At 68.2% G+C, this 57,455-nt stretch carries 50 protein-coding genes (1 of these 50 running past the window's edge); 31 read left to right on the plus strand and 19 right to left on the minus strand.

The window, feature by feature from the left end:
- The 15 genes from Q1A87_RS11450 to phoB all read left to right on the plus strand — a co-directional run.
- The coding region (locus Q1A87_RS11450) for a hypothetical protein (RefSeq protein ID WP_299651387.1) at positions 1 to 209 on the plus strand (209 nt) is incomplete at its 5' end.
- 231 nt (positions 210 to 440) lie between these two features.
- Positions 441 to 1,292 (plus strand): 50S ribosomal protein L21, encoded by an 852-nt coding sequence (gene rplU / locus Q1A87_RS11455; RefSeq protein ID WP_299651390.1) that lies wholly within the window; start codon positions 441 to 443, stop codon positions 1,290 to 1,292.
- Positions 1,293 to 1,298: 6 nt separating this feature from the next.
- Complete coding sequence (gene rpmA, locus Q1A87_RS11460; protein ID WP_299651393.1) at positions 1,299 to 1,568, plus strand: 50S ribosomal protein L27; 270 nt, start codon at positions 1,299 to 1,301, stop codon at positions 1,566 to 1,568.
- Between the two features lie 340 nt (positions 1,569 to 1,908).
- Positions 1,909 to 2,475: a GNAT family N-acetyltransferase gene (locus Q1A87_RS11465; protein WP_299651397.1), complete on the plus strand. Its 567-nt coding sequence runs from the start codon at positions 1,909 to 1,911 to the stop codon at positions 2,473 to 2,475.
- A 32-nt stretch (positions 2,476 to 2,507) separates the two neighbouring features.
- Complete coding sequence (obgE, locus tag Q1A87_RS11470; protein WP_299651399.1) at positions 2,508 to 3,545, plus strand: GTPase ObgE; 1,038 nt, start codon at positions 2,508 to 2,510, stop codon at positions 3,543 to 3,545.
- 11 nt (positions 3,546 to 3,556) lie between these two features.
- Positions 3,557 to 4,636, plus strand: coding sequence for a glutamate 5-kinase (gene proB, locus Q1A87_RS11475; RefSeq protein ID WP_299651608.1), 1,080 nt, complete (start codon positions 3,557 to 3,559; stop codon positions 4,634 to 4,636).
- On the plus strand, positions 4,633 to 5,892 hold the full coding sequence (locus tag Q1A87_RS11480) for a glutamate-5-semialdehyde dehydrogenase (protein WP_299651403.1): 1,260 nt from the start codon (positions 4,633 to 4,635) through the stop codon (positions 5,890 to 5,892). Before proB ends, Q1A87_RS11480 begins: the two co-directional genes overlap by 4 nt.
- A gap of 22 nt (positions 5,893 to 5,914) precedes the next feature.
- Positions 5,915 to 7,093, plus strand: a complete 1,179-nt coding sequence (locus tag Q1A87_RS11485) for an aminotransferase class I/II-fold pyridoxal phosphate-dependent enzyme (protein WP_299651406.1) — start codon at positions 5,915 to 5,917, stop codon at positions 7,091 to 7,093.
- 1 nt (position 7,094) lies between these two features.
- On the plus strand, positions 7,095 to 8,147 hold the full coding sequence (locus Q1A87_RS11490) for an ATP-binding protein (protein WP_299651409.1): 1,053 nt from the start codon (positions 7,095 to 7,097) through the stop codon (positions 8,145 to 8,147).
- A 106-nt stretch (positions 8,148 to 8,253) separates the two neighbouring features.
- Complete coding sequence (locus tag Q1A87_RS11495; protein ID WP_299651411.1) at positions 8,254 to 9,288, plus strand: substrate-binding domain-containing protein; 1,035 nt, start codon at positions 8,254 to 8,256, stop codon at positions 9,286 to 9,288.
- A gap of 55 nt (positions 9,289 to 9,343) precedes the next feature.
- On the plus strand, positions 9,344 to 10,807 hold the full coding sequence (pstC, locus tag Q1A87_RS11500; RefSeq protein WP_299651414.1) for a phosphate ABC transporter permease subunit PstC: 1,464 nt from the start codon (positions 9,344 to 9,346) through the stop codon (positions 10,805 to 10,807).
- Positions 10,804 to 12,159 carry a phosphate ABC transporter permease PstA gene (pstA, locus tag Q1A87_RS11505; protein ID WP_299651417.1) on the plus strand — a complete coding sequence of 452 codons (1,356 nt, stop codon included), beginning with the start codon at positions 10,804 to 10,806 and terminating at the stop codon, positions 12,157 to 12,159. The genes pstC and pstA overlap by 4 nt, the downstream gene beginning before the upstream one ends.
- 11 nt (positions 12,160 to 12,170) lie before the next feature.
- Positions 12,171 to 12,968 (plus strand): phosphate ABC transporter ATP-binding protein PstB, encoded by a 798-nt coding sequence (gene pstB / locus Q1A87_RS11510; RefSeq protein WP_299651420.1) that lies wholly within the window; start codon positions 12,171 to 12,173, stop codon positions 12,966 to 12,968.
- A gap of 4 nt (positions 12,969 to 12,972) precedes the next feature.
- Positions 12,973 to 13,692 (plus strand): phosphate signaling complex protein PhoU, encoded by a 720-nt coding sequence (gene phoU, locus Q1A87_RS11515; RefSeq protein ID WP_299651423.1) that lies wholly within the window; start codon positions 12,973 to 12,975, stop codon positions 13,690 to 13,692.
- Position 13,693: 1 nt separating this feature from the next.
- The gene (phoB, locus tag Q1A87_RS11520; RefSeq protein WP_299651426.1) at positions 13,694 to 14,383 is read left to right on the plus strand and encodes a phosphate regulon transcriptional regulator PhoB; all 690 of its coding nucleotides are present in this window, start codon (positions 13,694 to 13,696) and stop codon (positions 14,381 to 14,383) included.
- A 41-nt stretch (positions 14,384 to 14,424) separates the two neighbouring features.
- Here the strand turns inward: phoB and Q1A87_RS11525 are convergent, their stop codons facing one another.
- Positions 14,425 to 15,477, minus strand: coding sequence for an iron-sulfur cluster-binding domain-containing protein (locus Q1A87_RS11525; protein WP_299651429.1), 1,053 nt, complete (start codon positions 15,475 to 15,477; stop codon positions 14,425 to 14,427).
- Positions 15,474 to 16,739 (minus strand): aromatic ring-hydroxylating dioxygenase subunit alpha, encoded by a 1,266-nt coding sequence (locus Q1A87_RS11530; RefSeq protein WP_299651432.1) that lies wholly within the window; start codon positions 16,737 to 16,739, stop codon positions 15,474 to 15,476. The genes Q1A87_RS11525 and Q1A87_RS11530 overlap by 4 nt, the downstream gene beginning before the upstream one ends.
- 152 nt (positions 16,740 to 16,891) lie before the next feature.
- Between Q1A87_RS11530 and Q1A87_RS11535 the strand changes: the two genes are divergently transcribed.
- On the plus strand, positions 16,892 to 17,821 hold the full coding sequence (locus tag Q1A87_RS11535) for a LysR substrate-binding domain-containing protein (RefSeq protein ID WP_299651435.1): 930 nt from the start codon (positions 16,892 to 16,894) through the stop codon (positions 17,819 to 17,821).
- Positions 17,822 to 18,038: 217 nt separating this feature from the next.
- Here the strand turns inward: Q1A87_RS11535 and Q1A87_RS11540 are convergent, their stop codons facing one another.
- A complete protein-coding gene (locus Q1A87_RS11540) occupies positions 18,039 to 21,842 on the minus strand; it encodes an efflux RND transporter permease subunit (protein ID WP_299651438.1) in 3,804 nt (1,267 codons plus the stop codon).
- Positions 21,839 to 23,134, minus strand: a complete 1,296-nt coding sequence (locus Q1A87_RS11545; protein ID WP_299651441.1) for an efflux RND transporter periplasmic adaptor subunit — start codon at positions 23,132 to 23,134, stop codon at positions 21,839 to 21,841. Before Q1A87_RS11545 ends, Q1A87_RS11540 begins: the two co-directional genes overlap by 4 nt.
- 184 nt (positions 23,135 to 23,318) lie before the next feature.
- Between Q1A87_RS11545 and Q1A87_RS11550 the strand changes: the two genes are divergently transcribed.
- The 3 genes from Q1A87_RS11550 (at position 23,319) to der (ending at position 26,871) form a co-directional block, all read left to right on the plus strand.
- Entirely contained in the window at positions 23,319 to 23,984 is a 666-nt protein-coding gene (locus tag Q1A87_RS11550) for a hypothetical protein (protein ID WP_299651444.1), read from the plus strand.
- Between the two features lie 61 nt (positions 23,985 to 24,045).
- Positions 24,046 to 25,371, plus strand: a complete 1,326-nt coding sequence (locus Q1A87_RS11555) for a PQQ-like beta-propeller repeat protein (protein WP_299651447.1) — start codon at positions 24,046 to 24,048, stop codon at positions 25,369 to 25,371.
- Positions 25,372 to 25,416: 45 nt separating this feature from the next.
- Entirely contained in the window at positions 25,417 to 26,871 is a 1,455-nt protein-coding gene (der, locus tag Q1A87_RS11560; RefSeq protein ID WP_299651450.1) for a ribosome biogenesis GTPase Der, read from the plus strand.
- Positions 26,872 to 26,907: 36 nt separating this feature from the next.
- On the opposite strand, the gene grxD is transcribed toward der, so the two are convergent.
- The 7 genes from grxD to Q1A87_RS11595 form a co-directional block, all read right to left on the minus strand.
- Entirely contained in the window at positions 26,908 to 27,270 is a 363-nt protein-coding gene (gene grxD, locus Q1A87_RS11565; protein WP_299651453.1) for a Grx4 family monothiol glutaredoxin, read from the minus strand.
- Positions 27,271 to 27,274: 4 nt separating this feature from the next.
- Positions 27,275 to 27,538 (minus strand): hypothetical protein, encoded by a 264-nt coding sequence (locus tag Q1A87_RS11570; protein WP_299651456.1) that lies wholly within the window; start codon positions 27,536 to 27,538, stop codon positions 27,275 to 27,277.
- On the minus strand, positions 27,535 to 27,777 hold the full coding sequence (locus Q1A87_RS11575) for a BolA family transcriptional regulator (protein WP_299651459.1): 243 nt from the start codon (positions 27,775 to 27,777) through the stop codon (positions 27,535 to 27,537). Before Q1A87_RS11575 ends, Q1A87_RS11570 begins: the two co-directional genes overlap by 4 nt.
- A gap of 81 nt (positions 27,778 to 27,858) precedes the next feature.
- A complete protein-coding gene (gene purL, locus Q1A87_RS11580; RefSeq protein ID WP_299651462.1) occupies positions 27,859 to 30,033 on the minus strand; it encodes a phosphoribosylformylglycinamidine synthase subunit PurL in 2,175 nt (724 codons plus the stop codon).
- 99 nt (positions 30,034 to 30,132) lie between these two features.
- On the minus strand, positions 30,133 to 30,756 hold the full coding sequence (locus Q1A87_RS11585; RefSeq protein WP_299651464.1) for a DUF1638 domain-containing protein: 624 nt from the start codon (positions 30,754 to 30,756) through the stop codon (positions 30,133 to 30,135).
- Positions 30,753 to 31,091 (minus strand): YbjQ family protein, encoded by a 339-nt coding sequence (locus tag Q1A87_RS11590; RefSeq protein ID WP_299651466.1) that lies wholly within the window; start codon positions 31,089 to 31,091, stop codon positions 30,753 to 30,755. The genes Q1A87_RS11585 and Q1A87_RS11590 overlap by 4 nt, the downstream gene beginning before the upstream one ends.
- Positions 31,088 to 31,303 carry a hypothetical protein gene (locus Q1A87_RS11595; protein ID WP_299651468.1) on the minus strand — a complete coding sequence of 72 codons (216 nt, stop codon included), beginning with the start codon at positions 31,301 to 31,303 and terminating at the stop codon, positions 31,088 to 31,090. The genes Q1A87_RS11590 and Q1A87_RS11595 overlap by 4 nt, the downstream gene beginning before the upstream one ends.
- Before the next feature lie 106 nt (positions 31,304 to 31,409).
- Between Q1A87_RS11595 and Q1A87_RS11600 the strand changes: the two genes are divergently transcribed.
- Positions 31,410 to 31,913, plus strand: coding sequence for a gluconokinase (locus Q1A87_RS11600; RefSeq protein ID WP_299651470.1), 504 nt, complete (start codon positions 31,410 to 31,412; stop codon positions 31,911 to 31,913).
- Between the two features lie 13 nt (positions 31,914 to 31,926).
- Here Q1A87_RS11600 and Q1A87_RS11605 read toward each other — a convergent pair whose 3' ends face one another.
- From Q1A87_RS11605 to Q1A87_RS11615, 3 genes are all read right to left on the minus strand, one after another.
- Complete coding sequence (locus tag Q1A87_RS11605; protein WP_299651472.1) at positions 31,927 to 32,439, minus strand: superoxide dismutase family protein; 513 nt, start codon at positions 32,437 to 32,439, stop codon at positions 31,927 to 31,929.
- Between the two features lie 211 nt (positions 32,440 to 32,650).
- Complete coding sequence (locus Q1A87_RS11610) at positions 32,651 to 33,346, minus strand: B12-binding domain-containing protein (protein WP_299651474.1); 696 nt, start codon at positions 33,344 to 33,346, stop codon at positions 32,651 to 32,653.
- 101 nt (positions 33,347 to 33,447) lie between these two features.
- Positions 33,448 to 34,443 carry an SGNH/GDSL hydrolase family protein gene (locus tag Q1A87_RS11615; protein WP_299651476.1) on the minus strand — a complete coding sequence of 332 codons (996 nt, stop codon included), beginning with the start codon at positions 34,441 to 34,443 and terminating at the stop codon, positions 33,448 to 33,450.
- Between the two features lie 109 nt (positions 34,444 to 34,552).
- Between Q1A87_RS11615 and Q1A87_RS11620 the strand changes: the two genes are divergently transcribed.
- Complete coding sequence (locus Q1A87_RS11620) at positions 34,553 to 35,617, plus strand: PA0069 family radical SAM protein (protein ID WP_299651478.1); 1,065 nt, start codon at positions 34,553 to 34,555, stop codon at positions 35,615 to 35,617.
- Between the two features lie 890 nt (positions 35,618 to 36,507).
- On the opposite strand, the gene bmt is transcribed toward Q1A87_RS11620, so the two are convergent.
- The gene (gene bmt, locus Q1A87_RS11625) at positions 36,508 to 37,524 is read right to left on the minus strand and encodes a betaine--homocysteine S-methyltransferase (RefSeq protein WP_299651480.1); all 1,017 of its coding nucleotides are present in this window, start codon (positions 37,522 to 37,524) and stop codon (positions 36,508 to 36,510) included.
- 32 nt (positions 37,525 to 37,556) lie between these two features.
- Positions 37,557 to 37,877, minus strand: a complete 321-nt coding sequence (locus tag Q1A87_RS11630) for a DUF1476 domain-containing protein (protein ID WP_299651482.1) — start codon at positions 37,875 to 37,877, stop codon at positions 37,557 to 37,559.
- A gap of 134 nt (positions 37,878 to 38,011) precedes the next feature.
- Between Q1A87_RS11630 and purC the strand changes: the two genes are divergently transcribed.
- The 9 genes from purC (at position 38,012) to prfB (ending at position 51,891) form a co-directional block, all read left to right on the plus strand.
- The gene (purC, locus tag Q1A87_RS11635; RefSeq protein ID WP_299651485.1) at positions 38,012 to 38,773 is read left to right on the plus strand and encodes a phosphoribosylaminoimidazolesuccinocarboxamide synthase; all 762 of its coding nucleotides are present in this window, start codon (positions 38,012 to 38,014) and stop codon (positions 38,771 to 38,773) included.
- Positions 38,774 to 38,783: 10 nt separating this feature from the next.
- Positions 38,784 to 39,011 carry a phosphoribosylformylglycinamidine synthase subunit PurS gene (gene purS, locus Q1A87_RS11640; RefSeq protein WP_299651487.1) on the plus strand — a complete coding sequence of 76 codons (228 nt, stop codon included), beginning with the start codon at positions 38,784 to 38,786 and terminating at the stop codon, positions 39,009 to 39,011.
- A gap of 156 nt (positions 39,012 to 39,167) precedes the next feature.
- Positions 39,168 to 39,836 carry a phosphoribosylformylglycinamidine synthase subunit PurQ gene (gene purQ / locus Q1A87_RS11645; RefSeq protein WP_299651489.1) on the plus strand — a complete coding sequence of 223 codons (669 nt, stop codon included), beginning with the start codon at positions 39,168 to 39,170 and terminating at the stop codon, positions 39,834 to 39,836.
- 71 nt (positions 39,837 to 39,907) lie between these two features.
- Complete coding sequence (locus Q1A87_RS11650; protein WP_299651491.1) at positions 39,908 to 41,704, plus strand: ATP-binding protein; 1,797 nt, start codon at positions 39,908 to 39,910, stop codon at positions 41,702 to 41,704.
- 7 nt (positions 41,705 to 41,711) lie between these two features.
- Positions 41,712 to 43,046 carry a sigma-54 dependent transcriptional regulator gene (locus Q1A87_RS11655; RefSeq protein WP_299651610.1) on the plus strand — a complete coding sequence of 445 codons (1,335 nt, stop codon included), beginning with the start codon at positions 41,712 to 41,714 and terminating at the stop codon, positions 43,044 to 43,046.
- 414 nt (positions 43,047 to 43,460) lie between these two features.
- Positions 43,461 to 46,676, plus strand: a complete 3,216-nt coding sequence (locus Q1A87_RS11660; RefSeq protein WP_299651492.1) for an Rne/Rng family ribonuclease — start codon at positions 43,461 to 43,463, stop codon at positions 46,674 to 46,676.
- Between the two features lie 118 nt (positions 46,677 to 46,794).
- Positions 46,795 to 47,943: an aminotransferase class I/II-fold pyridoxal phosphate-dependent enzyme gene (locus tag Q1A87_RS11665; RefSeq protein WP_299651493.1), complete on the plus strand. Its 1,149-nt coding sequence runs from the start codon at positions 46,795 to 46,797 to the stop codon at positions 47,941 to 47,943.
- A gap of 223 nt (positions 47,944 to 48,166) precedes the next feature.
- A complete protein-coding gene (locus Q1A87_RS11670; protein ID WP_299651612.1) occupies positions 48,167 to 50,695 on the plus strand; it encodes a PBP1A family penicillin-binding protein in 2,529 nt (842 codons plus the stop codon).
- Between the two features lie 71 nt (positions 50,696 to 50,766).
- Positions 50,767 to 51,891, plus strand: coding sequence for a peptide chain release factor 2 (gene prfB / locus Q1A87_RS11675; RefSeq protein ID WP_299651495.1), 1,125 nt, complete (start codon positions 50,767 to 50,769; stop codon positions 51,889 to 51,891).
- Between the two features lie 562 nt (positions 51,892 to 52,453).
- Here prfB and Q1A87_RS11680 read toward each other — a convergent pair.
- From Q1A87_RS11680 to bcp, 3 genes are all read right to left on the minus strand, one after another.
- Positions 52,454 to 52,984 carry a polymer-forming cytoskeletal protein gene (locus tag Q1A87_RS11680; RefSeq protein WP_299651497.1) on the minus strand — a complete coding sequence of 177 codons (531 nt, stop codon included), beginning with the start codon at positions 52,982 to 52,984 and terminating at the stop codon, positions 52,454 to 52,456.
- Positions 52,974 to 54,302 (minus strand): M23 family metallopeptidase, encoded by a 1,329-nt coding sequence (locus Q1A87_RS11685; protein WP_299651499.1) that lies wholly within the window; start codon positions 54,300 to 54,302, stop codon positions 52,974 to 52,976. The genes Q1A87_RS11680 and Q1A87_RS11685 overlap by 11 nt, the downstream gene beginning before the upstream one ends.
- Positions 54,303 to 54,490: 188 nt before the next feature.
- A complete protein-coding gene (gene bcp / locus Q1A87_RS11690) occupies positions 54,491 to 54,958 on the minus strand; it encodes a thioredoxin-dependent thiol peroxidase (RefSeq protein ID WP_299651501.1) in 468 nt (155 codons plus the stop codon).
- A gap of 86 nt (positions 54,959 to 55,044) precedes the next feature.
- Between bcp and Q1A87_RS11695 the strand changes: the two genes are divergently transcribed.
- Positions 55,045 to 57,455: the 5' portion of an AsmA-like C-terminal region-containing protein gene (locus Q1A87_RS11695; RefSeq protein ID WP_299651503.1), read on the plus strand. Its footprint extends 901 nt past the window's final position; the window shows 2,411 of its 3,312 coding nt (coding positions 1-2,411); the start codon lies at positions 55,045 to 55,047; its stop codon lies off the right edge, out of view.

Raw genomic sequence — 57,455 nt, forward strand, 5'->3', positions numbered from 1 at the left:
TCGCCAACCGCCATCAGGTGTATCAACGCGCCCGTGCTGCCCGCCCCGAGCGGTGGTCAGAAAATACGCGCCGCTGGACGCCGAGCGGCTCCGTCTGGCTCAATCCGGAGCGACCTGAATTAGGGAGCGAAGGTCATGGGGCCGCCGACGCGCTCTCCCAGGAAGCTGGCAGTGGCCCCATGACCGACCCTGCCGAGCGAGCAGCCTGAAAACAAGGACAGGCGACAACTCCTTTGACAAACACCGCGGCTGCAGGTTGACAGGTTCGTACCTGCATGAAATAGGCGCCCGACACGGGCTGGGCAGAGAATCGTCCCGTCCGATCTTTAAAACTTTTGCTCGACAAGGGCACGCCGTCCGAGGTGGTCGCGATCGTACGGGTCGCTGGCCAAGAACGTCCGAGAGGGGACCGAAGGGCGCGATTGAAAAGGAGAGAGCGGATGTTTGCCGTTCTGAAGACCGGTGGGAAGCAGTACCGGGTCGCCGAGGGTGACGTGCTTCGTGTGGAAAAGCTGGCCTGCGAGGCCGGCGAGAAGGTTCAGTTCAACGACGTGCTGATGATCGGCGGGGACGAGGTGCGCGTCGGCTCGCCGCGCGTAGACGGCGCTGCCGTGCAGGCCGACGTGATCGACCAGATCCGGGGCGAGAAGCTCATCCATTTCGTCAAGCGCCGGCGCAAGCACGGCTCGCAACGCACGAAGGGGCACCGGCAATATCTTACGTTGCTGCGAGTGACCGATATCCTCGCTTCGGGTGCGGAGTCCTCTGGCGTCAAGGCGGCCGTCGGGGCCGGATCGATGCCGCGGACGGCGCGCGACTCCGCGGCGGATGCGGTGAAGGCTGCGCCGGCAAAGGCGCGGACCGCGTCGAAAGCGGCTGTTGGCAAGGCGTCCGACCTCGCGGATGATGCGGTCGCGGCTGTCGAAGAGGCAAACGACAGCACATCGACCGTCACCAAGGCCGCTGTGGCTGGTGCAGCCGCCGTCGGGGCCGCTGCGATGGTCGGCGCCGCCGTCGCCGCCTCATCCTCCGGAGAAGAAGTGGGCACCCGCCCGTCGAACCTTATGGACGAGGCAAGGGATGGCAAACCGGACGATCTGAAGAAGATCTCGGGCGTTGGCCCGAAGCTGGAGTCCAACCTGCACGAGCATGGGGTATTCCATTTCGACCAGATTGCCGCTTGGGGTCCGGACGAGATTGCCTACATGGACGAGACGCTGTCGTTCAAGGGACGCATCGAGCGTGACGGCTGGATCGAACAGGCGAAGCGATTCGCCGCAGAACAGGAGTAAGTTAGCATGGCACACAAGAAAGCCGGTGGCTCCTCCCGCAACGGTCGCGACTCCGCGGGCCGTCGCCTTGGCGTGAAGCTCTTCGGCGGCGAACGGGCTGTCGCAGGCAACATCATCGTACGTCAGCGCGGCACGAAATGGTGGCCGGGCGAGGGCGTGGGCCTTGGTCGGGATCACACGATCTTCGCCACGACCGACGGTGCGGTCACCTTCCGCAAGGGGTTCAAGGGTCGCACCTTCGTAAGCGTGCTTACCCAGGCGGAGGCCGCCGAGTAACCCGGACCCGCAGCGGTCGAGAATTTCGGGGGATCGGCGATAACGCCGGTCCCCTTCGTCGTTCTCGGTAACGATTTCTTGGGAGGATCGTCCGATGGAACACTCAGCCTCTGACGGTTCGACGGGTTCGGATCACCGTGAGCCGTCCAGTGCCGCGGTGCGCAAGCGAGAGGTGAGAGCCGTTCAGGCGCGCGATTGCCTGCCGGTATCAAGGCAGAACGCTTATGCGCTTGGCGGTTGCGCCGCCGCGGGACCCGGACGTGCAATCGTGGGTGGCGCAAGCACGGGACGTCCGCAGGCAGAACTCGGGTTTCGTCCCGGACGATAAAGGGGGAACGACATGACGCCGCAAAGTGCACCGCATAGGCTGGATATCGTTAGGACCGAGGATCAACGCGTCCTGACGACCGAACGTCTGATCATTCGGCCCCTTCGTCGATCCGATATGGGCCCGATCGAGCTGCATACCGGCGACCGCCGCCTTGCGAGCAACACGGCCTCGATTCCGCACCCGCTTCCGCCCGGGGCGACGGATGCCTTCGTCACCCGGGTCATGTCCGGCGCGGGCGACGAAACGGTCTGGGCGCTGGACGCCTCGCCGCGGGACATGGGGGAACTCGTCGGCGTGGTCAGTCTGAAGCCCCTGGATCGCGCGCAGTCCGAAATCGGCTACTGGGTCGCGCCGTCGCTCTGGAACACCGGCTTCGCCTCCGAGGCGGTCACGGCGTTGATGGCGGCCAATCCGCTCGGCTCGCGCCAGATCTTCGGCTCGATCTTCCAGGACAACCCCGCTTCGGCGCGGGTGCTCACGAATGCCGGCTTCGACTACATCGGCGATGCCGAGACCTATTGCGTGGCCCGTCAGGCTGTCGTGCCGACCTGGACCTACATGCGCCAGATGGCTTGAGGCCGGTCCGGGCCCGGCGTAAGGGCTGAGCCATGAAGTTCCTCGATCTCACCAAGGTCTATATTCGCTCGGGCGGCGGCGGCTCCGGCGCCGTGTCGTTCCGGCGCGAGAAGTATATCGAGTACGGCGGACCCGACGGCGGTGACGGCGGTCGTGGCGGCGATGTCGTGGTCGAGGCAGTCGAGGGGCTGAACACGCTGATCGACTTCCGCTACCAGCCGCATTTCTTCGCCAAATCGGGGCAGGGCGGCATGGGACGCCAGCGTACGGGCCGGGACGCGGACGACATCGTGATGCGCGTGCCCGTGGGCACCGAGATCCTCGACGAGGACGAGGAGACGGTGATCGCCGACCTGACCGAACCGGGTCAGCGGATCGTGCTCGCGAAGGGCGGCAATGGCGGTTTCGGTAACCTGCACTTCAAGACCTCTACCAACCAGGCCCCGCGCCGGGCAAATCCCGGGCAGCCTGGAGTGGAGCGCACGATCTGGCTTCGGCTGAAGCTCATCGCGGATGTCGGGCTGCTCGGGCTGCCAAATGCGGGCAAGTCCACCTTCCTCGCCGCCACCTCGAACGCGCGGCCGAAGATAGCCGACTACCCGTTCACGACGATCGTGCCCAATCTCGGCGTGGTCGGCGTCGACGGTATCGAGTTCGTCGTGGCCGACATTCCGGGCCTCATTGCGGGTGCGCATGAGGGGCGCGGCATCGGCGACCGGTTCCTCGGTCATGTCGAGCGATCCGGCGCGCTCCTGCATCTCGTCGACGGGACGGCGGCGGACGTGGTGGCGGACTGGCGCACCATCGTGACCGAGTTGGAGATGTATGGCGAAGGACTGGCGGAGAAGCCGCGCCTGACCGTGCTCAACAAGATCGACGCGCTGTCGGAGGACGAGGTCGCGACGCGTCGCGATACCTTGGCCAGGGCTGTGGGCGGCGAGGTCATGGCCATGTCCGGCGTGTCCGGCACGGGCGTGACCGAGGTGTTGCGCGCGCTGCGTGTGATGATCGGCCGGGACGCCGCGGAGGCGACGCCCGAGGAGGGGGATGCGCCGTGGAGCCCGGTCTGAGTGCCGGGCTTCTGACCGCCGCCCGGCGGATCGTCGTCAAGATAGGCTCCGCGCTTCTCGTGGATGCGTCCACCGGCAGGGTTCGGTCGGACTGGTTGCGCGGGCTCGCCGCCGATGTCGCGGAGCTGCGGCGGGAGGGCAAGGACGTCATCCTCGTCTCGTCGGGCTCGATCGCGCTCGGGCGCCACGCGCTCGCGCTCCAGCCTCCGCTTTCGCTGGAGTCGTCGCAGGCCGCCGCCGCCGTGGGTCAGCTGCGTCTGGCGGCGGCCTACGACGAGGTGCTGGCCCCTTCCGCACAGATCCTCCTCACGCTCGACGACAGCGAGGATCGTCGCCGCTATCTCAACATGCGGGCAACCTTCGAGACGCTCCTGTCCCTCGGCGTCGTGCCGATCGTCAACGAGAACGACACGATCGCGACGGACGAGATCCGCTACGGCGACAACGACCGACTCGCCGCGCAGGTCGCGGCGATGGCGGGGGCGGAGGTCTGCGTGCTCCTGTCCGACGTGGACGGGCTCTACACCGCCAATCCCGCGCTCGACCCGGACGCCGTCCATATCCCGGTGGTGGACGAGATCACCGAGGAGATCGCCGCCATGGCCGGAGAGGGCGTGTCGGGCCTGTCGAAGGGCGGGATGATCACGAAGCTCATGGCCGCGCGGACGGCGACGGCGGCAGGCTGCGCGCTCGCCATCACGCGCGGGGGCGACCGTCCGCTGCGGGCGCTTGCCGCCGGTGCGCCGGCGACGTGGTTCACGGCGAAACTCGACCCGCATACCGCCCGGAAGCGCTGGATCGCCGCGATGCGACCGCGCGGGACCGTGGCAATCGACGAGGGTGCGCGGGCGGCGCTGAATGCGGGAAAATCGCTTCTGACCGCGGGCGTGACCTTTGTCGGAGGCAATTTCGGACGTGGCGAGCCGGTTGCGATCGAGGGACCGGACGGACGCAAGCTCGGGCAGGGGCTCATTCGCTACACGGGCGAGGAGGCACGGGCGATCAAGGGCTTGCGGTCGGGCGACATCGCGACGACGCTCGGCTATCCGGGGCGCGCGGCGCTGATCCACAGGGACGACATGGTAATATGAAGGACGCGATCGAGGACGTGCCGGGGTTGATGGCGGAGATCGGCGCCGCCGCGCGGGCCGCGTCGACTGCGCTCGCGACAGCGCCGGCGGAGCAGAAACGGGCGGCGCTCGACGGCGCGGCCGACGCGCTCCGGGCGCGGCGGGACGACGTATGCGCGGCAAATGCGAAGGACATGGCGTTCGGGCGTGACCGCGAGTTGTCGGAGGCCATGCTGGACCGGCTCCGCCTCGACAAATCCCGCATCGAGAGCATGGTCGAGAGCCTTCGCGCCATCGCCGCGCAGCCGGACCCTGTCGGCACCGTGCTCGCGGAATGGGAGCGGCCGAACGGCCTCCGTATCCGCCGCGTGCGCACCCCGCTCGGCGTGGTCGGCGTGATCTACGAGAGTCGGCCGAACGTTACTGCCGATGCCGGCGCGCTGTGCCTGAAGGCGGGGAATGCTGTGATCCTGCGCGGCGGATCGGAGAGTTTCCATTCCTCCCGCGCCATCCACGCGGCGCTGGTCGCGGGTCTGACCGGCGCCGGCCTGCCCGAGACGGCGATCCAGCTCGTCCCCACCCGCGACCGCGCCGCCGTCTCCGAGATGCTGGGCATGGTCGAGCATATCGACGTGATCGTGCCGCGGGGCGGCAAGGGGCTCGTCGGCCTCGTGCAGCGTGAAGCGCGCGTGCCGGTCTTCGCGCATCTCGAGGGGATCGTGCATGTTTACGTGGACCGCTCCGCCGACCCGGCCACGGCCCGCAGTGTCGTTCTCAACGCCAAGACCCGGCGCACAGGGATCTGCGGTGCGGCCGAGTGCCTGCTCGTCCACCGCGACGTTGCGGAAACGCTCGGCGCGGAGATCGTCGCGGACCTGATCGCCGCGGGCGTCGAAGTGCGTGCCGGGCCGGGGCTCGATGGGTCCGTCCCGGCGACCGAGGACGATTGGGGGACCGAGTTCCTCGACTTGAAGATCGCCGCGAAGGTCGTGGACGACGTGCACGACGCGATGACCCATATCCGGCATTACGGCAGCAGCCACACCGACTGCATCCTCGCCGAGGATGCGGATGCCGTCGCCGCCTTCTTCGCCGGGCTCGACAGCGCGATTCTGATGCACAACGCCTCCACCCAGTTCGCCGATGGCGGCGAGTTCGGAATGGGGGCGGAGATCGGTATCGCCACCGGCAAGATGCACGCGCGCGGACCCGTCGGGGCAGAGCAGCTTTGCAGCTTCAAGTATCTCGTCACCGGGAACGGCGCGGTCCGGTCCTGAACCACCAAGAAAAGGCACCCGCATGTCCGAACCCCGCCCGAACCTCGTCCGCCGCACGCCCTTCCCCGACAGCGTGAGCCGCGCCGTCGTCACGCCATTGCAGCCCTCGGTCGTGTATGCCTCGCCCGACCCGGACGCGCTCGACGGGCAGTACGAAGGGCGCTCGCACGGTTACACCTACGGGCGTGAGGGGCATCCGAACGCCGACGTGCTGGCCCGGATGATCGACCGGATGGAGGGCGGCGAAGGCGGAATCATCACCGGCAGCGGCATGTCCGCGGTGACCGCCACGCTGCTCGGCCTGCTGTCGCAGGGCGACCACATCGTCGGCGGCAACCAGCTCTACGGCCGGTCACTGCGGATGATGACGCAGGACCTGCCGCGTTGGGGCATCGACGCGACGCTGGTGGACCCGACGGACGCGGCGGCGATGGCGGCGGCGATCACGCCGGCGACGAAGCTTATCCTCGTGGAGGTCGTGTCGAACCCGACCTTGCGGATCGCGGACATGGAGGGGATCGAGCGGCTCGCGCGGGAGCGCGGCCTGATCCTCGTGGTCGACAACACCTTTACCACGCCCTACGGCTTCCCCGCCTATACGCGCGGCGCCGACGTGGTGATCCATTCGGTGACGAAGCTGCTGGCCGGCCATTCCGACGTGACGCTGGGCTACGTGCTGGCCCGGGACGCGGCGCAGCGGAAGGCGATCTATGACACGAACGTCACGCTGGGCCTCACGCCGAGCCCGTGGGATTGCTGGATGGCGGAACGCGGTCTCTACACGTTCGACATGCGCTTCGAGCGGACGCAGGCCAATGCCGCCGCGCTGGCCGAGATCGTCTCGACGCACGAAGCCGTCGAGCGCGTCCTCTATCCCGGCCGCCCGGACCATCCCGATCACAACCGGGCCGGCGCGCTGCTCGGGCCCAACTTCGGAAACATGTTGAGCTTCCGGCTTCACGGCGGGCGAGAGGCGGCGAACGCGCTGACCCGTGCGGCACCGCTGGTCGCCTTCGCACCGACTCTGGGCGACGTGGGCACGACGCTCTCGCATCCCGCCTCCTCCAGCCACCGCGGCCTGACGCCCGAGGGACGTGCCGCCCTCGGCATCACGGAAGGCTTCTTCCGCGTTTCGGTCGGCTGCGAGCCGCTGGACCTGCTCACCCGCGACTTCACCGCTGCGCTCGACGCCGTCGGCTGATATGCTCGCCGCCGTCCTCGACGCGCTCCTCGAGCCGGCGCTCCTGCTCGACGCGAACGGACGGGTCGCGGTGGCGAACGGCGCCGCGCAGGAACGGCTGGGCGTCTGGGTCGTCGGGCGGTCCTATGTCAGCGTCCTGCGCCAGCCCTCGCTGCTTGCTCCGGTGGAGGACGCCTTCGCCGAAGGCACACCGGGACGGGCGCGCTTCACCCATTCCTCGGGCGAGGTCGAGACGCTCTACGAGGTGCGGGTCAGTCCGTTGCCGGCGCGCAGCGGACAGCGGCAGGTGCTTTTGGTGTTCCGCGACGTCTCCGAGCTCCGCGCCGGGGAATCCATGCGCCGGGACTTCGTCGCCAATGTCAGCCATGAGCTGAAGACGCCGCTCACCGCCATCCTCGGCTTCATCGAGACGCTGCAGGGACCGGCCCGCGACGATCCGAAGGGACAGGCACGGTTCCTCTCCCTCATGGCGCTCGAGGCGTCGCGGATGAACCGGCTGGTCTCCGACCTGCTCTCGCTGAGCCGGCTGGAAGGGCAGTCGCGGCGGCGGCCGACGGATCGGCTGGACCTGATCGTCGTGCTGGGCGAGGCGATCGACCCGATCCGTCCCGGTGCCGAAGCAGAGGGGGTGACGTTCGATCTGCACGGCCCCGACGCGGCCCCCGCGCCGGGCGACCGGGACCAGCTCATCCAGGTTTTCGCGAACCTGCTGGAAAACGCGATCAAGTACGGCGCGCGACCTGGCACGGTCGAGATCGTGGTCGACCGCATCGCGCGGGAGCCGGTGATCCGCGGCCCGGCGTGGCGCATCGCGGTGTCCGATCAGGGACCCGGCATCGCGCCCGAGCATATCCCGCGCCTGACCGAGCGATTCTACCGTGTCGATACGGGACGCAGTCGAGCCACCGGCGGCACCGGATTGGGGCTCGCCATCGTCAAGCACATCGTGAACCGCCACCGCGGCCGCCTCAGGATCGAGAGCGAGCCGGGGCAGGGAACGCGGGTGACGGTGACGCTTCCGGCCGAAATCCGACCGACCGACCCGTTGTCATAAAACCGTTACTTGATCGTCACAAAAGGCAAACATCCGGCGCCTAGCTGGCGGCATCAACGGATGCCGTGGGGCGTTCGTCCTACGTACGGAACATCAGGAGCATTCCATGTCCCTCACCAAGACCGCCATTTCGGGTCTGGCGCTCGCCGCCGTTTCCGCAACCGCCGCCGCCGCGCGCGATCAGGTTCAGATCGCCGGGTCCTCGACCGTGCTGCCCTATGCCTCGATCGTCGCCGAAGCCTTCGGCGAGAACTTCGACTTCCCGACGCCCGTCGTCGAATCGGGCGGCTCCTCGGCCGGCCTGAAGCGTTTCTGCGAGGGCGTGGGCGCGAACACGATCGACATCGCCAACGCCTCCCGCGCGATCCGCGACAGCGAGGTCCAGGCCTGCGCCGATGCCGGCGTGACCGATATCATCGAGGTCCGCATCGGCTATGACGGGATCGTCTTCGCCAGCCAGCAGAACGGGCCCGACTTCGGCGCCTTCACCCCCGCCCAGTGGTACCAGGCGCTTGCCGCCGAGATCCCGGGCGAGGACGGTGCGATGGAGGGGAACCCGAACACGAACTGGACCGACGTCGACGAGAGCCTGCCCGACGCCGAGATCCTGGCCTTCATCCCCGGCACCAAGCACGGCACGCGCGAGGTCTTCGAGGAGAAGGTCATGCTGCAGGGCTGCGAGGATACCGGCGCGATGGAGCGCATGACCTCCGCCGGCATGGACGAGGACGCGGTCGAAGAGGCCTGCATGTCGGTCCGCGCCGACGGGCGCAGCGTCGACATCGACGGCGACTACACCGAGACGCTGGCGCGGATCGAGAGCGACGCGAACGGCGTCGGCGTGTTCGGCCTGTCGTTCTACGAGAACAACACCGACACGCTGAAGGTCGCCACGATGGGCGGGGTCGAGCCCTCCACCGAGACCATCGCCTCCGGCGAGTATCCGGTGTCGCGGCCCCTCTACTTCTACATCAAGGCGGCGCATCTCGCGGCCATCCCCGGCCTGAAGGAATACGCCGAGTTCTTCGTCTCCAACGACATTGCCGGCCCCGGCGGCCCGCTCTCGGATTACGGCCTCGTGCCCGATCCGGAACTGGCCGAGACGCAGGACAAGGTCGCCCAGGAATCGGTGATGAACTGATCGGACCGGGTCGGGGGCGACCCCGGCCCATTCCCACGACGCGTCGGAGACCCAGATGCAAGTTAGCTTCGTCCTCCTGTTCCTTGCCGCCATCGGCACCTTGGCGTTCGTCTTCGCGCGGCATCGGGCCATCGCTTCGGTCGATGGCGATGCGCGTCGGTTGCACAGCCTGCCGACCTATTACGGCCTGAACGGGCTGATCGTGTCGCTCGTCCCGGCGCTGGCGCTGCTCATCGGGTGGATGCTGTTGCAGCCGCTGTTCCTCGAGCGCGCGATCCGCGGCGACCTTTCGAGGGCTGCGCTGCGCGAGGGCACGACCATGAGCCTCGTCGTCTCCGACGTCCGCCGGGTTGCCGACGGGCTCGAATCGGGGCTTCTGGCGCAAGACTTCACCGCGAGCGACTTCGCGGAGGCCACGCCGGCGGAGGTCGGCGCGATGCTGATGCAGGGCGGCACCGCGCTCGGCGCGCCGCTGACGCAGCCGGTGCTCGACGCCGCCAAGGACTACCGCGCGACGAGCCGCACGCTGCGCTGGATCATGGGCATCGCCGTCCTCGCCGTCGCGGTGATCGGCGCGGCCATCGCGATCCACCGCAGCGAAGGCACCTTCCGGGCCCGCAACGTGGTGGAGAAGGGCGTCCTCGCCCTTCTGATGGCGTCTGCCTCGATCGCGATCCTGACGACGCTCGGCATCGTCATGTCGATGCTCTTCGAGACGGCGAACTTCTTCTCGCAATACCCCTTCACGCGCTTCTTCTTCAACGCGACCTGGCAGCCGAGCTTCTCGGGCCGCGGCGGCGCGTCCGAACTCGGCATCCTGCCGCTTCTCTGGGGCACGCTCTACATCTCGTTCATCGCGCTGATCGTGGCCGTGCCGATCGGCCTCTTCTCGGCGATCTACCTGTCGGAATATGCCGGCCGGGCGTTCCGCTCCGTCGCCAAGCCCGCCATCGAGATCCTCGCGGGGATCCCGACCATCGTCTACGGCCTGTTCGCCCTGATCACGGTCGGTCCCCTCCTGCGGGACGCCATCGCTTCACCGCTCGGTCTCGGGAACTCTGCCTCCTCGGTGATGACGGCCGGGCTCGTCATGGGGATCATGCTGATCCCGTTCGTCTCCTCGCTGTCGGACGACATCATCAACGCCGTGCCGCAGGCGATGCGCGACGGCTCGCTGGGCCTCGGCGCCACCAAGTCCGAGACGATCCGGCAGGTCATCGTCCCCGCCGCGCTGCCGGGCATCGTCGGTGCCATCCTGCTTGCCGCGTCGCGGGCCATCGGCGAGACGATGATCGTGGTGCTGGGCGCCGGCGCGGCGGCCCGACTCGACCTCAATCCGTTCGAGGCGATGACGACCGTCACTGTGAAGATCGTGAGCCAGCTGACCGGCGACACCGACTTCAACAGCCCCGAGACGCTCGTCGCCTTCGCGCTCGGGCTGACGCTTTTCGTGATCACGCTGGGGCTCAATGTCCTGGCCCTCTTCATCGTCCGCAAGTACCGGGAGCAGTACGAATGACCGACGCGACCGCATCGGGCGCCGTGCCAAGCGGGGCCGGGCAGGGAAGCCTCCTTGCCAAGGACCAGCGGACGGCGAAGCGCAATGCCGCCGAGGGCCGGTTCAAGATCTACGGGCTGATCGCCGTCTGCATCGGCATCGCCGCGCTGGTGCTGCTCCTGACCTCGATCCTGACGAGCGGCTTGTCGGCGTTCCGGCAGACGACGATCGCGATGCAGGTGACGCTCGACGCGGAACGTCTCGACCCGTCCGGCGTGCGCGACTACGACGAGATGGCCAAGGTGACGACCTTCGGCTACGCGCCGCTCCTGCGCGACGGCCTGCAGGCGACGATCGCCGCTGCGGGGATCGAGACCGAACTGGACCCCGGCGATGCAATGGAGCTGATCTCCGACGAATCCGTCGCGCAGCTTCGCAACCGCGTTCTCAACAACCCGGACCTTATCGGGCAGACCATCGAGGTGAACGTCCTGGCCTCCGGCCGGATCGACGGCTTCTACAAGGGCCGCGTCTCCTATGCGAGCGCCGAACTCGACAGCAATATCAGCCCCGAGCAGTTGCAGCTTGCGGAAGCTCTGGAGGAGCGGGGCGCGCTCAAGACCGGGCTCGACTGGCGCTTCCTCACGGCACCAGATGCGTCCGACACGCGACCCGAGGCCGCGGGCCTGGGCGTCGCGATCATCGGTTCGGCCTACATGATGCTGATCGTGCTCGTCCTCGCCCTGCCCATCGGCGTGGCGGCCAGCATCTATCTCGAGGAGTTCGCTCCGCAGAACCGCTGGACCGACCTGATCGAGGTGAACATATCCAACCTCGCCGCCGTGCCGTCGATCGTCTTCGGCATTCTGGGCCTCGCGATCTTCATCAACTTCGCGGGCCTGCCGCAATCGGCGCCCATCGTCGGCGGGCTCGTCCTGACGCTGATGACGCTGCCGACGATCATCATCGCGACCCGCGCCGCGCTGAAGGCCGTGCCGCCCTCGATCCGCGACGCGGCGCTCGGGCTCGGCGCGTCGAAGATGCAGAGCGTGTTCCACCATGTCCTGCCGCTCGCCATGCCGGGCATCCTGACCGGTACCATCATCGGCTTGGCGCAGGCGCTCGGCGAGACGGCGCCGCTCCTGCTCATCGGCATGGTGGCCTTCGTCCGCGAATACCCGGACACGCCGCTCGACGGCGGTTTCTTCGACCCGGCCACCGCGCTGCCCGTGCAGGTCTTCAACTGGACGCAGCGATCCGATCCGGCCTTCGTGGAACGCGCCAGCGGGGCGATCATCGTCCTTCTCGCGTTCCTCCTTCTCATGAACCTGACGGCGATCTTCCTGCGTCGCCGGTTTGAACGCCGCTGGTAAGGGGTTATCCCATGAACGACATGCGACACATGGAGAGAGCCGTGCGGGTAGACACGACCAAGATCGCCGCGCGCGACGTGCAAGTCTTCTACGGAGACACTCACGCCATCAAGAACGTGAGCGTCGACATTCCCGACAAGACGGTGACTGCGTTCATCGGCCCGTCGGGCTGCGGCAAGTCGACGTTCCTGCGCTGCCTCAACCGGATGAACGACACGATTTCGACCGCACGGGTCGAAGGCCATATCGAGATCGATGGCGAGGATATCTACGACCGCCGCGTCGACCCGGTGCAGCTTCGCGCGAAGGTCGGCATGGTGTTCCAGAAGCCGAACCCGTTCCCGAAGTCGATCTACGACAACGTGGCCTACGGGCCGCGGATACACGGGCTCGCCAGGGATCGCGCCGATCTCGACGGGATCGTCGAGAAGGCGCTTCGTCGGGCCGCGCTGTGGGAGGAAGTGAAGGACCGGCTTTCCGCCGCCGGAACGGGGCTCTCGGGCGGACAGCAACAGCGCCTCTGCATCGCGCGGGCCGTCGCGACCTCGCCCGAGATCCTGCTGATGGACGAGCCGTGCTCCGCTCTGGACCCCATCGCCACCGATCAGGTCGAGAACCTGATCCACGAGCTGCGCGAGAACTACTCCGTCGTGATCGTCACGCATTCGATGTCGCAGGCCAGCCGCGTGAGCCAGAAGACGGCCTATTTCCATCTGGGCGAGCTGGTGGAGTACGGCGAGACCGGCCAGATCTTCACTAATCCGCAGGATATGCGGACCGAGAATTACATCACCGGAAGGATCGGGTGACACCGTGAACCAGAATCCTCACATCTCCAATGCGTTCGACCGCGACCTCGAGGCGATCCAGGCACTCATCATGAAGATGGGCGGCATGGTCGAGGAGGCAATCGACAACGCGACGACCGCGCTGATGGCCAGCGATGCCGATCTTGCTTCGCAGGTCCGCGCGAAGGATCGCGCCATCGACAAGCTCGAGGAGCAGGTGAACGAGGAGGCGGCACGCGTGATCGCCCTGCGTCAGCCGATCGCCTCCGATCTTCGGACGGTGCTGTCGGTGTTCCGCATCTCGGCGGCACTTGAGCGGGTCGGAGATTACGCGAAGAACATCGCCAAACGCACCGAAATCCTCACGGAACTGCACCAGGTCGAGGGTGGCACGGCGTCCCTGCGCCGGATGTCGAAGGCTGTTCAGCTCATGCTCAAGGACGCGCTCGACGCCTATATCCAGCGGGACGCGGACCTCGCGCGGGACGTCCGGGCGCGGGATGCGGAGGTGGACCAGATGTATAACGGACTGTTCCGCGAATACCTAACGCACATGATGGAGGATCCGCGCAACATCACTTCCTGCATGCACCTGCACTTCATGGCGAAGAACATCGAGCGGATGGGCGACCTGATCACCGGCATCGCCGAGCAGGTCGTCTATCTCGTCACCGGAGAGATGCCCGACGACGAGCGGACCAAGGCCGACATGACATCGACGGCCGCGGGCGGGCAGGCGCGCTGACATGGCCGCGCAACCCTCCGTCCTCGTCGTCGAAGACGAAGCGCCGCAGCGGGAAGTCCTGGTCTACAACCTGGAGGCCGAAGGCTACGACGTGCGTCAGGCGACCTCCGGCGGCGCGGCGCTCGACCTCGCGCGGGAGGATCATCCGGACCTCGTCCTGCTCGACTGGATGCTGCCCGAAGTTTCCGGCATCGAGGTGTGCCGTCAGTTGAAGGCCGCGGCGGAGACCCGCGCGATCCCGGTCATCATGATCTCCGCCCGTTCGGAGGAGGTGGACCGGGTCCGCGGCCTCGAGATCGGGGCCGACGATTACATGGTGAAGCCCTATTCGGTCGTCGAATTGATGGCGCGCATCCGCACGCAACTACGACGCGTTCGTCCGGCCTCGATGGGGGAGCGGCTGGAATTCGAGGATGTTCTCGTCGACACCGCCGAGCACCGCGTCTTCCGCGCCAGTCGCGAGCTGCATCTCGGGCCGACCGAGTTCCGCCTCCTGACCACGTTCATGGAGCGGCCGGGAAGGGTCTGGTCCCGCGACCAGCTTCTGGACCGGGTCTGGGGCCGCGACATCTACGTGGACAGCCGGACGGTCGACGTCCATGTCGGACGCCTGCGGAAAGCGCTGCGCAGTTCGGGCGAGGCGAGCGATCCGATCCGGACCGTGCGCGGCGCCGGCTACGCGCTCGGCTGAGCTTCAGACGGCTCGCCCGAACCCGTCCGCGCAGGCAAGTCTCAGCAATCGAGCACGATGTCCGTGAGCGGCCGGCTGACGCAGGGCAGGATGAAGCCCCGGTCGATCTCCCGCTGACGGATGCCGCCGTCATGGGCCATCGTGACTTCGCCGGAATGCTTGAAGGTCTTGCACGTCCCGCACATGCCCCGCGCGCAGGACGACGGTAGTGGCAAACCCGCTGCCTTGACCGCGCCAAGGATGGTCGTCGTCTCGGCGCAGTCGAAGGTCCGACCCGTGCGCGCGAAGGTCACCGTGCGGACCGGCGTGTCGGCCCCGGCCGCGATTTCCTCGGCTGGAGAGGAGAAGTCGAAGCTCTCCTCGCCGTAGCGCTCGGGCGGCACGCCGGCGCCGAGCGCGGCAGCGCGGACCATCTCCATGAAGCCGCGCGGGCCGCAGCACAGGACGGTCCGTTCCGCGAGGTCGGGAACGATGCGCGTCAGCACCGTTTCGTCGAGTCGCACGGAATGAGGCTCCCGCGTCGTCGTCGGCACGACCGAGAGCCGGGGCATGCGGCGGATCAGCGACTGCAACTCGTCGGTGGCGATGAACTCCCCGGCGGTTGGTGCGACCTGCACCAGCACCGCATCGAGGTCGATGCCGCGGTCGGCCGCCGTGCGCAGGATCGACAGCATCGGCGTCACCCCGCTGCCGGCGGCGAGGAGGGCATAGCGATCGTCGGGCCAAGCCACGGGGCCGAAGCGTCCCGACGGCCCGAACGCCTCGATCACCGCGCCGGGCGTCATCGCGTCATGCAGTCGCGCGGCGCCCGCGCCCGCCTGCCGTTTGACGGTGATCTCGATGCCCCCGTCCCGCGCGGCGGAGGAGGCGATGGTATAACAGCGCTCGACCGTGCCCGCCTCCGTCTCGATGCGGAAGGTCATGAACTGACCGGGATCGTGCTCGATCCGGCTGCCATCCTCGGGGACGAGGAAGAAGGTCCGGACGCCCGGAACCTCGTCCCAGGCGGCCCGGCAGACGAGCCGGCCCCAGCGGTCGGGCGGAAAGCGGCGGCGGCGGCGGGCATTCCAGAGGGCGAGGTCGACCTCGGTCATCCGGCGTATCCGTGCGCCGTCATGCGGTCGACATACCAGGTCGCGAATTCGTCGAGCGCGCGTTCGGTGTACCGGGAATAGGGGCCGGGCCGGTAGCCGGCGGAGGAGACGCCCTGATGGGCGAGCCCGACCAGATGCGCGTCCTCCGCGTTGGTCGTCCGCCAGACCGAGGTGAGGTTCTCGAGGTCGTAATCCTCGCCCTCGACCGCATCCTTGTGGACGAGCCACTTGGTGCGAACGAGGGTCCGGTCGGGCGCGATCGGATAGGCCGAGATGATCACGGCGTGGTCGGCCATGATATGTTTCCAGGAATTGATGCCCCAAAGATGCATGTCCCCCATCCAAGGCTTGTCCGCCTGCCCGAGCGGCAGCGACACGGCGGCACGGGTATCGAGCGTCTGGCTCTCGCCCAGCCCCGCGATGATCAGACGCTGCGTGCGGAAGTTGGTGGGCCAGCCGACCGTATGCTCGACGGCGGCGTGATCCATCCCTTCCTTGTCCCAGTATTCGTCGTAACGGGCATAGGCGTCGAGAAGGGCGTTCGCCTCGGCGCGCTCGCTCTCGGTCAGGCCCTCGGGGTCGTAGCCGAAATCGGCGGCGTGGAAGGACAGCGACAGCTGCGGATGGTTCGACGCGCAGTGATAGCACTCGCGGTTGTTCTCCATCGTCAGCTTCCAGTTGCCCGCCTCGACGATGTCCTCCTCGAAGGCGATCTTCGCGTTCGACAGGTCGTAGGGCGCGAGCCGCGGCGCCATCACGCGGGCCAGTTCGTCGATATCCGCGGGCGGGTCGTCCGACAGGCAGGCATAGAGGATGCCGCCCACGTTGCGCAGCGCGACCGGCTTCAGGTGATGCAGGTCGCGGTCGAAATCGACGCCCATATGTGGCGCCAAGGCCAGGGCACCGTCGAGGTCGTAGGTCCACTGGTGGTAGGGGCAGACGAGCTTGCCCACGACCGACCGTCCCGGCGGGACCAGCCGCGCGCCACGATGCGAGCAGACGTTGTGGAAAGCACGCAGTTCGTCGTCGTCGTCGCGCAGGATGACGATGGAGGAGGGGCCGATATCGAGCGAGATCACGTCGCCCGCTTCTGCGACGTCGCAGGCCACGCCGACGGCGATCCAGTGCCGCGAGAAGATCGCGTCGCAATCGGCGCGCCAGGCATCCGGCGAGGTATAAAGCCCGGCGGGCAGGGTATGCCCCGGCGCGCGGGCCGCCAGCAGCGGCGCCACGGGGGAGGCCACGGGTTTGTCCATCAGCATCGTCGCAAGCTCCTTCGCGCTTGCAGAAACGATATCGCCGCAGCGTGGCATCGCAACGGCACAAATGTTCCGGGATTCATACGCTGGGCTCATGGATTCGACGGGCGTTTCGGTTAGCCTCACTGCGAAATTCGCCACCGGCAGGTCCCGTCATGCATCGCCTTCGCCGCTCCCTGCCATCCCTGACCGCGCTGACCGCATTCGAGGCGGCGGCGCGCCGGGAGAGCTTCACGGTTGCTGCAGACGAGCTCGGCGTGACGCAAGCCGCGGTCAGCCGCCGCGTAAAGGCGCTCGAGGCGGAGGTCGGACAGACGCTCTTCGACCGGTCCCACCGGCGGGTCCGCCTGACCGAAGCGGGGCAGACGCTGTACGCGGCAGTGGCGGCGTCCTTCGACGATCTGGCGCAGACGGTGGACGGGCTACGTCTGCGGGCGGCCCTGCTGACCGTGGCGGTCTCGGTCGCCTTCGGACATTTCCGCCTGCTGCCCGCGATCTCCTCGTTCCAGACGGCCTCGCCGGAGATCGATCTGCGCGTGATCTCCGAGGATGCGTGGAACGCGCCGGACGATCGCCAGATCGACGTGGCGGTGCGTTACGGCAAGCCGCCGTTCCGCGGGATGCGCGTGGCCGGGTCGATCGCGGAGACGGTCGTGCCGGTCGCGGCGCCGGACGTCGCCGCGCGGATCGGCCCGCTGACGCTCGACAGCCTCGCCCGGCGCGGCGACATCCGCAAGATCGAGAGCGCCTCGCCCGAGCCGAGCTGGCTCGACTGGGCGGGATGGCTGGCGCAGAGCGGCTGGCACGCGCCGTTCGAGCCGGCGCGGCTTCGCTTCAGCGGCTATTCCGACGCGGCCTATGCGGCGATCGCCGGCCAGGGCGTGGCCCTCGGCTGGACGAGCCTGCTGGAACGCCCGCTGGCCGATGGCCGTCTCGTGGCGCTCGACGTGCCGGCGCTCGTCCCGGCGGAGCGGCACTACGTGCTGATCCCCGAACACAAGCGCGTCACGCCCGAGGCGGACGCGTTCATCCTGTGGATCGAACAGAGGGCCGGTGATTCCGATCGGGGCGGCGGGACCGGCTAGATCGAGGCCCAGTCGGTGAAACGGACCGGGGTCGGTCGCGGCTTGCGCGGCGGCGGCGATACGGGGGCGGTCGACTGGGCGGAGGCTTGCTGCGTCATGGGTGAGATCCGGTAGAGGAGGGCGATCCGGACATGCATCGCAAGCAGAAGTTTTTGAGGGCTTAATTTTGTCGAAACTAGGGTCGACCTCCGCAATCCGTGTCAAATCCGATACAGGGCTATTCCGCCGCGCGGAGCGGCGGCACGCTTTCACGATCGGTGACGACCGCGATCGCCGGCTCCGTCGCACGCGTGTCGTCCGTTCGGCTCGACCCGTCCGCGGCCCAGAGCAGCGTCGGCACCGCGACCCTGCGGGCCTGCCGCCGCAGGAGCCAGTCCGCGCCCGACCGGCTCGCCCGGTCGAACCCAATCCGTCCCATCAGGCGGAAGGCCGCGCGCAGATAGGCAGCCAGCCAGACCCGCACGGCGAGGAGGGCCGGCGTGACGACAAGCGTCAGCACCGTCGCCACGCCGAGCCCCCAGACCACGGCGGTGGCGAGCTGAATCCACCACAGGGCCGTGGGCGATCCGATCGAGTATCCGCCCGCGGCGAAGTCGAAGCTCAGCCCGAACATCATCGGCGCCAGCCCCGCCATCGTCGTCAGCGTCGTCAACAGGACCGGTCGGATCCGGTCCTCGGCCGTGCGCGTGATCGCCTCGAGGCGGGGCATGTAGCGGGCGTATTCCTGATAGGTGTCGATCAGGACGATGTTGTTGTTCACCACGATCCCGGCCAGCGCGACGATGCCCGTGCCGGTCATGATGATCGAGAATTGCTGATCCATGACCAGCATTCCGATCAGGACACCGGTGGTCGACAGCACGACGGCGAGAAGGACGAGGGCGGAATTGTAGAAGGAATTGAACTGCGCGAGCAGGATCACGAACATCAGCCCGAGCGCGCCGAGGAACGCATTGCCGAGGAAGGCCATGCTCTCGGCCTGCTCCTCTTGGTCGCCCGTCCATTCCCAGGCGACGCTTGCGGGCAGCAGGTCCTGCGTCTCGAGCGCCCGGGTCAGCGCGCCGATCCGTTCATCCGCCGTCACGGGCAGGATCGTGGCCCGGCCCGCCGCGACCGCCTCCGCCAGCGCCGGGGGATCGTCGGAGGCCATGATCGCGTAGGCCGTTCCGTCGGCGCCGCGCAGGGTGGCCTCCGTGGCGACCTCCTCCGTGCGGAGAATGCCCAACGGCGCGCCGTCCCCGGCCGTGGCCGCCAAAAGCCCCGGGGCCACGTCGGCCTTCACGTCGAAGAAGCGCTGCGCGTCGACCCGGTCGATCTGCGCGAGCCGGGGGACGGCGCGGCGCGTGATGAAGTTTGCGAGCGGGACCAGCCCGTCATTCGTGCGGACCTTCAGGTTGTCGAGCGTCGCGAGGAGGCGATCGGCCTCGGGCAGCCGCATGCGGATGTCGATCTCGTAGTCGGAGCTGTCGACCCGCATCGTGTCGAGGAGGATGCCGCGCGTGACGAGTTGCACCATCGCACCCACCGTCGCCACGTCGGCCCCGAAGCGGCCCGCCTTCTCCACATCGACATCCACCTCCCAGTCGATGCCGGGGAGCGGCAGCGAATCCTCGATGTCGATCAGTCCGGGCATTGCCTCGAAACGGGCGCGAATGTCCGCCGTCGCCTGCAACAGCGCATCCCAATCGTCGCCCGTCAGGCGAAGGTGGATGGGTTTGGCCGCGCCGGGGCCGCGATCCTGTTGCGTGAGGTCGACCTTGGTGCCCGGCAGGTCCCGCAGGCGCGCCAGGAGCGTCTCGCCGATCCGGTCGCCGTCGAAGGCGGGATCGACGACGTTGCGGCGGACCGTGACCCCGAACAGCGTGAACCACGGCTCCGAGACGGTCGGCCGCTCCTCCCATCGGACCATCTCGATCTGGATCTGCCCAATCGTGTCGTTCGGTGGCCCGTTCGCCGGCCCGCCCGAGGATAGGCCCCCGTCGCCCGCGAAGGCGAAGGCGGAGTCGATGCCCGGCGTCTGCAGAACGATGCGCTCCGCCCGGCGCAGAAGCGCGTCCTTCTCCTCGAGCGACAGGTTGCCGCGGGCACGGATGAAGATGTTCGCCTGCTCCAGCTCGCTCTCGACGAAGAATTCGACCCCGGCATTGTTGCGGCCGTAATAGGCGAAGACCGAGGCGACGGTGATCGCCACGGTGGCGATCGCGACGACCGGGCCGATCGGGTTGCCGACGATGAGGTTGATGAACCACCCGAACGGCCGACGCTGGCGGCCCGACTGGACACGGCCCGCGCGCACCGGCCGGGCGACTGCGCCCAACGTGATCGAAACCGCGATCAGCCCGGCGACCACGGCGAAGGCGCTCAATGTGGAGATCAGGGCACCCGGCGCGGCGGTCAGATGACTTGGCAGCAAGAAATTCGGGTTCAGCGTTTGCAGGATGGCCGCCGCGAGCAGCAGCGCGGCGACGCAGGCAAGGGCGAGCCGGATCGGCAGGCCGAACATGCGTCGCAGGCCGTTCGAGGCCCGTCCGAACGCCCGCGAGATCCGCCCCGCGACACCGCCGAGCACCGGCAGGTAGACGAGCGCCACCACGAGCGAGGCGGACAGCACGAAGATGATCGTCACCGGCAGCATGCCCATGAACTCGCCGGCGATGCCCGGCCAGAACAGCATCGGCAGGAAGGCGCAGAGCGTGGTCGCCGTCGACGAGATCACCGGCCAGAACATGCGCCGCGCCGCCTCGGTATAGGCCGACATCGGGCCGGAGCCCTCGGCGATGCGCTTGTCGGCGTATTCGACGACGACGATCGCGCCGTCCACCAGCATTCCCACGGCGAGGATCAGTCCGAACATGACGATGTTTGAGATGGTGATTCCGACGACCGCCATGATCGCGAAGCTGAGCAGGAACGAGGTCGGGATCGCGAAACCCACCAGCAGTGCCGACCGGGTTCCCAGCGTCCCGAGAACCACAACCATGACGAGCGCGATGGCGGTCAGAACCGATCCTTCGAGTTGCTGCACCATCGACTCGACCGTCTTTGACTGGTCGAGCGTGACGGTGACGTCCACGGCCTGCCGCAGCTCCTCGGGCCAGGTGGCCGTCTCGGCGGCGATCTCCTCGCGGACCTCGGCGGCGGTGTCGATGATGTTGAAGCCCTTCCGCTTGACGACCTGGAGCGCCACGGTCGTCTCGCCGTTGTAGCGGGCCGTGCCCTCTCGGTCCTGATAGGTCAGGTTCACCTGCGCGAGGTCGCCCAGCGTGATGACGCGGTCGCCATCGGTCTTGACCGGCAGGGCGTAGACGTCGGCGGGGGTCTCGAAGCTGCCCGGGATCTTGACGGGGAACGCGCCCGAGGCGGTCTCCACCGAGCCGGTCGCGACGAGCAGGTTGTTGTTCGTGACCACCTGCACGAGTTCGCCCGCCGTCACGTTGTAGGCCTCGAGCGCCAGCGGGTCGATCAGGACTTCCAGCATCTCGTCGCGATGCCCGGCGAGTCCGGCCTCGAGGATCGGCGGCATCGCCTCGAGCCGGTCCTGCAGGTCTTCGGCCAGCCGGAGCAGCGTGCGCTCCGGCGCCAAGCCCGAGAGCGAGACGATCAGGATCGGAAACTCGGAGAAGTTGATCTCGTTGATCGTGTACTGCTCGGCCCCGTCGGGGAACTCGGCCTCGGCCTGTCCCATCTTGTCGCGCACGTCGGCGATGGTGGCGTTCTTGTCCCAGCCGAACTCGAATTCGAGCGCGAGCCCGGCATAGCCTTCCGACGCCGTGGCCAGCATCGTCTCGAGCCCGTCGATCTCCTTGAGGCGGGTCTCCATCGGCTTGAGGAGCAGCTTCTCGGAATCCATCGAGGAGATGCCGGGGAACGGCACGGAGATGAAGAGGCCCGGAATGTCGATATCCGGCTCGCCCTCCTTCGGCAGCGTCCAGTAGGCGAACCCGCCGGCGAGGATGGACAGCGCGACGAAGGCCAGCACCATGCGGGCCCGGCCGGCGGCCCAGTCGACGATCCCGATCATTGCGCGTCCTGCGCGAAGCTCACCCGGACGGGCACGCCGTCGGTGACGTATTCCTGTCCCACGGTGATGATCTCGACCTGCTCGGGCAGTCCGGCGAGCAGCACGCCCTCCACCGTGTCGCGGACGAGCGAGACTTCGGCGAAGCCGGCCCGGTCGTCCTCGACGATCCGCACGCCGAGACGCCCCTGATCGTCGAGCGTCATGGCGGAGGCGGGGACGAGATGCGCGATCGTCGGTGGCGTCTCGATCACGATCTCGGCGGTCTGGCCGTCCCGGATGGCGAGGTCGCCGTTCGGAACGGTCACCTCGACCCGGAAGGTTCGGGTCAACTCGTCGGCGGAGCGGCTCAGGAACGTCACCTGGCCCTCGGCCGTGCCACCGGACGCCAGACGCGCCCGGGCCGGCGCGCCGGGCTCGACACGGTCCACCTGCGCCTCGGGCAGGAAGCCCACGAGCTTCATCGGGTCGAGCTGTACGATGTCGGCGCAGGGCGAGCCCGGTTGCAGCAGCGTGCCGATCTCGGCGGTATCGCTTTCCAGAAGTCCGGCAAAGGGCGCCTCGATCGTCAGCTTCTCGATATCCAGCCGCGCCCGCTCCACCGCGGCCTCCGCCGCCTGCACGCCGGCCCGCGCCGATTCGATGCCGGCCCGCACCGTCTCGCGCCCCGTCGAGGTCGCGGTCACCCCGGCCTCGGCGGCCCGCAGGGCGGCCTGCGCGTTGGCGAGGCTCGTCTCGGAGGAGAAACCGCGTTCGGACAGGCGGCTCGCTGCGTTCTGGTTGAGCCGCGCCTCCTCCAGCCGCGCCTGCGCCTCCGCGATCCGGGCCTCGGTTTCGGGCAGCCGCGCCTCCGCTTCGGGAACGCGCGCCCGGGCTTCGGCGAGCCGCGCTTCCGCCTCCGACAAGGTCGCGCCGCGCGAACCCGGGTCGAGCTCGCATAGGACCTGACCGGCCTCGACGAAGGCTCCCTTTCGCAGCGGCTCGGAAAGGACGGCGCCGGTCGTCTCCGACATCACGGTGACCTCGCGCGCGGCCTGCGACTGTCCACGGACGAGAACGCCGTCCGGAACCTCCCGCGCCCGCGAGCGTATCGCGACGACACGGACCGGCTCCGCCGAGGCCGCGTCGGCTTCGACGATGGGAGCGGGGCGCCGGCCGGCATTCGTATCTGCAGCGACCGGCGGGGAATCACCGGTCATGCCGTAGGCGAGGCCGAGCAGCGCGTCGCGTTGCAGGACCACGGCATAAAGGGCCACGCAGACGAGGATGGCGGTGATCAGGGGGAACAGGCGCATCAAGAGCCCTTCTAGCAGGCTTCTCGGTCGATCCGCACGAACCTGTCTCGAACGTTGCGCCGACCGAAACATCTTAGCAACGCGACAGCAAAAGACAAGCTGCGTGGTCCCGACGCTATTCCGGGTTGGCGCATCTGGCGGCCTGCGCTAGAAGCGCCAACGCGAGCGACGAGGATCAGTGGCGATGTCCAACCCGGAAAGCTTCATCGACGAGGTCACCGAGGAGGTGCGCCGCGACCGCCTCTACGGGACGATGCGTCGCTGGGGCTGGCTTGCCATCCTGATCGTGATCCTGCTCGTCGGTGGCGCGGCCTTCGCCGAATGGCGTCGTGCCCAGGCCCAGGCGCGGGCCCAGGCTTTCGGGAGCGCCGTGCTCGATGCGCTGGACGGCGAGGATCTGACGGCAAGGCGCGCGGCACTGGGCGAGGTCGCGCCGGCGGACGATGGGCAGGCGGCAATCCTCGCCCTTCTGCGCGCGACGGCGGCATTGAACGCGACGGAGGGCGGGGCCGACGACGCGGCGGCGCGGGCACATCTTCTCGAGGTCTCGGAGATGGCGGACGTGCCGGCGGCCTATCGCGACCTTGCTCTGCTCAAGCTCATGCTGGTCGACGGGACGGGCGAGGCGTCGCAGGATGCCGCGATCCTCGAGGCGCTGGCCGCGCCCGGTGCGCCCTATCGTCCGATGGCGGTGGAGCTGCAGGCGCTGATGGCGCTCGAGGCGGGCGACGAGGCGACCGCGCTGACGTTGCTGCGGGCCCTGACCGAGGACGCGGAGGCGACGGAGCCCCTGCGCCGCCGTGCCACGCAACTGATCGTCGCGCTGGGCGCGACGCCGGAGCCGGCGTGACGCGCGGGCGACGCCGGATCCGAACGGGATCGCAGGGACGGCACGAGCCGGGTTCGCCGACATGAGAGCGTTCGCCTGCACTCTCCTGTGCGCCTGTCTCGTGCTCGCGGGTTGCGGCGACGACGAGGCGATCCTGCCAGGCGAGCGGCTTCCCGTGCGCGCGGGCGGTCTCGACGGACTCGGTGTCGTCGCCGCGGCGTCTGACACCGCCGGCGGAGCCGTTTCGGCACTCGCCTTGCCGGCGCCGCGGACGCTCGCCGACTGGCCGATGCGCGTCGGCAACCTGCGCAACGACCCGGATCATGCGACGCTGTCGCCCGCGCCGCGCCGCATCTGGTCGAGCGATATCGGCGCCGGCGATACCCGCCGGCAGCGCCTGACCACGGACCCGGTCTCCGACGGCGCGCGCATCTTCACGCTCGACGCGAAGGCCGGTGTCGCGGCCACGTCGGTCTCGGGGTCGCGGCTCTGGTCGCGCGACCTCGTCCCCCCCCTCGAACGCGCGGATGACGCGTCGGGCGGCGGTCTCGCCGTGGTCGACGGCACGCTGTACGTCACGACGGGTTTCGGCGAGTTGCACGCGCTCGATCCCGCGACGGGGCGGACCCGCTGGGTGCAGCGTCTCGACGCGCCGATCACCACGCCGAAGGTCGCGGGCGGCCTTGTCTACGTCGTCAGCCGCGACAACCGCGCCTGGGCGCTCGATGCGAGCGACGGGCGCATCCGCTGGGAGCTTCCGGCCGCGCCTGCGCCGTCGGTCATGGCGACCTCGCCGGCGCCGGCGGTAACCGACCGGTCCGTGATCCTGCCCTTCGGGTCGGGCGAGATCGTGAACGCCCTGCGCGAGAGCGGCACCCGCCTCTGGGGCGCGAATGTCGGCGGCGCGCGCCGCGGCGTGGCCTACAACACGGTCGGCGACATCACCGGCGATCCGCTCGTCGCTGTCGGAACGATCTATGCGGGCACCTCGGCGGGCCGGATGATTGCGCTTTCCGAGGCTTCGGGCGAACGGCTCTGGACGGCGGGCGAGGGGGCCATGTCCCCTTTAGTCCTTGCCGGCGGATCGCTCTTCGCGGTGACGGACCGGGCGCAGCTTCTGCGGATGGACGCCGTCACCGGTGCGGTGATCTGGCGGACGGACCTTCCGCTCTACCGCACAGCTAGGCTGAAACGGCGGCAAGGGATGTACGCGCATTTCGGACCCGTGCTCGCCGGCGGGCGGCTCTGGATCGCCTCCTCCGACGGGGCGCTTCGCGGCTTCGATCCGGTGACGGGCGCGCTGGCGAACAGCATCGAACTGCCCGACGGCGCCGCCTCGCGGCCGATCGCGTTCGGGAATGCCCTCTACGTCGTGGACCGCTCCGGGACGCTTCACGCTTTCCGTTGAGGGCCGGATGCGTTAGGCGCCGCCTCTGAGTTCCGGAGCGCGTCCATGTTCACCCTTGCCATCGTCGGCCGACCCAATGTCGGCAAGTCCACCCTGTTCAACCGTCTCGTCGGTCGCCGCCTGGCGCTCGTCGATAATCAGCCGGGGGTGACGCGCGATCTGCGCGAGGGGTCGGCGCGGCTGGGCGATCTGCGCTTCACGGTGATCGACACGGCCGGGCTCGAGGAGGCGACAGACGACAGTCTGCAGGGCCGGATGCGCCGCCTGACGGAGCGGGCGGTGGACATGGCCGACGCCGCGCTCTTCGTCGTCGATGCCCGCACGGGCATCACGCCCGCCGACGAGGTCTTCGCCGACATCCTGCGCCGCAAGGGCCATCCGGTGCTGCTCGCCGCCAACAAGGCCGAAGGGCGGCAGGGCGAGGCCGGGATGTTCGAGGCGTTCTCCCTCGGGCTGGGCGAGCCCGTCGGCATCTCGGCCGAGCATGGCGAAGGCATGGCCGATCTCGCGGCAATGCTGCGCCCGTTGATCGCCGAGAAGGACGTGGCGCCTGCCGAGGAGGCCGAGGCCGATATCGACCTAGAGGAAGACGACGAAGGCGAGGAGGCCGACTGGGCACCGACCGAGAAGCGTCCGCTCAAGATCGCCGTCGTCGGGCGACCGAACGCAGGCAAGTCCACGCTCATCAACCGGATCATCGGCGAGGAGCGCCTGCTGACCGGACCGGAGGCGGGGATCACGCGCGACTCGATCTCGCTGAACTTCGACTGGGAGGGGGTGCCGACGCGCCTCTTCGACACGGCCGGGATGCGCAAGCGTGCCAAGGTCGTCGAGAAGCTGGAGAAGCTGTCGGTCTCCGACGGCCTCCGCGCGGTCAAGTTCGCCGAGGTGGTCGTCGTCCTCCTCGACGCGGAGATCCCGTTCGAGACGCAGGATCTGCGGATCGCCGACCTTGCCGAGCGCGAGGGTCGGGCGGTCGTCGTCGCGGTGAACAAGTGGGACCTAGAGGAGCACCGGCAGGAAAAGCTCGCGCATCTGAAGGAGCAGTTCGAGCGGTTGCTGCCACAGCTTCGCGGCGCGCCGCTCGTGACGGTCAGCGCACGGACGGGGCGGGGGCTCGATCGGCTCCACGCCGCCATCGTCAAGGCACACGAGACGTGGAACCGGCGCGTTCCGACGGCCGCGCTCAATCGCTGGCTGACCGGCATGCTGGAGCAGCATCCGCCGCCCGCACCGCAGGGACGCCGCATCAAGCTGCGCTACATGACGCAGGTGAAGACGCGGCCGCCGGGCTTCGTCGTGATGTGCTCGCATCCCGAGGCCATCCCGGAAAGCTACACGCGTTATCTCGTGAACGGTCTGCGGCTCGACTTCGACATGCCGGGCACGCCGATCCGACTGCATCTGCGCGGGCAGAGCGACTCGAACCCATACAAGGGCCGCAAGCGGGCCGAGCCATCGCGCCTGCGCAAGCACACGCACGGGCGCCGCGCCGATTGAGGCGGCAGGCGGCCCGTGGGGCCGCCTGCTATGGAATCAGCCGTTCGCTTCGCGGATCTTCTCGGCGGCGTCCTTGTCGTAGGCCACGCCGTTCTGTTCCAGCATCGTGTCGAGTTCGCCCGAGAGGGTCATTTCCACGATGATGTCGCAGCCGCCGACGAACTCGCCCTTCACGTAGAGCTGCGGGATCGTCGGCCAGTCCGAGTAATCCTTGATGCCCTGCCGGATCTCCGCGTCCTCGAGCACGTTCACGTCCGAGTAGTCCACGGCCATGTAGTTCAGCACGCCGGCCACCTTGGAGGAGAAGCCGCATTGCGGCATCGCCTTGGTGCCCTTCATGAACAGGACCACGTCCTTGGCCTTCACCATCTCGTCGATCGTCGTCTTGGTATCGGTCATCGCTTCAGCTCCTGTGTTTGCCGCGCCGTCCGGGGACGAAGGCGCGCGCGTATTCCTGGGGGTCCTTCGGAACGCGGGTGACGGACTGGTTGCCGCCGCCCACGCCCGAGAAGTAGTCGCTCTCGATCTCGGTATATCCCTCGCCGGGCGCGACGCCACGGGGGCGGCCGCCATCGTCCCGACGGGCCTCGGCGCGCAGCACCCAGATCGCCCGCCCCACCAGAAGCAGGACGATGAAAAGCGCCAGATATGCCGAGAGCGTCGTCAATCGGGCGCCCGGGTCGTCAGGGCCAGGGCGTGCAATTCGCCCGAGGGACCGTCCATCCGGCCCTTCAGGGCCGCATAGACCTCTCGTTGTTGCGCCACGCGCGATTTGCCTTTGAAGGAGGCGTCCACGACCTCGGCGGCGTAGTGGTTGCCGTCGCCCGCAAGGTCGGTGATCGTGATCTTCGCCTCCGGAAAGCTCTCGCGGAGGAGCGCCTCGATGTCGTGCGCCTGCATCGCCATAATCGGTCCTTTCCCCGTTTGCCTCTAGCTAGGCAGGCCAAGTCGCCGGGGCAAGCCGGTCGCGGTCCGACATGCCCGCGATCAAGCGAAGAGGGTGGCGAAGGTCGAACGGTAGAGGGAGGAGAGCTCGCCGAACGGTGCCTCCGTCGCGCCGAGCCGAACGACATCGCCCCCGAACTGGCCCACCATCGTCAGCGGCAGGCTTGCTTTCCCCGCCGCGACCATCAGCGCCTCGGCGGCGTCGAAGGTGCAGGCGATGAGGTAGCGGCCCTGATCCTCCCCGAAGAGCGCGGCCGTGCCGGTGACGTCGAGCGTCACGCCGACGCCGTGCGCCTCGGCCAGCGTGAAGGCGGCGAGCGCCAGCCCGCCGTCGGAAAGGTCGGTGCAGGCGTGGATCGCGGCGCGGTTGGCGAGGATGAACTCTCCCCGGGCGCGTTCGACTTCGAGATCGACCGGTGGCGCGTCACCCTCGTGGCGGTCGAAATGCTCGGCCAGGAGCGCGGAGCAGCCGAGATGCGTTCCGCTCTCGCCGAGCAGCAGCGCGAGCATCCCGTTCTCCACCCGGTGCGCGATCCGGTCGGAGAGATCCTCGATGAGCCCGACCGCGCCGATCGTGGGGGTCGGGTCGATCCCGGTGCCGTCCGTCTCGTTGTAGAGGCTCACGTTGCCCGACACGATCGGCATGTCGAGCGCCGTGCAGGCCTGCCCGATCCCGTCGAGCGCGCCGACGAACTGGCCCATGATCTCGGGCTTCTCCGGGTTGCCGAAGTTGAGGTTGTCGGTCGTGGCGAGCGGCCGGGCGCCCTTGGCGATCAGGTTGCGATATGCCTCGGCCACCGCCTGCTTGCCGCCCTCGACCGGGTTCGCCTTGACGTAGCGCGGGGTTACGTCGGCGGTGAAGGCAAGGCCGCGATCGGTGCCGTGGACGCGCACGATGCCGCCGTCGAGGCCAGGCCGGGAAACCGTGTCTCCCATGACCTGCGTGTCGTATTGCTCGACCACCCAGTCCCGCGCGCAATAGTTCGCGCTGCCGACGAGGGCGCGAAGACCCTCGATCGGGTCTACCTCTTCGACGGTGCCGAGCGGTTCCGCCGGAGGCGTCGGATGAAAAGGACGGTCGTATTCCGGAGCGGATGAAGCTAGCGTCGAAAGGGGAAGATCGGCCTTCGTCTCACCATTGTGCACGATCAGGAAACGATCTTCGGCGATTGTTTCCCCGACGATGGCGAAATCCAGGTCCCACTTTTCGAACACGGCGCGTGCCACGTTCTCCCGGGCGGGGTCGAGAACCATAAGCATCCGCTCCTGGCTTTCCGACAGCATCATCTCGTAGGCGCTCATGCCGGCCTCGCGCACGGGCACGCGATCGAGGTCGAGGCGGATGCCGAGCCGGCCCTTGTCGCCCATCTCCACCGCCGAGCAGGTGAGGCCGGCGGCGCCCATGTCCTGGATCGAGACGACGGCGCCGGTGGCCATCAACTCGAGGCAGGCTTCCATCAGGCGCTTCTCGGTGAAGGGGTCGCCCACCTGCACGGTGGGGCGCTTCTCCTCGATCGTGTCGTCGAACTCGGCCGAGGCCATCGTCGCGCCGCCGACGCCGTCGCGCCCCGTCTTGGCGCCGAGATACACGACCGGTCGTCCGACGCCCGAGGCGGCAGAATAGAAGATCGCGTCGGCCTCCGCGATGCCGGCGGCAAAGGCGTTGACGAGGCAGTTGCCGTTGTAGCTTGCGTGGAACCGCACCTCGCCCGCGACGGTCGGCACGCCGAAGCAATTGCCGTAGCCGCCCACGCCCTCCACCACGCCGTGGACCAGCCGCCGCGTCTTCGGATGCGCGGGCTCGCCGAAGCTCAGGGCGTTCATCGCGGCGACGGGACGTGCGCCCATCGTGAACACGTCGCGCAGGATGCCGCCGACGCCGGTCGCGGCACCCTGATAAGGCTCGATGTAGGAGGGGTGGTTGTGGCTCTCCATCTTGAAGACCACGGCGAGCTCGCGGCCGTCGGGGCCGGGACCGATGGCGACCACGCCCGCATTCTCGCCCGGCCCGCAGATGACCTGCGGTCCCTCGGTCGGCAACTTGCGGAGCCATTTCTTTGAGGACTTGTAGGAGCAATGCTCGTTCCACATCGCCGAGAAGATGCCGAGCTCGGTAAAGCTCGGCGTGCGGCCGATGATCTCGAGGACGCGGTCGTATTCGTCGTCCTTCAGCCCGTGGGCCGCGATCAGGTCCGGCGTGATGTCGGGCTCTTGCATGGGCGAACTCCGGGCGATTGCGCAGGCTGTCTAGCGGAGCGGGCCGGCGGGGGAAAGACGCGCCCCGGATCCGGCGTGGCCCGGATGCACGCGGCACGGTCAGGCGCGCGTGAGCGCCGCCGTCAGATCCCCGTAGCCGGTCGCGCGTCGTTCGAAGGCGAGACCGAGCGCGTCGGCGGCGGCGCGGGCCTTCTCCGCCAGGGCGGGGTCGTCGGTCTGGGCCAAGTGGACGACCTTCGTGTAGTGGCCGAAATACATCTCCCGCAACTCCGGATGGCGGTCGAGGCCGAGGGGGCGGATGACGAAGGCATCGAACTGCCGGGCGAGGAAGTCGGTGAGGTAGAACGCGTCGATCTCGTCGCGCGCGGCGAAGCGGTCGAGCCCATCGAAGAAGGCATAGCAATGCGGCCCGGCGATCATCTCGATCCCGCGTTCGGCACAGAACCGCGCGAGCCCGCCGCCGGTGCCGCAATCGGCGTAGGCGACGAAGACGCGGTCGTAGCCGTCCGCCCGACCGTCGAGCGCCTCGGCGAGGGCCGGGACGATGCGCTCGGGATGGTTGTGCAGGATCGCCGGCAGGCAATGCAGGTCGAGATGGTGAAGCCGGTTCGCCACCCGGATCGCGAGAATCTCATGGGCCAACGCCCCGCAAGCCACGACGAGGACCCGACCCGTACCCGCGGCGGGCAGCCCGTCCCGCGTGAGGACGGCATCGGGGATCACGCGAGTTTCACCGCGGTGCCGTAGGCCACGACCTCGGAGGCGGCATGCGTGATCGTCGAGGTTTCGAAACGGATCGCGACGATTGCGTCCGCGTCCTGCGCCCGGGCCTCCGCGACCATCCGGTCGATCGCCTGCTCCCGCGCACCCGTGAGGAGGGACGCATATTCCCGTATCTCGCCGCCGACGAGGTTGCGGAAGCCCGCGACGATGTCGGTGCCGACATGCTTCGCGCGGACCGTGGAGCCGCGCACCAGGCCGATGCAGCGCGTGATCTCCCGCCCCGGCACGCCGTCCGTGGTCGCGAGAATGACGCGTTTCAATTCCCGGCCGTTCATTCGCCCATCCGGTCGTAGCGGTCGTCGTCGGGGTTCGCGCGGCGGTCAACGATCACGCGCCAGGCCAGATACGCGATCGGAAGGACGGGCAGGATCGCGGCCCAGCCGAACGGGACCGCGATGCTCGCCGTCACGATGGCCGCGAGCCAGATCGTCGCGCCGGCGGCGAGGGTCGCTGCGACGAGAATGAGGACGAGTCGGTCGAGGGGCATGGCATCGCTTCCGTATGGGCTCCTGAGAGTATGGGAACGCGGAACGCGGCTGCCAATACGATTGACAGCGAACGCCGCTGCGTCATCTAGGCTCGCAGGAGGCAGCATGGCTTTGAAGATACTCGTGATGGGCGTGACCGCCACCGGCAAGACGACGCTCGGGATCGAGCTCGCCCAAGCCCTTCGGGGGCGATTCGTTGATGGGGACGACCTGCATCCGCGCGGCAACGTCAGGAAGATGGCGCGCGGCGAGCCGCTGACGGACCGCGACCGCGCGCCCTGGCTCGATCGTGTCGGACGGACGCTCGCGGAGAGCGACGGGATAACGGTCATCGCGTGCTCGGCCCTGAAACGCGCCTACCGCAACCGTATCAGGGCCCGCGCCGGGTTCGTGACGCTGGTGCACCTCACCGGCGACCGGGATACGCTGGAGCGACGCTTGAAGGCACGGATTGGCCATTACATGCCGGCCTCGCTTCTCGACAGCCAACTCGCGACGCTGGAGCCTCCGACCCGGGACGAATGGCCGATCGTTGTCGAGGCCATCCGCCCGCGGCGTCGTCTCGTCGGCGAGGTGCTCGACCGCTTGCGCGGCCGGCGCCTCCACTAGAGGTCGGCTGACGTCACGACGGCGCTTCGGTCAGCACGGCGCAAGCCACGCGGCCGCCGGCATCGCCGCTGGGCTGGCTCACGTAATCGTCCGCGCCGGAATGGACGATCAGGGCCGAGCCGTCCTCGTCGAGAAGCTGCTCCTCGATCGAGATCCGGTCGGTGAACGCCTCGTAGGACATCACGCCGTCATCCTCGACGAAGCCGTTGGGGAGGTCGCCCGGATGCGGGCCGCCTTCGACGAGGCCGTGCTGCATGTCGCCGGCGATATGGCCGCCCGCGGAGGTGAAGTCGCCCTCGCATTCGCCGGTCTCGTGCATGTGGACGCCGTGTCCGCCGGCCGACAACTCCGTGCCCTGAACATTGACGCGGACGAGGCCGGAGGGCGTCTCGAAGATCGAGACCGAACCGATATTCGCGCCTTCGGCGTTCACGAGTTCGCCGGTAACGCGGGCGCCCGTATCCTCCTGGGCGAAGAGGGGTGCGGCGAGAAGGAGGCAGGGCAGGGCTACGGTGAGGGATCGCATGGCGGGCTCCGTGTCTTCGTTGCAGTCGTCGAAGAACGCGAGACCCCCGCGTATAGATCCGTGCCGTTCTGTCGCGTGCCCCGATCCGGTTCGCGCTTGCGCCGCGAACGGCGAGGCGCGTGGCCGTTCGCAGGTCGGGATTCGGCCTCGTCGCCGGTCGCCGACTGCGCGCACGGAGCCTCACCCCGCGGCGGCAGCCGGCCTCGGCAGATCAGGCCGACATCTGATTGTGCTTGCGGGCCATCCAGTCCTTCGCCGTCTCGACCGCCACGGCCGCATCGCGGCAATAGGCATCGGCTCCGATCGCGCGGCCGAACTCCTCGTTGAGCGGGGCCCCGCCGACGAGCACGATGTAGTCGTCGCGGATGCCCTCGGCCTTGAGCGCGTCGATCACGACCTTCATGTAGGGCATCGTCGTCGTCAGCAGCGCGGACATCCCGAGGATGTCGGCTTCCTCGGCCTTCAGCGCATCAATGTACTTCTCGACCGCATTGTTGATGCCGAGATCGACGACCTCGAAGCCCGCGCCCTCCATCATCATCGAGACAAGGTTCTTGCCGATGTCGTGGATGTCGCCCTTGACGGTGCCGATCACCATCTTGCCCACGCGCGGCGCGTCGGTCTCCACCAGCAGCGGCTTCAGGATCGCCATGCCGCCCTTCATCGCGTTCGCCGCGAGCAGCACTTCCGGTACGAACAGGATTCCGTCGCGGAAGTCGTGGCCGACGATCGTCATGCCGCCAACCAGTGCCTTGGTGAGGATGTCGTAGGGCTGCCATCCGCGCTCGAGCAGGATGTTCACCGATTCCTCGATCTCGTCCTTCAGGCCGTCGTAGAGATCGTCGAACATCTGCTGGACGAGTTCGTCGTCGTCGAGTTCGGAAAGTATGATGTCGTCGTCGGCCATCTGGAAATGCGTCCTCGTCCTCGGCGCGTGATTCGTCGGTCTACGGTTCAGGTTAGCCGTCGCGGACAGGGCTCCGTGGCGGCGGAACCGACATTCGCTGTCTAGCGAGCGACCCGCCGGCGGACCAGTCCGAAGGTCGCGAGTGCGACGAGGGCCAGAGGCAGCGAAGCGGGTACGGGAACAGGGGATATCGACATCGTTTCGAGTTCGGTCAGAACGTTCTCGGCCAGCGCCGCATGCACCGCAGCGTTCGGATGAACGAGGTCGAAGAAGACGCGCTCCTGCGCCGCGTCCGCGTCGCAAACGAGTGGCTGAGACAATGCCACCGCCGTCGCCGTCGCGGCGGCTTGGACATCTGCGTTCCGGTTCAGGAACAGACAGGGCAGGGTCGCCTCGCTGAGGCCGTAAGCCATTGGGTCGTTCAGGAGGTCGTCGAAGAGTGCGCTCGTCCTGACGAGCGAGACGTTCGCCCCGCGATTGGCCAGACCGTCCGCAAGCCCCGACAGCGCGACGTTGAACGCCCCGGATGCAGCCGAAGCGCCGGGCGACGCTGGCGGAAAGATCAGGTTGTAGAGCGGCGTATCGCCCAGATCCGGTAGTTCGAAGAGCACGAAATCCGAGACGCCCCCGGCCTGCAAGGCCGCGACGCCAGATGCGATCGCGGTCATCGCCATCTCGATGGCCTCCGGTGCCGTGCCTGTCGCAATTCCGGCGAACAGGTCGTTGGCACCGAACCAGACCGAGGCCAGCGGTCGCGGGCCCGCCACCGTCGCGAGGGGCGAGGCCAGATAGCCGGTGACCTGGGCACCGAAATCGGGAACGCCATCGCCGTCGGTCGCTGCCCCGGCCCCGCCGAAGGCGAAGTTCTGCGAGATCGCGAAGCGGTCCGCGACCGTCTCGGCCCAGACCGGACCGTTGGAGAAGCGCCCGTCGAAATAGGGCGCCGGCGGCTGACCCGCCGACGCGAACAGATTGCCGTCGTCGCTGAGGCTGTCGCCGAAGACGAAGAAGCTCGAATAGACCGCGTCGACGGGGGCGGCGACCACTCCACTGCATGTTGCGAGAGTCACGGCCAGCGCCAAGGCAAAGGTCTTCATGTCGCCCTCGTTCGATCCTGTCGGCCGAGGATTGCACCGGAACGGTGTACGGGCAAACGGGAATATTATGGGACTTGTCAGAGTTCTTACTTTGTTCTAGTTTTTCAATATGACGTATCTGTCCGACATTCGTGGCGAGGTGTTCCCGGCGGCCCGGGCGCGCGGCGCGCTGAGCAATCAGACGGGGCGCTACGAGCGGCTTGCCCGTCAGCCGGACCCGGCTTTCCAGCCGGCAGCTCCGGTCGCCGAGGTCCGCGAGGAAACGGTCGGGCGGGTGATCTCGACCAACAGATCGCCCGATCTCGGCTTCGATCGGTCGGTCAATCCGTATCGCGGGTGCGAGCATGGCTGCATCTACTGCTACGCTCGTCCTACGCATGCCTGGCTCGGCCTGTCGCCCGGGCTCGATTTCGAGACCAGGTTGATCGCCCGGCCGAACGCGGCCGATGCGCTGCGGCGAGAACTCGGGGCGAAAGGGTACGAGCCGAAGTTGCTCGCAATCGGCACCAATACCGACCCCTATCAGCCGATCGAGCGCGACCGGCGTATCATGCGCGGTCTGCTCGAGGTGCTGCGCGACCACGCCCACCCCGTCGCGATCACCACGAAGGGGACGATGATCGAGCGCGACATCGATATCCTGACGGAGATGGGACCGGAGCTCGCTCGCGTCGGCCTGTCGGTGACCACGCTCGATGACGGGCTAGCGCGCAAGCTCGAGCCGCGGGTGCCGGTTCCGACGCGGCGGCTGCGGGTGATCGAGCGACTGGCCTCGGCGGGCGTGGTGGTGCGCGTCATGGTTTCGCCCGTCATCCCCGGCCTGACGGATCACGAGGTCGAGACGATCCTGTCGGCGGCGCGCGACGCCGGAGCCCAGGCGGCCAGCATGATCCCGCTGCGGCTTCCGCTCGAAGTCGCGCCGCTCTTCGAGGAGTGGCTGCGGACGCATGTTCCCGACCGGGCCCGGAAGGTCCTGAACCGGGTGCGCGAGTTCCACGGCGGCAAGCTCTACAATGCGGGGTTCGGGGCGCGTATGCGAGGGGCAGGGGTGCATGCTGACCTCCTGCAGCGGCGGTTCGACCGCGCCTGCACATCGCTCGGGCTGGCGAGACGACTGGCGCCGCTTCGCACCGACCTGTTCCGCGTACCGGGCGCGCAGATGTCGCTGTTCTGAACGGGAACGCGATCAGGTCGCCCCCATTCGCGCGACCAATGTGGGATGGTCGGGTCCGTGCGTCCGCCGACCTCCGCATCGTCGTGCGACGCCGATGGCTTCAGCCTGGGCGAGCGGCAGGCGCAGCGGCCGCTGGCACCTTGATAGATCAGGTGCCAGCAGGGAGTCGGCCGTGTCCCGGTGAACCCTGCGGGCCGGTCGACGCTTGCGGCGTAACACGCTTGTTTGAAGCTGCCTGATACGACGAACGGGCCGGGCAGCGTTGCGAGAAGCGTGCCGCTTGCCGCATTCTTTCGGGCCTGTTCAAGCGGTCGGGTCTGGGGCCAGAGCCGAGACAGTTGCAGCGACACCGCATTGACCGGGCCGTCCGGCATGCGAATGATTGTCCAGGCGCCGTCAGGCATGCAGTTCGCCGTGCCGATCCGAAAGCACGCAAGGATCGTAGTGACATCGAATGTGAAGCGATACAATTCGGATGGAAGCCCATCGATCGCCTCTTCTGTGCGCTGGCCGCCTGCAGCGCCGCGATTTCCGTTCTGGCCAACCGCTGCGCATGATCGCCGACGGGATCTAGATCGCGCAGAATGCGCTGGACCCGACATAGGCTTGTTCCCTCGACGGGCGTCGTAAAGGGCGGTCGGAGTGCCGGCCGACGCACCGACAGGGCGAGAGCGCTGTCGAGACCGCCGGCATTCCAGCCCGGCGTCGGACGAAGAGGACTGCCGCTGGCCATGCGGCCGGGAGGCCAATGCCGACCCCGCCGAGCATCGGATCGGACCGACAAAACCTTGCGGCTCCAACGATGAGACATGCGTCGGTCGAGCGTTGTGACCGTCAACTAGGCCAGACAGGTCTAGGCCGATCCGTCAGATCGCCCTGGTGCGGTGTCGTCAGATCTGGCCACGCCGTCTCCGGCTGGCAGACCGGTCGCGGGTCGGGGCCTTGCCGTCGAGACCGTCGCTCGCCGATGAGAAATCGCCAAGACGCTCGGCCACAAGCCCGAGCGCGGGCGGCTCACCCCTCGGCCGTGTCTCCAGCGCCGCGCGCATCTTCTCGAGATGCGCCGCCGTCGTCCCGCAGCAGCCACCGATGATCGTCGCGCCGGCGTCGCGCGCCATGACGGCATAGTCGGCCATCAGCTTCGGCGTACCGTTGTAGTGGATGTGGCCCTCGACGTATTTCGGGATACCGGCATTGCCCTTCGCGATCACCGGCGTGTCGGAGGTGGCGAACCCCATCACGGTCCGGATCAGGTCGGAGGCGCCGACACCGCAATTCGCACCGTAGGCCACGGGCCCGTGCGCGAGCTTGCCGATCAGTCGCGTCATGTCGGGCGGCGTCGTGCCCATCATCGTGCGCCCGGCCGTGTCGAAGCTCATGGTGACGCACCAGGGCATGTCGACGAGCGCCGCGGCCTCGGCGGCGGCGCGCAACTCCTCCGGGGCAGAGATCGTCTCGACCCAGAGAACGTCCGCTCCACCGGCCTTGAGACCCTCGGCCTGCTGGTGGAAGATCTCGACGGCGCCTTCGTGGGTGAGCGGACCCATCGGGGCCATGATCTCGCCCGTGGGACCCATGCTGCCCGCGACGACGACCGGGCGGCCCGCGGCGTCCGCGATCTCGCGCGCGATCTCGGCGCCCATCCGCGAAAGCTCGCCCGCCCGCGCCTCGGCGCCGTGGAGCTTCAGCCGTGCGGCGTTGCCGCCGAACGTATTGGTCAGGAAGATGTCGGACCCGGCCTCCACCGAGCCGCGGTAGAGCGCGCGGACCTTGGCGGTCTCGGTCTCGTTCCAGAACTCGGGCGCGTCACCCGATTCGAGGCCCATGTTGAAGAGCGTCGTCCCCGTCGCGCCGTCGGCCAGAAGCCAGTCGCGCGACCGGAGCAGGGAAGTGAGGGCGTCGGACATCGAAGGCTCCGGATACGAGGACGGTCGGGCGATCAGGTGGTCTGTTCCTGCATGACCTGCTGCTTGGCCTGCTCCATCAGCATGTCCATCTTGGCCCGGATCTCCGCGGCGGGCACCTTCTCGCCCAGATCGCCGGAGACCTTGCGCATGACGTCGTCGTCGCCCGCTTCCTCGAAATCGGACTTCACGACCTCTCGCGCATAGGCGGTCTTCTCCTCGCCCTCCTTGCCGAGCAGCTCCGCAGCCCATTCGCCGAGCAGGCGGTTGCGGCGCGCCTCCACCTTGAACTGCAGTTCGGCATCGTGGGCATACTTGTTCTCGAACCCCTTCTTACGGTCGTCGATGCTGGCCATGTCGCGTCTCCCTGAAATTGGCTTTCCTGATCGATATGCGGATGCGGCGTCCATCCCGCAAGTCGCTTCCCTTGGCAAAGGTGGGCGGAGGGCGTATGTGCCCCGACGATACGCACCGATCCCCCGGAGACAGCATGGCCAGGCGCAAGAAGGTCTACGAAGGCAAGGCCAAGATTCTGTATGAAGGGCCCGAGCCCGGTACCTTGGTGCAATATTTCAAGGACGACGCCACCGCCTTCAATGCCCAGAAGAAGGACGTGGTCGACGGCAAGGGCGTGCTGAACAACCGCCTGTCGGAATTCTTCATGACCGGGCTGAACGCGATCGGCGTGCCGACGCATTTCATCCGCCGGCTCAACATGCGCGAACAGCTCATCCGGCAGGTGGAGATCATTCCGCTCGAAGTGGTCGTGCGCAACGTCGCCGCCGGCTCGCTCTCGACCCGTCTCGGGATCGAGGAGGGCACGCCGCTGCCGCGCCCGATCATCGAGTTCTGCTACAAGGACGACAAGCTCGGCGACCCGCTCGTGTCGGAGGAGCACATCCTCGCCTTCGGTTGGGCCAGCCAGCAGGATCTCGACGATATCATCGCGCTGAGCCTCCGGGTGAACGACTTCCTGTCGGGGTGCATGCTCGCCGTCGGCATCAAGCTCGTGGACTTCAAGATCGAGGTCGGCCGGATCTGGGACAACGACTACCAGCGCTTGATCCTTGCCGACGAGATCAGCCCGGATTCCTGTCGCCTGTGGGACATCGAGACGGGCAAGAAGCTCGACAAGGACGTGTTCCGTCGCGATCTGGGCTCGCTCGCCGACGCCTATACCGAGGTCGCGCGCCGGCTTGGCGTCCTGCCGGCTAATTCCGGCCCGGTCACGCGGCCGACGCTCATCAACTGACGGGGGCGGGATGAAGGCGAAGGTTACGGTGATGCTGAAGGACGGCGTGCTCGACCCGCAGGGCGAGGCGGTCCGGCACGCGCTGAGCGCGATGGGCTTCGACGAGGTCGAGGGCGTGCGGCAGGGCAAGCTGATCGAGCTCGACCTCGCGAAGGGCACCACCGAGGCCGATATCGTCGCGATGTGCGAGAAGCTGCTCGCGAACACGGTGATCGAGAGCTACCGCATCGAGATGTGAGAACAGCCGGAAGCGGCCGGCCCGACTGGGCCGACGGAACGGTTTGCGTGCCGGGCGATCCTTCGCGACGCGCCGGCGCCTGTCGCGGCCCGCCGGACTGGCGGCGGCCCGCGGTTTGTGAGATTGGCCAGAAGACATCGATCGATAGGGTCCGACATGAAAGCCGCCGTCCTCGTCTTTCCAGGCTCGAACTGCGACCGCGACCTCGCCGTGGCGTTTCGCGGCGCGGGGTTCGAGACCGAGATGGTCTGGCACAAGGAGACGGCATTGCCGGAGGGCATCGATGTCGTCGGCGTGCCCGGCGGGTTCAGCTACGGCGATTACCTGCGCTGCGGCGCCATCGCGGCCCGTTCGCCGATTGCGCGGGCGCTCGTCGCGCATGCGGACCGGGGCGGCTACGTGTTCGCGCCCTGCAACGGGTTCCAGATCCTGTGCGAGGCGGGGCTGCTGCCCGGCGCGCTGCTGCGCAATGCCGGCCTGAAATACATCTGCCGGACGGTCCCGCTCCGGGTCGAGGAGATCGAGAGCGCCTTCACCGCAGGCTACGCGCGCAATCAGGTGATCGACATTCCGATCGCGCATCACGACGGCAATTACACGATCGACGACGAGACGCTGCGACGGCTGAACGCCGAGGCGCGTATCCCGTTTCGCTACGTCACGACGCCCAATGGCGCCAAGGACGGCATTGCGGGCGTGCTGTCTGAGAACCGGCGAGTCCTCGGCATGATGCCGCATCCCGAGCGCGCGATCGACCCGCTCCAGGGCGGAACCGACGGCGCGGGGCTGTTCCGTGGCCTCGCGCAAGCACTGGTAGCGGCGTAAGGGCGCTCGTGCCGACGATGTTGTGAACCCCCGCCATTGAGCGAAGGGCCGCCGCCGTCTACAGACGTTCCATGCTTCTGCCTTACCTGATCCGAAGGCGTGATGCCGTCCCGACGGATGGCGGGACCGCGTCCGATCGTCCCCGGCCGCGCCTGTCGTGGATGGTCCGCTTCACGATCGTCGGCATGATCCTCGCGGCCGGCGTCGCGATCTGGGTGGCAAACGCGCTTCTGACCGAACGGTTCGTTCAGACGACGCGGCTGCGCGCGGAATTGCGGCAGTCGCTCTATGCCGGTGCGATCCTCTCGGAACTGCAGCGCAACTCCGTCGTGCCGCTTCTCCTGTCGCGGGACCCGACGATTATCGAGGGCTTGAACGCCGGCGATTTCTCCGCGCTGAGCGAGCATCTGGTCTCCTACATCGACGAGATCGGGGCCGCATCCATTCGCCTGATGAACATGGATGGCCTCACGGTGGCCGCGACCGACGACGAGGAACTCGACAGGCTCTACGCGGATCGGCCCTTCTTCACCGAAGCGGCTGCGTCGACCGATACGGTCTTCACCCTGACCCCTCGCAGATCAGGTGCTTACGAGGCGAGCTTCAGCCGTATCGTGCAGGGCGCCGACGGAGAGCCGCTCGCGGTGCTGCAGGTGCAGGTCAACCTGTCCCAGTTCGAGACGCGTTGGCGTGGCACGACCGCGGCGGTCGCCGTCACCGACGCGGCGGGCACCGTGATCCTGTCGACGGAGCCGCGCTGGCGCGGCATGCCGCTCGAGGAGGCGATCGCGGCGACCTCCGTTCCCTCTGCGCTGCAGCGCGCGCTGGCAACGACCCGGGCCTTCGGGCAACCGGCCGAAGACGGCTACGACAGCTCGGCCTTGATCCAGATGGAGACCCGGGTGCCGTTCCGCGGCTGGCGGCTCGTAAGCTTCACCAGCTATGAGAATGTCCGCGAGCGCGTGAACGGGGTTCTGGCCCTCATCATCATGGGCTTCGCGCTTCTCCTCGCGCTCGGCTTCTACCTGCTGAACCGCCGTGCAACGCTCCGGTCGATCCTGTTCCAGCGGGAATCGCTCCAGCTGCGGCAGCTCAATGACAGGCTCCGCCGCGAGGTCGCCGAGCGCAAGCGGGTGCAGGAGGAACTGAAGGAGACCGAGCTCAGCCTCGCCCAGTCCTCCAAGCTCGCGGCCCTGGGCGAGATGTCGGCGGCCGTCAGCCACGAATTGAATCAGCCGCTCGCCGCGATGAAGACGTATCTCGCCGGCGCCCGGCTCCTGCTCCAGCGTCGCCGCGCGGACGAGGCCCTGTCGAGCTTTCAACGAATCGACGACCTGATCGACCGGATGGGCGCGATCACGCGTCAGCTGAAATCCTACGCCCGCAAAGGCGGTGACGCGTTCGAGCCTGTCGACATGCGCGATGTGGTCTCCTCCGCGCTGACGCTGATGGAGCCGCAGTTGCGGCACGACAAGGTGCGGCTGAGCCAGATCGTGCCCGACGGGCCGATCATGGTGAAGGCCGACCGGCTGCGGCTCGAGCAGGTCGTGATCAACCTCGTCCGCAACGCGCTCGATGCAATGAGCGGGGTGGATGACCGGGAGCTCGACATCCTCCTGTCGGAAGGTGACGAGGTCGTGCTCGCCGTCCGCGACACCGGACACGGGCTGCAGGATCCCGAGAAGCTCTTCGAGCCCTTCTACACGACCAAGAAGCCCGGGGAGGGCGTGGGCCTCGGGCTCGCCATCTCCTCGGGAATCGTTAATGACATGGGCGGGCGCCTGACAGCCCGGAACGCCATGAAGGGCGGGGCGGTGTTCGAGGTCCGCCTGCCCGTCATGGAGAAGGTCCTCGATGCAGCCGAGTAGGAAGACGATGGTGGAACAAACGCGGATCGCGATTGTCGACGACGAGACGGACATGCGGCAGTCGATCAGCCAGTGGCTGGCCCTGTCGGGCTTCGCGACCGAGACCTTTGCCAGTGCGGAGGACGCTTTGAAGAAGATCAGCTCGGATTATCCGGGCGTGGTCATCTCCGACATCCGGATGCCCGGCATGGACGGCATGACGTTCCTCAAGCGTCTGATGAGCGCGGATTCCTCGCTGCCGGTGATCATGATCACCGGCCATGGCGACGTGCCGATGGCGGTGGAGGCCATGCAGCTCGGCGCCTACGATTTCATGGAGAAGCCGTTCAACCCCGACCGGCTGACCGACCTGGCCCGGCGGGCGAGCCAGGCGCGCAAGCTCACGCTCGACAACCGGGCCCTGCGCCGCGAGTTGTCGGATGGCACCGTGCTCATGCGCAAGCTGATCGGCACCAGCCCGGCGATGGAGCGGCTGCGCGAGGACATTCTCGATCTCGGTCAGGCCGACACGCATGTCCTGATCGACGGCGAGACGGGGACCGGCAAGACATTGGTGGCGCATGCGCTCCATGCCGTGGGGCCGCGCGCCGGCAAGACTTTCGCGATGACATCCTGCGCCGCCTTGGGTGAGGAGGAACTCGGCGCGAAACTCTTCGGCCCGGTGACCGAGGGCGGCCTGCCGCTGGTGGAGGAAGCGCGCGGCGGCACGCTCGTGCTCGAGGATATCGAGGCGCTGCCATTGCCACTGCAGGCGCGGCTGCTGACGTTTATCAACGACCAGGGCACGCCGGCGGAGACGCGGATCGTGGCGATCCACAACGGCTCCGACCCGGAGAAAACGCTCGAGGATTCGCTCCGGCCGGACCTGTTCTTCCGGCTCGCGGCGATGAAGCTCGTGCTGCCGCCGCTCCGCAATCGGGGCGAAGACGTGCTGACGCTCTTCACCCACTTCGCCGAGAGCTTCGGCGAGGAATACGGCGCAGCCCCGCCGCAGCTTTCCGCGCAGGAGGCGGCACAGCTGCTGCAGGCGCCCTGGCCCGGCAACGTGCGTCAGCTCATCAACCTCGCCGAGCGCGCCGTTCTGCAGCAGCGGCGCGGGACCGGCTCGATCTCCTCGCTCCTGATGTCGGACACCCAGGAACAGGGCGAGACGGCCCAGGTCACGACCGAGGGCAAGCCGCTCAAGGAATATGTCGAGGCGTTCGAGCGGATGTTGATCGACAACACGATGCGGCGTCACCGCGGCTCCATCGCCAGCGTGATGGAGGAGTTGAGCCTGCCGCGCCGCACGCTGAACGAGAAGATGGCGAAGTACGGGCTGAGCCGGTCGAACTACCTGTGACCGCCGGCGCATCGAACGGATGCGCCGCAGGGCATTGTCTTTCGCCCGCTTTTGTCACAGACAGGTGACACGGTCGTGCCGCCGGAAGGTCGGCGGTCGGGACCGGTCGAGATTCTTTCCCGTATATCGACGGCGTCGCGACGTGACCCGCGCTTCGGGTAAAGTTTGCGGGTCGGCCATGCGCCGCCCGGAATGACGCCCGGCCCTTGTCGCCGGGCAAGGAACGGACCCGTCCGGGCCGCGTCTCGCGGCCATCGGACAGGGTTGGAGTGAGAGCCGCGATGACGCAGCAGATGACAGCGGACGAAGGGATGCGGTTGGGCCGCGCCCCTGCGCTGCCGGCTGCGCACGCCCAACCAAGTCGACGCAGGATGACGCCCCCCGGGGTCCGTATCCGGCGTCGCGGAAAGTCATATGGCGAAGAAAATGCTGATCGACGCCACCCACCCGGAGGAGACCCGGGTCGTGGTGGCAGATGGAAACCGGATCGAGGAATTTGACTTCGAGAGCCTGAACAGGCGGCAGCTTGCAGGCAACATCTACCTGGCGAAGGTGACGCGCGTCGAACCGTCGCTGCAGGCCGCGTTCATTGATTACGGCGGGAACCGTCACGGGTTCCTCGCTTTCTCGGAAATCCACCCGGACTACTACCAGATCCCCAAGGCCGATCGCGATGCGATCCTCGCCGAGGAGCGGGCGATGGCGCGGGAAGAAGAGGCAAGCGAGGAGGCGTCCGACCGGAAAACCGCAGGTTCCGCGGATGCGGGAGAGGAAGAGGCGCAGGATGCCGACGGCCCGGACGGGACGGAGGCCGCCGGCGACGAGGACGAGCAGAAGCCGAAGAAGCGGTCCCGAAGCCGTTCGCGCTCCCGCAGCCGCAAGAAGGCAGACGCCGCCGACGCCTCGGGCGGAACGGATGACAGCGACGGACCCGCCTCTCCGGAGGAGGAGCCGTCCGCGGAGGTTGCCATCGAGAGGCGCGAAAGCAGCACGTCCGGTGTGACCTCCGGTATGCCAGCCGAGCTTTCCGAGGCCGCGACCGAAGGCGAAGTGGCGGAAGATGCCGGATTGCGCACGGACGACGCCGACGAATCGAGCGATGCGCCCGATGGCGACGGCAACGGTGATGGCGATGACGACGGTCCGGTCCGGACCATCGCCGAGAGCGCCGGGCTCGAGGACGAGCAGGTGACCGACGACGGCTCCGGTGCCGCTGCGGCCCCGTCGGATGCCGACCCGCGGCCTGCGCCGAAGGAGACCGAAGCCCAGCCGGAACCGGCCGGGATGGAGACCGTCGATCTCGACGAGGACGACGACCCAACCGAAGTCTCGGCGGCCCCATCCCGCCGATCACGCGGCCGGAGCAAGTCGAAGGAGCCGGCCGACAAGGATTCCGGCGTCGAGACCGTGGCCGACGACGACACGCCGGAGGACATCCAGCCGCCGCGCGCACCGCGGCCCCGCACCCGCAAATACAAGATCCAGGAGGTCATCAAGGTCCGCCAGATCATGCTGGTGCAGGTCGTGAAGGAGGAGCGTGGCAACAAGGGCGCGGCGCTGACGACCTATCTCAGCCTGGCCGGGCGCTATTGCGTTCTGATGCCGAACACGGCGCGGGGCGGCGGCATCTCCCGCAAGATCACCAACGCGGCCGATCGCAAGAAGCTCAAGGAAATTGCGTCCGAGATCGACGTGCCGCAGGGCGCGGGCCTGATCGTGCGGACGGCGGGCGCCAAGCGAACCAAGACCGAGATCAAGCGCGACTACGAATACCTCCAGCGGCAATGGGAGCAGGTGCGAGAGCTGACGCTCAAATCCATCGCGCCCGCGCCAATCTACGAGGAGGGCAACCTGATCCACCGCTCGATCCGCGACCTCTATTCGCGCGACATCGACGAGGTGATCGTGGAGGGCGAGGCCGGCTATCGCGAGGCCCGCGCCTACATGAAGCTGATCATGCCGTCGCACGCCAAGAACGTGAAGGCGCATGTCGGCAACGGACAGCCGCTCTTCGCCAAGTACGGCGTGGAATCGTATCTCGCGAGCATGTTCAACCCGACGGTGCAGCTCAAGTCGGGCGGCTATATCGTCATCGGCATCACCGAGGCGCTGGTCGCGATCGACGTGAACTCGGGCAAGTCCACGAAGGAAGGCTCGATCGAGGACACCGCGACCAAGACCAACCTCGAGGCCGCGGACGAGGTGGCCCGGCAGATGCGCCTGCGCGACCTGGCCGGTCTCATCGTGATCGACTTCATCGACATGGACGAGCGCAGGAACAATGCGGCTGTCGAGAAGCGCCTGAAGGACGCGCTGAAGAACGACCGGGCCCGCATCCAGGTCGGCCGCATCTCCGGCTTCGGCCTGCTCGAGATGTCGCGGCAGCGGTTGCGGCCCGGCATGCTGGAGGCGACGACGCAGGCCTGCCCGCATTGCCACGGCACGGGCATGATCCGATCCGACGATTCAGTCGCGCTGTCGATCCTGCGCGCCGTCGAGGAGGAGGGCGTCAAGACGCGGACCCGCGAGGTCCTGCTGAAGGTGCCGGTGGATATCAGCAACTACCTGATGAACGAGAAGCGCGAGCATCTCGCCGGGATCGAGACGCGCTACGACATGGCCGTTCGCGTCGTGGCGGACCCGGCGCTGGTCGCGCCCGACTTCGCGATGGAGAAGTTCAAGACGGCCACGCGCGTCGTTCCGAAGATTTCGAACGTCGTGGGCACGGACACGTCCTGGACGCCGGAGGAGGATGACGACGAGGATGTTGTCGAAGTCGACGCCGAAGCGGACGAGGACGACGCCGCGCAGGATGACTCCGCACAGGACGACACCGCGCAAGACGACAGCGCACAGGACGACAACCGGGAGGAGGCCCGGACGGAAGGACGCGACGACGATCGCCCGAACGGGGAGGGGCCGTCGAAGAAGAAGCGCCGCCGCCGGTCGCGTCGCAAGAAATCCGGCCAGAACGACGACATGTCCGGCTCGGAGAGCGACACGGCGGCAACCAGTTCGGGCTCCGATGAGGGCCAGGCGCCGATCGAGGGAGAGGCGCAGCCGGAGGCGCGCAACGCGGACACGACCGCCGAAGCGGGCGATGCGACGAATGCGGAGACCGGGCCGGCGGCAGAGGCGCCTGTCGAGGACGCGCCCCCGAAACCCCGGTCCCGATCGCGGAGCCGGTCGCGTACGAAGAAGGCGCCGGAGGCTGAGGTCGCCACGGATGCGGATCGCATCGAAGACGCACCCGCGACCGATCCCGTGACGATGACGGAAGCGGAGGCCGACGCACCGGACGACGCGACGCCCGAGGCGCCCGCCAAGCCGAAGTCCCGGACCCGCGCGCGTGCCAAGGCTCCGGCGCCGTCGGAACCGGTCGCCGATGCTGCCGCAACGGTCGAGGCGATCGACTTCGCGCCGCCGGCCGCCGCCGAGACGACCGAGGACGACACGCCTTCGCCGGATGGCGAACCCGCATCCGCTGCCGAGGATGTGGCGGTGCCCGCGCCGGACGTCGATGCCACGCCCGGCCCTGACGAGGACGCAACGCGCGAACCCTCGGCCGAAATCCAGACCGAAGAGACGGCCAAGCCGAAGCGCCGCGGCTGGTGGTCCTTCGGGGGCTGAGCCCGGACAAGCGACGACGAAGGGCGCCCCCGCGGGCGCCCTTTTCGTTTCGCCCCGCTGCATTGACCTTCCCCGCCCCGGCGTCGCATCTGGCCCGAACCACCGTAGGGAGGCGCGGATGCCCGGAACGAAGGTCTCGACCCGATCGCAGGTCGACCCGTTCATCGTGATGGACGTGATGGAGCAGGCCCGCCGGGCGGAACTCTCGGGACGCGACATAATCCACATGGAAGTGGGACAGCCCGGCACGCCCGCGCCGGCCGCCGCCCGTCGCGCGCTGGCACGCGAGATGGAGGCGGGCCCGCTCGGCTACACGGTGGCGCTCGGTCTCCCCGAACTGCGCGCCCGGATCGCGCGGCTCTACCGGGACTGGTACGGGCTCGACCTCGATCCCGAGCGCGTCGTCGTGACCGCCGGGTCGTCGGCGGCGTTCCTGCTGGCCTTCACCGCGCTCTTCGATGCGGGCGACCGGGTGGGGCTGGGGTTGCCCGGCTATCCGTCCTACCGGCAAATCCTGCGCGCGCTCAGCTTGGAGGCCGTGGGGATCGAGACGCAGGCCGCGAACCGCTACCAGCCGGTCGCGGGTGAGCTTCCCGGCGATCTCGCCGGTCTCATCGTCGCCTCGCCGGCGAACCCGACCGGCACGATGCTCGACCGCGCGGCCATGTCCGCTCTGATCGAGGCGTCACAGGCGAACGGCACGGCCTTCGTCTCCGACGAGATCTATCACGGCATCCAGTACGGGGGCCGGGCGGTGAGCGCGCTGGAAGTGTCCGACGACGTCTACGTCATCAACTCGTTCAGCAAATATTTCAGCATGACCGGCTGGCGCATCGGCTGGATGGTGGTGCCGGAGGCGCATCTGCGGACCGTCGAGCGGCTGGCGCAGAACATGTTCATCTGCGCGCCCCATGCCAGCCAGATCGCCGCGCTGCATGCGATGGACGCGGAGGCGGAACTTGCCGCCAACCTCTCCGTCTACGCGCGAAACCGCCAGCTGATGCTGGACGGGCTGCCCGAAGCCGGGTTCGACCGGATCGCCCCGCCCGACGGCGCGTTCTACATCTACGCCGACGTCGCGCATCTGACGAAAGACAGCCTGAGCTTCGCCGCCGAGATCCTCGAGGGGGCGGGCGTCGCGGTAACGCCGGGGTTCGACTTCGACCCGGGTCGCGGCGCGGGCACGCTGCGCTTCAGCTACGCGCGGGCGACGGCCGACATCGAGGCGGGGCTGGCACGGCTCACGAACTTCATGGCCGGCCGCTGAACGGCACTGGCCGGCGTCGCGTCCTCGCGACGACGTGATCGTCGCAACCCCGGTATGCGGGCGAAGGACCGCCTCGCGACCCGCGCCGACTTTGACGGACCATTGCGGCCGGCGTATAGCGGGGACGACCCTGAATGGGCGGGACAGGCACATGAGCACGACAGCGACGAAGGCGACGGGGCGGACAGGCCGGACCGTCTGGCGGGCGATTCAAGGCGCGTTCATGTTCGTGCTGTCGATGATCGGCGGGATCTTCTCCGCCGTCACGCTCGGCATCATCGCGGCTGCGATCATGATCGGCGGCGTCCTGTGGATGTACGGACGCGACCTGCCGAGCTACGAGCAGCTCGCCCAATATACCCCGCCGACGATCAGCCGCATCTATTCGGGCGAGGGCCGCCTGATGGACGAGTTCGCCCGCGAGCGCCGGCTCTTCGCGCCCGCGGAGGAGATTCCGTCGCTGGTCAAGCAGGCCTTCATCTCGGCGGAGGACAAGAACTTCTACCGGCACGCGGGCTACGACCCGATGGGCATGATCGCCGCCGCCGTCGACGCGGCGCAGGGCGGACGCCTGCGCGGCGCCTCAACGATCACGCAGCAGGTGATGAAGAACTTCCTGCTGTCGTCCGACCGGTCCGCCGAGCGCAAGGTGAAGGAGATCATCCTCGCCTCGCGCATCGAGGAGACGCTGGGCAAGGAGGACATCCTCGAGCTCTATCTCAACGAGATCTTTCTCGGGCAGAACTCCTATGGCGTTGCCGCGGCCGCACAGACCTATTTTAACAAGACGTTGGCCGATCTGACGCTGGAAGAAGCGGCCTATCTGGCGATCCTGCCGAAAGCGCCTTCGGATTATCACCCTGTCCGGCAGGCGGAGCGCGCGATCGAACGGCGCAACTATGTCCTGCGCGAGATGTTCCAGAACGGTTACATCACCCGCGCCGAGATGGAGGAAGCGGTCGAGACGCCCCTCCTGACCGTGCAGTCGGGGCATTACGCGCCGTTCCGCGCCGCGCTCCCGCCGCGGGACTACTTCACCGACGAGATCCGGCGGCAGCTCACCTCCGATTTCGGCGAGGAGGAGTTCTTCACCCAGGGCTTCACCGTCCGCGCGACGATCGATGCCGAGATGCAGGCCGTCGCCGCGAGGGCCCTGCGCCGCGCGCTCGAGCAATACGACCGCAGCCGTGGCGTCTGGCGCGGCACCGGGAAGACGATTCCCGCGGAAAGCCTCGACAGCGAAGAAGCCTGGCGTGACGCGCTGTCGAACGTCGACGTCGCGCGCGACATCGACCTCGGGGGCGAGTGGCATCCGGCGGTCGTCCTCTCCGTCGCGGATCAGGCGCTGACCCTCGGCGCGGAAGGGGTGGAGGGTACCATCGACGTGCCGCGCGACGACATCCAGTGGCTCCGCGGCGACTTCTTCGAGAACTTCGAGGCGGGCGACGTCGTGCACGTTCGACAGCTCACCGACGCGGATACGGACGGAGCGACCGGCTGGTCTCTGCGCCAGGTGCCGGAGGTCGAGGGCGGCTTCATGGCGATGGACGTCAATACCGGCCGCGTCCTCGCGATGCAGGGCGGGTTCAGCTACCAGCACTCTGTGTTCAACCGCACGACGCAGGCGACGCGGCAGCCCGGCTCCAGCTTCAAGCCCTTCGTCTACGCCGCCGCCCTCGATTCCGGGTATCAGCCCAATACGATCGTCCTCGACGCGCCGATCGAGATCGAGTCCGGCGGCCAGATCTGGCGGCCGAAGAACGCCTCGAACCGCTATTACGGGCCGGCGCCGCTCCGCACCGGGATCGAACGGTCGCGGAACCTGATGACCGTGAGGCTGGCGCAGGATGTCGGTATGGACATCGTCGCGGGCTATGCCGAACGCTTCGGAGTCTACGACGAGATGAGCGAGCTGCTCGCCAATTCGCTCGGCTCGCAGGAGACGACGCTCTACCGGATGGTCGCGGCCTACGCGATGTTCGCGAATGGGGGCGAGCGGGTGGAGCCTACGCTCGTCGACCGCATCCAGGATCGCTACGGCGAGACGGTCTACCGACACGATCAGCGCGACTGCGTGGATTGCGAGCGCTTCGCCGAGCTCGCGCCAGGTGTCGGGCCGCGGATCGTCTCCAACCGTGAGCGCGTGATGGATGCGATCACGGCCTACCAGCTGACGTCGATGATGCGCGGTGTCGTCGAGCGCGGCACGGCGTCCCGCACGGTGAACCTGCCGGTGCCGATCGCCGGCAAGACCGGGACGACGAACGACGCAAAGGATGTCTGGTTCGTCGGGTTCTCCTCCACCATCGTCGCCGGCTGCTACATCGGCTACGATCAGCCGCGCACGCTGGGGAGCAGTGCCAGCGGCGGCGGCATCTGCGGGCCGGTCTTCACCGAGTTCATGCAGGAGGCGATCACGAAGTACGGCGGTGGTCCGTTCGAGGTGCCGCCGGGCGGATACTTCGCCAATATCGACCGCAGCACGGGCGCGCGGCTGCCGGCCTCGGCCAGCGGCGACAACGTTGTGGCCGAGTACTTCCGCGAGGGCGAGGACGCGTTTGCCGGGCTTTACGGCAGCACGGTCATCGACGGCGGCTTCGCGATGGCGGGCGACCTGCCGCTCTTTGCCGAAGGCGAAGGCGACGAGGAGGGCGCGCCGCCCGCCCGCGAGGTCGAGACGTCGACCGGCCGTCGGGTGACGGTCCCCGGCCGCGCGACCTTCGGAACGCTCAGTTCGGGCGGGCTCTACTGACCCCCCGCCTTGCCGGAGCGCGGGGCAGGGGTTAGGTCAGCCGTCGATCGGAACATCCGCCGGAGGCCAGTGTGCGCGCAGAAGTCGAGAACAACGTCGAGGCCATCGGCAAGTCCGTCGCGCTCCTCAAGCGCCGTCTCGACTGGGAGACGGCGGCGCACCGGCTGGAAGAGTTCAACGCGATGATCGAGGACCCTACGCTCTGGGACGACCCCGAGCGCGCGCAGAAGCTGATGCGCGACCGACAGGGCCTGATCGACGCGATCGAGGGGATCGAGGCGCTGGAGCGTGACACGTCTGACAACCTCGAGATGATCGAGCTCGGCGAGATGGAGGAGGACGCCGAGGTCGTCTCCGAGGCCGAGGCCGCCATCGCGTCGCTGGTGAAGGTCGCCGCCGCGAAGGAACTCGAGGCGCTGCTCGACGGAGAGGCCGACGGAAACGATACCTTCCTCGAGATCAATTCCGGCGCGGGCGGCACCGAGAGTTGCGACTGGGCGGCGATGCTGGCGCGCATGTACACCCGCTGGGCCGAGAAGCGCGGCTACGACGTGGACCTGCAATCGGTGAGCTACGGCGAAGAGGCGGGCATCAAGTCCGCCGCCTACAAGATCAGCGGCAAGAACGCATATGGCTGGCTCAAGTCGGAGAGCGGCGTACACCGGCTGGTGCGGATCAGCCCCTACGATTCCAGCGCCCGGCGGCATACGAGCTTCAGCTCGGTCTGGGTCTACCCCGTCGTCGACGACAATATCGAGATCGAGGTCGCGCCGAACGACATCCGCATCGACACCTACCGCTCCTCGGGCGCGGGCGGGCAGCACGTGAACACGACGGATTCCGCCGTGCGCATCACCCATATCCCCACCGGGATCGTGGTGACGTCGTCGGAGAAGTCGCAGCACCAGAACCGCGACATCGCGATGAAGGCGCTGAAGTCCCGGCTCTACCAGATGGAACTCGACCGCCGGAACGCGGAGATCAACGCGGCGCACGAGGCCAAGGGCGATGCCGGCTGGGGCAACCAGATCCGGTCCTACGTCCTACAGCCCTACCAGATGGTGAAGGATTTGCGGACCGGGTTCGAGACCTCGGACACGCAGGGCATCCTCGACGGCGCGCTCGACGGCGTCATGGCCAGCGTTCTGGCCTCCGACGCCTCCGGCAAGAGCCGCGCGGACGCGTCGGCGGAGTAACCCTCGGAGCCCTCGGTGGAGGCGCGGAAGACCGAGACTTTCGATCCTCGCGAATAGCGAGAGCATGCTACACGGACGGACATGCGGAGGGCTGACGTTTCCCGATACGCCAGCCACGCCGGGGAGATTGCCTGTCAGGTTCTCTGAACCGGTCGGGTCCGAGACTTCCCAAACGATGATGGGCCGTGGATCGAGCCGCTGATCTATTCGTGCGATATTGTCTATCCGCACGGCAAGAGGATCGATATGCAAGAGTAACCGTCGGTGTTGCCCGGACTGAAGCTTGAGGCTCCGACGGTTCAAGTCGTCGTCTCGCCGCTGCCGCAGCCGCCGTCGGTCTCCGGGTCAGGGCGAGATCGCCCGAGCCGCCTCCGATCAATTCGGACAGTCGGGCGTTCCGTCGAAACTTCGGGTTGCGTGCACGATCTCCAACCCGCTTCGCGACTTCGAAATCACGTGACCGGGGGGTCAGGCCGAGGCGACGAGGGGTCTTCGCCAATCCGACACGAAAAAGCCGCCCGAAGGCGGCTTTGCGTGGAACGGGTCCGAACGTGCGACCGGGTCAGCCTTGCGCCGCCGATGGTTCCGGCCGCTTCGGCTGGGGAGCCGACTTGGACGCGCCCCCGAGCGGATCGTCCTGGCGCTGGACCGCGCCCTCGAAATGGGCGCCCGACTCGATGGCGATCGTCTTGTGGATGATGTCGCCCTCGACCCGCGCAGTGGAGGTCAGCCGGACCTTCAGACCCCGGACCCGGCCGATGACGCGGCCGTTGACCACGATGTCATCCGCGATCACCTCGCCCCGGACTACAGCGTTCTCTCCCACCGTGAGGAGATGCGCGGAGACGTTGCCCTCGACCTCACCGTCGACCTGGATGTCTCCGGACGTCTTGATGTCGCCCTTGATGACTAGGTCGGAGGACAGGGTCGACGGCGCCACCTTCGGCTTCATCGCGGCGCGGCCGGCGCCGAGCTCCATCCCCGCCGGCTTGCCCGGCGCGTCGGAGGCAGCCTCTCCCCCGCCTTGCTGCGGCTTCGGGGACTTGTCGGCGTCGCCGCCGGGCTGCTGGTTCAGCTTGGATTTAGAAAACATCCTGACCTGCGTTGAGAAAGGTTTCCGGGTTCAGGGCCTGACCGTTCCTGCGAACCTCGTAGTGCAGATGCACGCCGGTCGAGCGTCCGGTCGTTCCCATACCACCGATGGTGTCTTCGCGCGAGACCCTTTGGCCGACCTTCACGTCGATCGAGTTCAGGTGGGCATAGCGGGTGCTGAAGCCGAGAGGATGCCGGATCTCGACCATCTTGCCGTAGCCCGACATCCAGCCGGCATGAGTGACGGTGCCCTCGGCCGTGGCGTGGATCGCCGTGCCCTTGGGGGCGGCGAAGTCGAGCCCGGAATGCATGCGGCCCCAGCGGGGCCCGAAGCCCGAGGTCTGGCGGTACGTGTCCTTGAGCGGGTTCGCGAGCGGCAGGCTTTCGGCGGCCAGCCGGTAGAGGTCGATATCCTCGAGCTTGTCGAGGATGCGGTTGGCGCGCGCCGTATCCGTATCGGGCAGGACCGGCCCGCCGCGGGTCGACAGCACCACCGGCTCGAGCGGCCCGCCCTGACCGGTATAGCCGGCGCGGACGGAATCGAGGATGGCGTCCGACGAGATGCCGGCCTTGTCGAAGACCTGCTCGAGCGGCTCCATCGACGTCTCGAGGGCGGATTCGAGGCGCGAGAAGATACGGTCGTTGCGGTCCGCGAGAAGATCGGCCTGATCCTGCATCCGCTCGAACTCGGCCTCGGCGCCGTTCGCCACGACCAGAGCCTCGTCGCGGGCCAGCGACACGGCGTCGAGCGCTTCGGCGAGGGCGGCGGTGGTGGCGGTGCTGTCGGCGGCCAGACGCTCGGCGAGGGCGGCCGCCTCCGGCGCATCCTCCAAGCGGGCCTGCAGGGTCTCCACCGTCTCCCGTGCGTCGTTCCGCTCCGCGACGGTGCGGTGCAGCGTCTTCTGGATGACCTCGATCCCGGTCTCGAGCTCGCGCACCCTCTGCTCGGAGGCGAGAACCGTGCCCTGCATCTTCGAGACTTCGTCGAGCGCGGCGTAGAAGCGCTCCAGCGCCTGTTCGGCCTCGGCGGCACGGGTGTCGCGTTCGGTCGAGAGGGCGGCGAGGCGGGATTCGTAGGCGGTCTGCGCCCGGGCGGTCTCGTCGCGGGCGGAGACGGAGGTGATCGACCCGATCACGAAGAAGGACGTGGCCACCGCGGTCCACCCGACGACGACCGCGCCGCCGAGCAGCATCCCGGCCTGGGTCATCGGCCGCATGCGGACGAAGCGTGTGCCCTGCTCGGATTTCAGGAAGAGCCGCTGCTCCGGCAGGTACCGTTCGAGCTTGGCGTTGATTCTGTCCGACAGGCGTTGCTTCACGCGCGTCCCCCGTAAACTGTCGCCGCGCGTCGTTTTCGACGTCGCGATCTCGTTGCCCCGTGGCCCCCGTGTCACAAGGGCTCAAGATTTTGGGAGATCGTTAGGGAACTGGAAACACGGGCGCAACGAATCGCCTGTCGGCGAGGCGAAGGCTGGCGGGATCTCGCCCACCGGGCGGGGCCGGGGGGTCAGGCGCGAACGGCGGCCAGCACCGCGTCGACGTGACCCGGCACCTTCACCTTGCGCCAGACTTCGCGGATCACGCCCTCCGCGTCGATCAGGAACGTCGAGCGCTCGATTCCCATGAAGGTCTTGCCGTACATGCTCTTTTCGCCCCAGACGCCGTAATCTTCGCAGGTCGATCCGTCGGCGTCGGAGGCGAGGATGATCGAGAGGCCGTGCTTGGCGGCGAACCTGTCGTGCTTCTCGACCGGGTCCTTCGAGACGCCGACGACGACCGCGTCCGCCGCCTCGAATTCGGACGATGCTTCGGAGAAGGCGATTCCCTGCTTCGTGCAGCCGGGCGTGTCGGCCTTCGGGTAGAAGTACAGCACGACCGACCGGCCGCGCAGTTCCGACAGGGCAACTGTGCCGCCCCCGCTCCGGGGCAGCGTGAAGTCCGGGGCCGGGGTGCCCGGGATGATGTCCTGCGTCATGTCGCGACTCCGTGAGGCTTGTCTCCGTCGGACTTGGAACCCGGCGGGTGACGGGTCAAGATGGCAGGCAAGCGCCGGAGACCGCCTTGCCAGACGACGCATCGGAGAAGACGACCGCCCGGGCGGGCCGGCGACGCCGTGGTGGCGGGTTCGCGCTGCGGTCCTGTCTCTATCTCCTCCTCGTCGTCCTCGGGCTTCTGATCGGCACGGGCATCAGGCTGACGCGGGAGCCGATCGCCTTGCCGCACTGGATCGTCGCCCGGGTCGAGGACCGGATCGGGCGGGATCTGGTCGCCCGCCAGCTGACGCTGGGCCAGGTCGGGCTCGCCTACGATCTCGACGTCCAGGCGCTGCGCCTGCGTGTGGTCGACGCCACGCTTTCGGAGCAAGGCCGTCCGATCGTGTCGCTGCCCGACGCGCGGGTCGCGCTGGATGGCGCGGCGCTTCTGCGTGGCCAGGTGCGGCCGCGACAGCTCACGGTCGAGGGTCTGACGCTCGACGTGTCGCGCGACGCGGAGGGGCGGTTCTCGCTCGCGTTCGGACAGGGTGGCGGCGATCTGCCCGGCAGTTGGTCCGAGGCGCTGGAGACGCTGGATGCGGCGCTCGCCACGCCGATGCTGGCCGGGCTGACGGATGTCGACGTGGAGGACGTCCGCGTGCGGTTCTCGGACGAGGTGACCGGGCTCGCGCAGAATGTCGAGGACGGCCGCCTCGAATGGCGCCGCGACGGGGATGCGGTGCGGCTTTCGCTCGCCTCGGCCCTGCGGCTCGGCGGTCAGGTCGCGCGGCTGACCGCCGCGCTGGACCGCGACCCCGACGCCCCCGGTGGCGGTGCGGCCGCGCGCATCTCGCTCACCGGCCTGTCGCTCGGCGGGCTGGCCGAGGCGCTGCCGGGCGTGCCGGCGCTGACGTTGGTCCGGGGCGACGTCGGCGCGACCGCCGGGATGCGCGTCGCCGCGGACGGCGAGCCGGGGCCGCTCGGGGGTCGGTTGGAGGTCACCGGCGTCTCGGCGACGGACCGGCCGCGTCTGGCGCTCGACCGGGCAGTGCTCGCCTTCGACTGGCAGCCCGGTTCGGGGCGGATCGGGCTGTCGGAGATCGCCGGCACGTCCGACGAGATGTCGCTCGCGGCGTCGGGCCAGATCCTGCTCGAGGATGGGCTGACCGGGCCGGTGCAGGTTCAGTTGCGTCTGGGTGAAACCGTGCTCGACCCCGAGGGCCTGTTCGACCGGCGCGTGGCCTTCGCGAACGGCGCGCTGGAGGCCCGGATCGCGCAGCGCCCACTCTCGATCCATCTTGGTCAGGCGGTCGTCTCCGGGCCGTCCGGCACCGCGCGGGCTTCGGGGCGGCTGACCTTTCCGCCCGACGGGATCGCCGGGAGCCTCGCGCTCTCGGTGCCGCGCATGGCGGTGGGCGATCTCGCGGCGCTCTGGCCGCGCGACCTGATGGCCGGCTCGCGCGACTGGTTCACGACCAACATGCTCGACGGCACGGCAACGCGCGCGGAGGGCCTTCTTCGGCTCGAACCCGGTCAGCCGCCGGAGGTCGCGGCGAGCTTCGGCGTCGAGGGCGCGCGCTTCCGTTACATGCACGACATGCCGTTGGCCGAGGCGGCGTCGGGCGCGGCGCAGCTCGACGGCGACCGTCTGACCCTTCGTTTGGACGAAGGCGCGATCCCCGCGCTCGGCCCGCGGAGCGTGCGCGATCCCGCGACGGGTCGCATCGACGTCGCGGGGACGACCTTCGTCATCGACGATACCCGCGCCCGTCCGCCGCAGGGGGAACTGGAGTTGCGGGCCGCAGGCGAGATCGGCGACCTGCTGACCGTGCTCGACAATCCGCCCTTCCGGCTGCTCGAACGTCTGGGCAAGGGACCGGACCTCGCGAACGGGCAGGCCGAGGCGGAGGTCTCGGTCCGCCTGCCGCTGCGTCCGGGGAACGCACCGGCCGACATCTTCTACGACGTCTCCGCAGTGCTGACCGGGGTGGAAAGCCGCGCGCTGGTGCCCGACCGTGCGATCGAGGCGGATCGTCTGCTGCTGTCGGTGAACGCGGAACGGGCCGAGATCGCGGGCGACGCGACCTTCGAGGGCGTGCCCTTCACCGGCCGCTGGCGCCAGGCCCTGCCGCCGCCCGCCACCTCGGTCTCCGAGGCGGACGCCGAGCCGCGCCCGCTGCCCGAGCCCGGCCGCGTCACCGGCGTGGCGCAAGTCGATCCGGCGGGTCTCGACCGGTTGGGCATCTCGATCGCGGCCCTCGAACTCGGCGGCGCAACCGAGGCGCGGCTCGACGTGACCCTACCGCAAGGCGGCGTGCCGGAAATCCGCGCGGAGAGCGATCTGACCGGCCTGTCGGCCGCGCTGCCGACGATCGGCTGGCGCAAGTCGCGGGGACAGGCCGCGACCTTCGCGCTCGCGGCGACGCTGGGGACGGTGCCGGAGGTGACGTCGATGCGCCTCGACGCGCCGGGCCTCGACGCGACGGGACGGGTCACGCT

Source organism: uncultured Jannaschia sp., assembly GCF_947494055.1.
In the GTDB taxonomy this organism is placed as follows: Bacteria; Pseudomonadota; Alphaproteobacteria; order Rhodobacterales; family Rhodobacteraceae; genus Jannaschia.

Bases quoted from the DNA above. Each gene is read 5' to 3' on its own strand.
- rpmA (WP_299651393.1), top strand. From the start codon at position 1,299: ATGGCACACAAGAAAGCCGGTGGCTCCTCCCGCAACGGTCGCGACTCC.
- Q1A87_RS11575 (WP_299651459.1), bottom strand. From the start codon at position 27,777: ATGGCGATGCAGGCGCACGACATCGAGGCGCTCCTCCGCGAGAGCTTT.
- Q1A87_RS11555 (WP_299651447.1), top strand. From the start codon at position 24,046: ATGAGAGCGTTCGCCTGCACTCTCCTGTGCGCCTGTCTCGTGCTCGCG.
- Q1A87_RS11610 (WP_299651474.1), bottom strand. From the start codon at position 33,346: ATGGCCGACGACGACATCATACTTTCCGAACTCGACGACGACGAACTC.
- Q1A87_RS11485 (WP_299651406.1), top strand. From the start codon at position 5,915: ATGTCCGAACCCCGCCCGAACCTCGTCCGCCGCACGCCCTTCCCCGAC.
- Q1A87_RS11655 (WP_299651610.1), top strand. From the start codon at position 41,712: ATGGTGGAACAAACGCGGATCGCGATTGTCGACGACGAGACGGACATG.
- Q1A87_RS11620 (WP_299651478.1), top strand. From the start codon at position 34,553: ATGACGTATCTGTCCGACATTCGTGGCGAGGTGTTCCCGGCGGCCCGG.
- purL (WP_299651462.1), bottom strand. From the start codon at position 30,033: ATGCAAGAGCCCGACATCACGCCGGACCTGATCGCGGCCCACGGGCTG.
- Q1A87_RS11605 (WP_299651472.1), bottom strand. From the start codon at position 32,439: ATGCGATCCCTCACCGTAGCCCTGCCCTGCCTCCTTCTCGCCGCACCC.
- Q1A87_RS11665 (WP_299651493.1), top strand. From the start codon at position 46,795: ATGCCCGGAACGAAGGTCTCGACCCGATCGCAGGTCGACCCGTTCATC.
- Q1A87_RS11495 (WP_299651411.1), top strand. From the start codon at position 8,254: ATGTCCCTCACCAAGACCGCCATTTCGGGTCTGGCGCTCGCCGCCGTT.
- Q1A87_RS11530 (WP_299651432.1), bottom strand. From the start codon at position 16,739: ATGCTGATGGACAAACCCGTGGCCTCCCCCGTGGCGCCGCTGCTGGCG.
- Q1A87_RS11670 (WP_299651612.1), top strand. From the start codon at position 48,167: ATGTTCGTGCTGTCGATGATCGGCGGGATCTTCTCCGCCGTCACGCTC.
- purS (WP_299651487.1), top strand. From the start codon at position 38,784: ATGAAGGCGAAGGTTACGGTGATGCTGAAGGACGGCGTGCTCGACCCG.
- purC (WP_299651485.1), top strand. From the start codon at position 38,012: ATGGCCAGGCGCAAGAAGGTCTACGAAGGCAAGGCCAAGATTCTGTAT.
- Q1A87_RS11465 (WP_299651397.1), top strand. From the start codon at position 1,909: ATGACGCCGCAAAGTGCACCGCATAGGCTGGATATCGTTAGGACCGAG.
- Q1A87_RS11590 (WP_299651466.1), bottom strand. From the start codon at position 31,091: ATGAACGGCCGGGAATTGAAACGCGTCATTCTCGCGACCACGGACGGC.
- Q1A87_RS11660 (WP_299651492.1), top strand. From the start codon at position 43,461: ATGGCGAAGAAAATGCTGATCGACGCCACCCACCCGGAGGAGACCCGG.
- Q1A87_RS11550 (WP_299651444.1), top strand. From the start codon at position 23,319: ATGTCCAACCCGGAAAGCTTCATCGACGAGGTCACCGAGGAGGTGCGC.
- Q1A87_RS11525 (WP_299651429.1), bottom strand. From the start codon at position 15,477: ATGACCGAGGTCGACCTCGCCCTCTGGAATGCCCGCCGCCGCCGCCGC.
- Q1A87_RS11540 (WP_299651438.1), bottom strand. From the start codon at position 21,842: ATGATCGGGATCGTCGACTGGGCCGCCGGCCGGGCCCGCATGGTGCTG.
- Q1A87_RS11680 (WP_299651497.1), bottom strand. From the start codon at position 52,984: ATGTTTTCTAAATCCAAGCTGAACCAGCAGCCCGGCGGCGACGCCGAC.
- obgE (WP_299651399.1), top strand. From the start codon at position 2,508: ATGAAGTTCCTCGATCTCACCAAGGTCTATATTCGCTCGGGCGGCGGC.
- Q1A87_RS11650 (WP_299651491.1), top strand. From the start codon at position 39,908: ATGCTTCTGCCTTACCTGATCCGAAGGCGTGATGCCGTCCCGACGGAT.
- Q1A87_RS11600 (WP_299651470.1), top strand. From the start codon at position 31,410: ATGGCTTTGAAGATACTCGTGATGGGCGTGACCGCCACCGGCAAGACG.
- Q1A87_RS11480 (WP_299651403.1), top strand. From the start codon at position 4,633: ATGAAGGACGCGATCGAGGACGTGCCGGGGTTGATGGCGGAGATCGGC.
- Q1A87_RS11490 (WP_299651409.1), top strand. From the start codon at position 7,095: ATGCTCGCCGCCGTCCTCGACGCGCTCCTCGAGCCGGCGCTCCTGCTC.
- der (WP_299651450.1), top strand. From the start codon at position 25,417: ATGTTCACCCTTGCCATCGTCGGCCGACCCAATGTCGGCAAGTCCACC.
- pstC (WP_299651414.1), top strand. From the start codon at position 9,344: ATGCAAGTTAGCTTCGTCCTCCTGTTCCTTGCCGCCATCGGCACCTTG.
- purQ (WP_299651489.1), top strand. From the start codon at position 39,168: ATGAAAGCCGCCGTCCTCGTCTTTCCAGGCTCGAACTGCGACCGCGAC.
- Q1A87_RS11545 (WP_299651441.1), bottom strand. From the start codon at position 23,134: ATGCGCCTGTTCCCCCTGATCACCGCCATCCTCGTCTGCGTGGCCCTT.
- phoB (WP_299651426.1), top strand. From the start codon at position 13,694: ATGGCCGCGCAACCCTCCGTCCTCGTCGTCGAAGACGAAGCGCCGCAG.
- rplU (WP_299651390.1), top strand. From the start codon at position 441: ATGTTTGCCGTTCTGAAGACCGGTGGGAAGCAGTACCGGGTCGCCGAG.
- pstA (WP_299651417.1), top strand. From the start codon at position 10,804: ATGACCGACGCGACCGCATCGGGCGCCGTGCCAAGCGGGGCCGGGCAG.
- bcp (WP_299651501.1), bottom strand. From the start codon at position 54,958: ATGACGCAGGACATCATCCCGGGCACCCCGGCCCCGGACTTCACGCTG.
- Q1A87_RS11615 (WP_299651476.1), bottom strand. From the start codon at position 34,443: ATGAAGACCTTTGCCTTGGCGCTGGCCGTGACTCTCGCAACATGCAGT.
- Q1A87_RS11595 (WP_299651468.1), bottom strand. From the start codon at position 31,303: ATGCCCCTCGACCGACTCGTCCTCATTCTCGTCGCAGCGACCCTCGCC.
- bmt (WP_299651480.1), bottom strand. From the start codon at position 37,524: ATGTCCGACGCCCTCACTTCCCTGCTCCGGTCGCGCGACTGGCTTCTG.
- grxD (WP_299651453.1), bottom strand. From the start codon at position 27,270: ATGACCGATACCAAGACGACGATCGACGAGATGGTGAAGGCCAAGGAC.
- pstB (WP_299651420.1), top strand. From the start codon at position 12,171: ATGAACGACATGCGACACATGGAGAGAGCCGTGCGGGTAGACACGACC.
- Q1A87_RS11630 (WP_299651482.1), bottom strand. From the start codon at position 37,877: ATGGCCAGCATCGACGACCGTAAGAAGGGGTTCGAGAACAAGTATGCC.
- Q1A87_RS11535 (WP_299651435.1), top strand. From the start codon at position 16,892: ATGCATCGCCTTCGCCGCTCCCTGCCATCCCTGACCGCGCTGACCGCA.